53 protein-coding genes, 1 tRNA gene and 1 other RNA gene (2 of these 55 only partly in view) are annotated in these 55941 nt (G+C 67.6%); 25 read left to right on the top strand and 30 right to left on the bottom strand.

The genetic code is table 11. The annotated features are described in order from the left end of the window. Positions 1-82, bottom strand: the 5' end (the start) of a protein-coding gene (gene moaD / locus ACGVWT_RS10375) for a molybdopterin converting factor subunit 1 (protein ID WP_315462431.1). Its footprint begins 176 nt before the window's first position; 82 of the gene's 258 nt are visible here — the first part of the coding sequence; the start codon lies at positions 80-82; its stop codon lies off the left edge, out of view. A gap of 5 nt (positions 83-87) precedes the next feature. Then, on the bottom strand, positions 88-654 hold the full coding sequence (gene pgsA / locus ACGVWT_RS10370) for a CDP-diacylglycerol--glycerol-3-phosphate 3-phosphatidyltransferase (RefSeq protein ID WP_063688019.1): 567 nt from the start codon (positions 652-654) through the stop codon (positions 88-90). 283 nt (positions 655-937) lie between these two features. Here pgsA and ACGVWT_RS10365 point away from each other — a divergent pair, with 283 nt between their 5' ends. Further along, positions 938-2227, top strand: a complete 1290-nt coding sequence (locus ACGVWT_RS10365; protein ID WP_063688017.1) for an MFS transporter — start codon at positions 938-940, stop codon at positions 2225-2227. 16 nt (positions 2228-2243) lie between these two features. Here the strand turns inward: ACGVWT_RS10365 and ACGVWT_RS10360 are convergent, their stop codons facing one another. After that, complete coding sequence (locus tag ACGVWT_RS10360; protein ID WP_017977913.1) at positions 2244-2411, bottom strand: hypothetical protein; 168 nt, start codon at positions 2409-2411, stop codon at positions 2244-2246. Between the two features lie 96 nt (positions 2412-2507). Here ACGVWT_RS10360 and ACGVWT_RS10355 point away from each other — a divergent pair, with 96 nt between their 5' ends. After that, the gene (locus tag ACGVWT_RS10355) at positions 2508-2969 is read left to right on the top strand and encodes a GreA/GreB family elongation factor (protein ID WP_315462432.1); all 462 of its coding nucleotides are present in this window, start codon (positions 2508-2510) and stop codon (positions 2967-2969) included. Between the two features lie 198 nt (positions 2970-3167). Here the strand turns inward: ACGVWT_RS10355 and ACGVWT_RS10350 are convergent, their stop codons facing one another. Beyond that, entirely contained in the window at positions 3168-4496 is a 1329-nt protein-coding gene (locus tag ACGVWT_RS10350) for an MFS transporter (protein ID WP_315462433.1), read from the bottom strand. 201 nt (positions 4497-4697) lie between these two features. On the opposite strand from ACGVWT_RS10350, the gene cyoA reads away from it, so the two are divergent. The 5 genes from cyoA to ACGVWT_RS10325 are packed head-to-tail and all read left to right on the top strand — an operon-like array spanning position 4698 to position 9573. Further along, complete coding sequence (cyoA, locus tag ACGVWT_RS10345; RefSeq protein ID WP_315462434.1) at positions 4698-5816, top strand: ubiquinol oxidase subunit II; 1119 nt, start codon at positions 4698-4700, stop codon at positions 5814-5816. Positions 5817-5823: 7 nt separating this feature from the next. Continuing rightward, positions 5824-7860: a cytochrome o ubiquinol oxidase subunit I gene (gene cyoB, locus ACGVWT_RS10340; protein ID WP_315472054.1), complete on the top strand. Its 2037-nt coding sequence runs from the start codon at positions 5824-5826 to the stop codon at positions 7858-7860. 6 nt (positions 7861-7866) lie between these two features. Next, positions 7867-8496: a cytochrome o ubiquinol oxidase subunit III gene (cyoC, locus tag ACGVWT_RS10335; RefSeq protein WP_116462413.1), complete on the top strand. Its 630-nt coding sequence runs from the start codon at positions 7867-7869 to the stop codon at positions 8494-8496. Continuing rightward, on the top strand, positions 8493-8891 hold the full coding sequence (gene cyoD / locus ACGVWT_RS10330; protein WP_315462436.1) for a cytochrome o ubiquinol oxidase subunit IV: 399 nt from the start codon (positions 8493-8495) through the stop codon (positions 8889-8891). Before cyoC ends, cyoD begins: the two co-directional genes overlap by 4 nt. 4 nt (positions 8892-8895) lie before the next feature. Next, positions 8896-9573 (top strand): SURF1 family protein, encoded by a 678-nt coding sequence (locus tag ACGVWT_RS10325; RefSeq protein ID WP_315462437.1) that lies wholly within the window; start codon positions 8896-8898, stop codon positions 9571-9573. A gap of 24 nt (positions 9574-9597) precedes the next feature. On the opposite strand, the gene ACGVWT_RS10320 is transcribed toward ACGVWT_RS10325, so the two are convergent. From ACGVWT_RS10320 to ACGVWT_RS10310, 3 genes are read right to left on the bottom strand one after another with little or no spacing between them, the layout of a single operon-like run. Continuing rightward, positions 9598-9774, bottom strand: coding sequence for a DUF4169 family protein (locus ACGVWT_RS10320; protein WP_315462438.1), 177 nt, complete (start codon positions 9772-9774; stop codon positions 9598-9600). Then, positions 9774-10319, bottom strand: a complete 546-nt coding sequence (locus ACGVWT_RS10315; RefSeq protein ID WP_315462439.1) for a transcriptional regulator — start codon at positions 10317-10319, stop codon at positions 9774-9776. The genes ACGVWT_RS10320 and ACGVWT_RS10315 overlap by 1 nt, the downstream gene beginning before the upstream one ends. Before the next feature lie 37 nt (positions 10320-10356). Then, a complete protein-coding gene (locus ACGVWT_RS10310) occupies positions 10357-11442 on the bottom strand; it encodes a GNAT family N-acetyltransferase (protein WP_315462440.1) in 1086 nt (361 codons plus the stop codon). 130 nt (positions 11443-11572) lie between these two features. Between ACGVWT_RS10310 and ACGVWT_RS10305 the strand changes: the two genes are divergently transcribed. After that, entirely contained in the window at positions 11573-12022 is a 450-nt protein-coding gene (locus tag ACGVWT_RS10305; protein WP_017977902.1) for a DUF2721 domain-containing protein, read from the top strand. Beyond that, entirely contained in the window at positions 12019-12420 is a 402-nt protein-coding gene (locus ACGVWT_RS10300) for a DUF4345 domain-containing protein (protein ID WP_315462441.1), read from the top strand. Before ACGVWT_RS10305 ends, ACGVWT_RS10300 begins: the two co-directional genes overlap by 4 nt. Positions 12421-12501: 81 nt before the next feature. On the opposite strand, the gene ACGVWT_RS10295 is transcribed toward ACGVWT_RS10300, so the two are convergent. Beyond that, positions 12502-14085 (bottom strand): amidase, encoded by a 1584-nt coding sequence (locus ACGVWT_RS10295; protein WP_315462442.1) that lies wholly within the window; start codon positions 14083-14085, stop codon positions 12502-12504. A gap of 135 nt (positions 14086-14220) precedes the next feature. Between ACGVWT_RS10295 and ACGVWT_RS10290 the strand changes: the two genes are divergently transcribed. Further along, positions 14221-15456 (top strand): MBL fold metallo-hydrolase, encoded by a 1236-nt coding sequence (locus tag ACGVWT_RS10290; RefSeq protein ID WP_315462443.1) that lies wholly within the window; start codon positions 14221-14223, stop codon positions 15454-15456. Positions 15457-15586: 130 nt separating this feature from the next. On the opposite strand, the gene ACGVWT_RS10285 is transcribed toward ACGVWT_RS10290, so the two are convergent. The 5 genes from ACGVWT_RS10285 to ACGVWT_RS10265 all read right to left on the bottom strand — a co-directional run bounded on the left by ACGVWT_RS10285 (position 15587) and on the right by ACGVWT_RS10265 (position 23729). Then, positions 15587-16900, bottom strand: coding sequence for a chloride channel protein (locus tag ACGVWT_RS10285; RefSeq protein WP_116462422.1), 1314 nt, complete (start codon positions 16898-16900; stop codon positions 15587-15589). Positions 16901-16949: 49 nt separating this feature from the next. Beyond that, positions 16950-21071 carry a translocation/assembly module TamB domain-containing protein gene (locus tag ACGVWT_RS10280; RefSeq protein WP_315462444.1) on the bottom strand — a complete coding sequence of 1374 codons (4122 nt, stop codon included), beginning with the start codon at positions 21069-21071 and terminating at the stop codon, positions 16950-16952. After that, positions 21068-23035 (bottom strand): BamA/TamA family outer membrane protein, encoded by a 1968-nt coding sequence (locus ACGVWT_RS10275; protein ID WP_315462445.1) that lies wholly within the window; start codon positions 23033-23035, stop codon positions 21068-21070. The genes ACGVWT_RS10280 and ACGVWT_RS10275 overlap by 4 nt, the downstream gene beginning before the upstream one ends. A 193-nt stretch (positions 23036-23228) precedes the next feature. Then, positions 23229-23432 carry a hypothetical protein gene (locus ACGVWT_RS10270; RefSeq protein WP_017977895.1) on the bottom strand — a complete coding sequence of 68 codons (204 nt, stop codon included), beginning with the start codon at positions 23430-23432 and terminating at the stop codon, positions 23229-23231. 87 nt (positions 23433-23519) lie between these two features. Continuing rightward, on the bottom strand, positions 23520-23729 hold the full coding sequence (locus tag ACGVWT_RS10265) for a hypothetical protein (protein ID WP_017977894.1): 210 nt from the start codon (positions 23727-23729) through the stop codon (positions 23520-23522). Positions 23730-23906: 177 nt separating this feature from the next. Here ACGVWT_RS10265 and ACGVWT_RS10260 point away from each other — a divergent pair, with 177 nt between their 5' ends. After that, on the top strand, positions 23907-24077 hold the full coding sequence (locus tag ACGVWT_RS10260) for a hypothetical protein (protein ID WP_165800911.1): 171 nt from the start codon (positions 23907-23909) through the stop codon (positions 24075-24077). Here the strand turns inward: ACGVWT_RS10260 and ACGVWT_RS10255 are convergent. Further along, positions 24074-24691: a LexA family transcriptional regulator gene (locus ACGVWT_RS10255; protein WP_315462446.1), complete on the bottom strand. Its 618-nt coding sequence runs from the start codon at positions 24689-24691 to the stop codon at positions 24074-24076. The two genes, ACGVWT_RS10260 and ACGVWT_RS10255, sit on opposite strands and share 4 nt — an antisense overlap. Positions 24692-24781: 90 nt before the next feature. Here ACGVWT_RS10255 and ACGVWT_RS10250 point away from each other — a divergent pair, with 90 nt between their 5' ends. The 6 genes from ACGVWT_RS10250 to ACGVWT_RS10225 all read left to right on the top strand — a co-directional run bounded on the left by ACGVWT_RS10250 (position 24782) and on the right by ACGVWT_RS10225 (position 31110). After that, positions 24782-24958: a hypothetical protein gene (locus ACGVWT_RS10250; protein ID WP_315462447.1), complete on the top strand. Its 177-nt coding sequence runs from the start codon at positions 24782-24784 to the stop codon at positions 24956-24958. Then, complete coding sequence (locus ACGVWT_RS10245) at positions 24955-25248, top strand: hypothetical protein (protein WP_315462448.1); 294 nt, start codon at positions 24955-24957, stop codon at positions 25246-25248. Before ACGVWT_RS10250 ends, ACGVWT_RS10245 begins: the two co-directional genes overlap by 4 nt. 24 nt (positions 25249-25272) lie before the next feature. After that, a complete protein-coding gene (locus ACGVWT_RS10240; protein ID WP_116462428.1) occupies positions 25273-26055 on the top strand; it encodes a tryptophan 2,3-dioxygenase in 783 nt (260 codons plus the stop codon). A gap of 131 nt (positions 26056-26186) precedes the next feature. Continuing rightward, positions 26187-28295: a TonB-dependent receptor gene (locus ACGVWT_RS10235; protein ID WP_315462449.1), complete on the top strand. Its 2109-nt coding sequence runs from the start codon at positions 26187-26189 to the stop codon at positions 28293-28295. Between the two features lie 184 nt (positions 28296-28479). Further along, positions 28480-29664: an acyl-CoA dehydrogenase gene (locus ACGVWT_RS10230; protein ID WP_315462450.1), complete on the top strand. Its 1185-nt coding sequence runs from the start codon at positions 28480-28482 to the stop codon at positions 29662-29664. Between the two features lie 327 nt (positions 29665-29991). Further along, the gene (locus tag ACGVWT_RS10225; RefSeq protein ID WP_315462451.1) at positions 29992-31110 is read left to right on the top strand and encodes a CaiB/BaiF CoA-transferase family protein; all 1119 of its coding nucleotides are present in this window, start codon (positions 29992-29994) and stop codon (positions 31108-31110) included. A gap of 1 nt (position 31111) precedes the next feature. Here the strand turns inward: ACGVWT_RS10225 and ACGVWT_RS10220 are convergent, their stop codons facing one another. Next, a complete protein-coding gene (locus ACGVWT_RS10220) occupies positions 31112-32404 on the bottom strand; it encodes a sugar MFS transporter (RefSeq protein ID WP_043059443.1) in 1293 nt (430 codons plus the stop codon). Positions 32405-32503: 99 nt separating this feature from the next. Then, positions 32504-33304, bottom strand: coding sequence for a class III extradiol ring-cleavage dioxygenase (locus ACGVWT_RS10215; RefSeq protein WP_315462452.1), 801 nt, complete (start codon positions 33302-33304; stop codon positions 32504-32506). A 77-nt stretch (positions 33305-33381) separates the two neighbouring features. Here ACGVWT_RS10215 and ACGVWT_RS10210 point away from each other — a divergent pair, with 77 nt between their 5' ends. The 3 genes from ACGVWT_RS10210 to ACGVWT_RS10200 all read left to right on the top strand — a co-directional run bounded on the left by ACGVWT_RS10210 (position 33382) and on the right by ACGVWT_RS10200 (position 35794). Further along, positions 33382-33927, top strand: a complete 546-nt coding sequence (locus ACGVWT_RS10210; protein WP_315462453.1) for a (2Fe-2S)-binding protein — start codon at positions 33382-33384, stop codon at positions 33925-33927. Between the two features lie 137 nt (positions 33928-34064). Further along, positions 34065-35030: an RcnB family protein gene (locus tag ACGVWT_RS10205; protein WP_315462454.1), complete on the top strand. Its 966-nt coding sequence runs from the start codon at positions 34065-34067 to the stop codon at positions 35028-35030. 83 nt (positions 35031-35113) lie between these two features. Beyond that, the gene (locus ACGVWT_RS10200) at positions 35114-35794 is read left to right on the top strand and encodes a 2OG-Fe(II) oxygenase (RefSeq protein WP_315462455.1); all 681 of its coding nucleotides are present in this window, start codon (positions 35114-35116) and stop codon (positions 35792-35794) included. 202 nt (positions 35795-35996) lie between these two features. On the opposite strand, the gene ffs is transcribed toward ACGVWT_RS10200, so the two are convergent. The 5 genes from ffs to ACGVWT_RS10175 form a co-directional block, all read right to left on the bottom strand. Then, an RNA gene (ffs, locus tag ACGVWT_RS10195) (signal recognition particle sRNA small type) lies at positions 35997-36094 on the bottom strand. Between the two features lie 41 nt (positions 36095-36135). After that, positions 36136-36468, bottom strand: coding sequence for a hypothetical protein (locus ACGVWT_RS10190; protein WP_315462456.1), 333 nt, complete (start codon positions 36466-36468; stop codon positions 36136-36138). Positions 36469-36716: 248 nt separating this feature from the next. Continuing rightward, entirely contained in the window at positions 36717-37025 is a 309-nt protein-coding gene (locus ACGVWT_RS10185; RefSeq protein WP_315462457.1) for a 2Fe-2S iron-sulfur cluster-binding protein, read from the bottom strand. Beyond that, the gene (locus tag ACGVWT_RS10180) at positions 37022-38083 is read right to left on the bottom strand and encodes a cysteine desulfurase family protein (protein WP_315462458.1); all 1062 of its coding nucleotides are present in this window, start codon (positions 38081-38083) and stop codon (positions 37022-37024) included. Before ACGVWT_RS10180 ends, ACGVWT_RS10185 begins: the two co-directional genes overlap by 4 nt. Next, positions 38080-39096, bottom strand: coding sequence for a cysteine desulfurase family protein (locus ACGVWT_RS10175; protein ID WP_394426372.1), 1017 nt, complete (start codon positions 39094-39096; stop codon positions 38080-38082). Before ACGVWT_RS10175 ends, ACGVWT_RS10180 begins: the two co-directional genes overlap by 4 nt. 133 nt (positions 39097-39229) lie before the next feature. On the opposite strand from ACGVWT_RS10175, the gene ACGVWT_RS10170 reads away from it, so the two are divergent. Then, entirely contained in the window at positions 39230-39886 is a 657-nt protein-coding gene (locus ACGVWT_RS10170) for an alpha/beta hydrolase (RefSeq protein WP_043059448.1), read from the top strand. Between the two features lie 281 nt (positions 39887-40167). On the opposite strand, the gene ACGVWT_RS10165 is transcribed toward ACGVWT_RS10170, so the two are convergent. Genes ACGVWT_RS10165 through ACGVWT_RS10155 form a run of 3 tightly spaced genes read right to left on the bottom strand, consistent with a single transcriptional unit; the run spans position 40168 to position 42328 of the window. Beyond that, entirely contained in the window at positions 40168-40347 is a 180-nt protein-coding gene (locus ACGVWT_RS10165; RefSeq protein ID WP_017977875.1) for a hypothetical protein, read from the bottom strand. Next, entirely contained in the window at positions 40347-40670 is a 324-nt protein-coding gene (locus ACGVWT_RS10160) for a YbaB/EbfC family nucleoid-associated protein (protein ID WP_018251134.1), read from the bottom strand. Before ACGVWT_RS10160 ends, ACGVWT_RS10165 begins: the two co-directional genes overlap by 1 nt. After that, positions 40667-42328: a DNA polymerase III subunit gamma/tau gene (locus tag ACGVWT_RS10155; protein WP_315462460.1), complete on the bottom strand. Its 1662-nt coding sequence runs from the start codon at positions 42326-42328 to the stop codon at positions 40667-40669. Before ACGVWT_RS10155 ends, ACGVWT_RS10160 begins: the two co-directional genes overlap by 4 nt. Positions 42329-42411: 83 nt before the next feature. Here ACGVWT_RS10155 and ACGVWT_RS10150 point away from each other — a divergent pair, with 83 nt between their 5' ends. From ACGVWT_RS10150 to ACGVWT_RS10140, 3 genes are all read left to right on the top strand, one after another. After that, complete coding sequence (locus ACGVWT_RS10150; RefSeq protein WP_315462461.1) at positions 42412-42681, top strand: hypothetical protein; 270 nt, start codon at positions 42412-42414, stop codon at positions 42679-42681. Positions 42682-42781: 100 nt separating this feature from the next. Next, a complete protein-coding gene (recJ, locus tag ACGVWT_RS10145; RefSeq protein WP_315462462.1) occupies positions 42782-44536 on the top strand; it encodes a single-stranded-DNA-specific exonuclease RecJ in 1755 nt (584 codons plus the stop codon). 56 nt (positions 44537-44592) lie between these two features. Beyond that, a tRNA-Glu gene (locus ACGVWT_RS10140) sits at positions 44593-44667 on the top strand. Between the two features lie 536 nt (positions 44668-45203). Here the strand turns inward: ACGVWT_RS10140 and ACGVWT_RS10135 are convergent. From ACGVWT_RS10135 to ACGVWT_RS10115, 5 genes are all read right to left on the bottom strand, one after another. Next, on the bottom strand, positions 45204-47135 hold the full coding sequence (locus ACGVWT_RS10135; protein ID WP_315462463.1) for an alkyl sulfatase dimerization domain-containing protein: 1932 nt from the start codon (positions 47133-47135) through the stop codon (positions 45204-45206). An 8-nt stretch (positions 47136-47143) separates the two neighbouring features. Next, a complete protein-coding gene (locus tag ACGVWT_RS10130) occupies positions 47144-47929 on the bottom strand; it encodes a class II aldolase/adducin family protein (RefSeq protein WP_315462493.1) in 786 nt (261 codons plus the stop codon). Between the two features lie 25 nt (positions 47930-47954). Continuing rightward, complete coding sequence (locus ACGVWT_RS10125) at positions 47955-50957, bottom strand: TonB-dependent receptor domain-containing protein (protein ID WP_394426221.1); 3003 nt, start codon at positions 50955-50957, stop codon at positions 47955-47957. 119 nt (positions 50958-51076) lie between these two features. Further along, entirely contained in the window at positions 51077-51958 is an 882-nt protein-coding gene (locus tag ACGVWT_RS10120) for a LysR family transcriptional regulator (protein ID WP_315462465.1), read from the bottom strand. 37 nt (positions 51959-51995) lie between these two features. Further along, a complete protein-coding gene (locus tag ACGVWT_RS10115) occupies positions 51996-53603 on the bottom strand; it encodes a sulfatase-like hydrolase/transferase (protein ID WP_315462466.1) in 1608 nt (535 codons plus the stop codon). Positions 53604-53756: 153 nt separating this feature from the next. On the opposite strand from ACGVWT_RS10115, the gene ACGVWT_RS10110 reads away from it, so the two are divergent. Then, positions 53757-54668 (top strand): formylglycine-generating enzyme family protein, encoded by a 912-nt coding sequence (locus ACGVWT_RS10110; RefSeq protein ID WP_315462495.1) that lies wholly within the window; start codon positions 53757-53759, stop codon positions 54666-54668. A 75-nt stretch (positions 54669-54743) separates the two neighbouring features. On the opposite strand, the gene ACGVWT_RS10105 is transcribed toward ACGVWT_RS10110, so the two are convergent. Then, a protein-coding gene (locus ACGVWT_RS10105; RefSeq protein ID WP_315462467.1) for a TonB-dependent receptor crosses the window boundary here: on the bottom strand, positions 54744-55941 show its 3' portion. The gene runs 1118 nt beyond the window's last position; only the last 1198 of its 2316 coding nucleotides appear in the window; the start codon falls outside the window, past its right edge; it ends in the stop codon at positions 54744-54746.

The raw sequence follows: 55941 nt of genomic DNA, 5'->3' as shown, positions 1-55941 counted from the left end.
GCGTGTCCGGCGCGTCCACGGTCTCGCTCGCCCGGCCCATGCCCTCACGGACCCAGGCGAAATACAGCATCTCGATCCGCATCGCGCTCAGTCCATGTGCTTCAGGCCGACGCGCAGGTAGTCCCAGCCCGTCACCAGCGTCAGCACCGCCGCGCCCCACAAACAGCCGAGACCGGCGACCTTGATCCACACCTGCGCCGGCAAGGCCCCCGCCAGGATCAGCGCGCCGAAGGCGACGAGCTGCAGCGTCGTCTTCCACTTGGCGAGCTTCGACACCGGCAGCGAGACCTGCAGCCCGGCCAGGAACTCCCGCAGCCCGGATACGGCGATCTCACGCAGCAGGATGATCAGCGCCGCGATCAGATGGACGCCGGTGATCAGCGCGCTGTCGTCGTGCCGCGTCCCGACCAGCATCAGGATGACCGCCGCCACCATGATCTTGTCCGCGATCGGATCGAGGAAGACGCCCAGCTTCGACACCGCGCCTTGCGCCCGCGCGAGATAGCCGTCGAAATAGTCGGTGATGCCCATCAGGCAGTAGAGCGCGAAGGCGATGGCGAACCCCGCCTCCCACCGCGGCCACCACAGAAAGGCGACGAGCAACGGCACCGCGACGATCCGCGACAGCGTCAGAAGATTGGGCAAGGTCAGCATCGTGGGTCTCTCCTAACCCGCTGCGGGCCGGGAAGTAATGATGTTTTGCATTCAGCTGCGAAACATGTGCGAGCGCCCTCCTCAACCGTCATTCCTTCGCAGGCGGGAATCCGGACGCGCTACCATATCGACGGAGCCACAGCGTCACAGGTTCTGGATTCCCGCCTGCGCGGGAATGACGGCCTACCCGGAGAAGCCCGCGCCGACCCAACCCCGGTTGGCGGCGCGCCGCCACTGGGCTATGCCCGCCGCAATCCTGCCACGATCGAAGGCCGTGTTTCGCATGATCAATGCTTTGGGGTTGCTGAAGCAGCGCCGCTTCCTGCCCCTCTTCACGACGCAGTTCCTGGGCGCCTTCAACGACAATCTTTTCAAGACGTCGATGGTGCTGTTCGCGACCTATGCGATCTTCAACGATCCGAAGGTGGAAACGATCTTCAACGCGGTCGCCACCGGCATCGCGATCCTGCCCTTCTTCCTGCTCTCCGCGCTGGCGGGTCAGCTTGCCGACAGCCACGATAAAGCGCGGATCATCCGCATCGTGAAGACCGCCGAAATCGGCATCATGCTGCTCGGCGCGGGCGGCCTGATGGTCGCACGCGCCGGCTATCCGCATGTCGGCATCGGGCTGATGCTGGGCGCGGTGCTGTTCCTGGGCGTCCATTCGACCTTCTTCGGCCCGATCAAATACGCGATCCTGCCGCAGCATCTAAAGGCACACGACGTCCTCGGCGGCACCGGCCTGGTCGAGGCTGGGACCTATCTCGCCATCCTGATGGGCACGATCATGGCGGGCTGGGTGCCGATCGAGGGCGCCGCGATCCTGGTCCTCGTCATCGCCGGCATTGGCTGGGTCACCGCCCGCGCGGTGCCGCCCGCGCCGCGCGAGGGGCCGCGATTGAAGCTCAACTACAACCCCTTCACCGCCTCGTTCCGCCTGATCCGGACGACGATGCACATCCCGCGGCTGTTCCTGGCGATCTGTGCGATCAGCTTCTTCTGGACGATCGGGTCGGTGCTCATCATCATCTTCCCACCGCTGGTGAAGAATGTGCTGACCGCCGACGAACGCGTCGCCAGCGGCGCGATCGCGATCTTCTCGGTCGGCGTCGCAATCGGATCCGTGGTCATCAACACGATGCTGAAGGGGCGGATCAGCGCGCGCTATTCGCCGGTATCGGTGATTGCGATGGGCGCGTTCGTCGTGTTGTTCTCGTTCCTGTGCCGCGGCTGGACGCCCGCGGCGCCGGGCCATTTCTACGATTGGGCGCAATTCGTCGCTCAGCCGCGGGCCATCCCGATCATGCTATCCCTGCTCGCCATCGCAACCACGGGCGGGATGTTCGTCGTGCCGCTCTACGCCTTCCTGACGACGACCGTGGAGAAGGACCAGACCGCCCGCACCGTGGCGGCGAACAACGTCGTCAACTCGGGCGCGATGACGCTGGGATCGATCGCGGCGATCGGGATCAACGTCGCCGGCGTTCAGGCGGTCGACATGCTGTTCCTGGTCGCCGCCATGTGCCTCGTCTCCGCATGGATTGCGCAGAGGCTGCATCTCGCCTGCGACTGAGGCAGGCGCGGGGCGTTCAGAACAGGAACGTATAAAAGCAGGTGAAGAAGGCGGCGAAGCTGAGCAGGAACAGCTTCCAGTCGCTGTCGTCGCTCTTGCGCGGATCGACTACCTTCGGCGGCGGCAACGCGCGACGGAAAGGATGCCGGGCGGATTCGTTGGTGAGGACGAGGCGTCTGGTCATGGCAAAGGTGTTAACGCCGCGTTTACGATTTGGACCAGCGGCAAAGGTGGTTAAGCCCCGCCTGTCCGATGGTGGGACAGTGATGGAGAGGATGAGATGAGCGTCGCCTTCCGCCGCGAGAGCGACGAAGAGCATCTGGAACCCAAGTTCGAACGTCCCCTGCCAGCCGGCCCCAACTGGGTAACGGCGGCGGGCAAGGTATTGATCGAGCGCCAGATAACCGACCTGGAAGCCAGACTGGCCGACGCCGATACCGAACAGGCGGAGGCGATCCGGCGCGACCTGCGCTATTGGCAGACACGGCGCACGACTGCGGTCGAGACGCCGGCGCCTGCCGACGGCAGCGCCGGTTTCGGCACGATCGTAACGATCCGGATGGGCGGCCGCACGCGCGAGATCGGCATCGTCGGGGATGACGAATCGGAACCGCAGGCCGACCGGCTGTCGTTCCAGTCCCCGCTCGCGCGCGCACTCATGGGGGCCGAGCCTGGCGATGTCCTGCCCTTCGGCGGCCGCGACGACGCGATCGAGGTGCTGGCGGTACGCGCGATCGACTGACACGGCCGCCCGGCACACCTGCGCAAAGGCATCGTCGCCTCAGCTCAGGCTAGGGCGCCCTGTGGCTTGCCCCGTGCTATCACGGGGGATCGCCGCCTTCGCCGGGATCACGGTCGGTCCAACCGCCTGCCCCAAAACGCAAAGCGCGCGCCGACCATAAGCCGACGCGCGCTCGCGTGATTCGTATGGCAACGTCGATCAGTCGAGACGGCGTGCCAGTTCCTTGTTGAGGCCCAGCGCCACCAGCGTACCGATCGCACCCGACAGCAGATAACCGCCCGCGGCGATCAGCCCGAACTCGCTGGCCAGCACCAGCGCGGCAAGCGGCGCGAAGCCCGCACCGAAGAGCCACGCAAGGTCCGACGTCAACGCCGCACCGGTGTAGCGCGCGCCCTTGGGAAAATTGTTGGTCACCGCGCCCGACGACTGGCCGAAGGCGAGGCCGAGCAGGATGAAGCCGCCAATCATGAACGCGAGCTCACCCGAGCTGCCCGCACCCAGCAGCTGCGGTGCGAAGCCGCTGAACACCGCGATCGCCGCCGCGGTATAGCCGAGCACCGAACGCCGCCCGATCCGATCGGCAAGCAGGCCCGAGATGACGACCGCGCCGAGCCCGAAGAAGGCGCCGACGATCTCGATACCCAGAAAGCGCGCGATGTCTTCCTTGGTGAACAGCGCCACCCAGGACAGCGGGAACACCGTCACCATGTGGAACAGCGCGAAGCTGGCGAGCGGTGCGAAGGCGCCGATGATGATGTTGCGCCACTGCGCCTTCACCGTCGCGGTCACGCGGCTGGGGGTCAGCTCGCGCGTCTTGAACAGCTGCGTGTATTCCGGCGTCACGACGATGCGCAGCCGCGCGAACAGCGCGACGACATTCAGCGCAAAGGCGACGAAGAACGGATAGCGCCAGCCCCACGACAGAAAATCGACCATATCCATGTTAGCGAGAAAAAATGCGAACAACGCGCTCGCCACGATCAGGCCAAGCGGCGCGCCGAGCTGCGGCACCATCGCATACCAGCCGCGCTTTTCGGCCGGCGCATTGAGCGCGAGCAGCGACGCGAGGCCGTCCCACGCCCCGCCCAGCGCAAGCCCCTGACCGATGCGGAACAGCGACAGCAGGATCGCCGACCAGACGCCGACTTCGGCATAACCGGGCAGAAAAGCGAGCGAAACGGTCGACGTACCGAGCAGGAACAGCGCGATCGTCAGCTTCGTGCCGCGGCCGTAGGTGCGGTCGACCCACATGAAAATCTGCGTACCGATCGGCCGCGCGATGAACGCCAGCGGGAATAACGCGAACGACCAAAGCGTCCCGGTCAACCGGTCGACATAGGGAAACACCAACGCCGGGAAGACGATGACCGAAGCGATGGCATAACAGAAGAAGTCGAAGAATTCGGACGTACGGCCGATGATAACGCCGATCGCGATCTCACCTGGACGGACCTCATGGTCGCCCCGCGTGTTGACGGCACGGGCATCGCGTTCAAGCGGTGCGGAATGGGCGGAAGCCACTGACATGTATCGCAGTCCTGTCGTCTCACGGCCCTTCGGCCACCGGTCGTCAACGCACGTCGCGCCCTTTCGGACGCAGCGCGCGCACGACCTTCTAGCGCGCGAACGGCGGGGGCGGGATAGGACAAAATGTCCTATTTTGCGGTGCAGCGAACGGGACTAGCGCGAATGACGATGCGAACCCTTCCGTCCTTCCGCGCGGCGCGCATGCGCACTGCCGCCCTCGCGCTCCTCGCGCCGGCCCTTTTGGGTGGGTGCGACCTGGTAGTGATGAACCCGGCCGGCGATGTCGCGCGGCAGCAGGCCCATCTGATCCTGTGGTCGACTGGCCTGATGCTGCTGATCATCGTGCCCGTAATCGCACTGACTGTCCTGTTCGCGTGGAAATACCGCCACACGAACGAAGACGCCGAATACCGCCCGAACTGGGACCATTCGACGGGTCTCGAACTGATCATCTGGTCGGCGCCGCTGCTGATCGTCATCGCGCTCGGCGCGCTGACCTGGATCAGCACGCACAGCCTCGACCCCTATCGCCCGCTCGCACGCATTGCGCCGGGCCAGCCGGTGGCCAAGAACGCGAAGCCGCTGGAAATCCAGGTCGTCTCGCTCGACTGGAAGTGGCTGTTCATCTACCCCGAACAGGGAATCGCGACCGTCAACGAGCTGGTCCTGCCCGTGAACCGTCAGGTCGTGTTCCGGATGACCTCGTCGTCGGTGATGAACACCTTCTACGTCCCCACCATGGCCGGCATGATCTACACGATGCCGGGCATGGAGACGCAGCTGCACGCCGTTCTGAACAAGCCCGGCCGATTCGAGGGCATTTCGGCGAACTATAGCGGCGCCGGCTTCTCCGACATGCGCTTCACCGTCGACGGTTTCGACGATGCCGGCTTCGCCAAGTGGGTGTCGGAAACGCGCAGCGCGCAGGGCAAGCTCGACAACGCGACCTATCTGAAGCTGGAGCGTCCGAGCGAAAAGGTACCTGCGATCCGCTACGCCGGCTTCGCGCCTGGCCTGTTCGATCGCATCCTCGGCATGTGCACCAAGCCCGGCGAAACCTGCATGCAGGCGACGATGATGAAGGATGGTGGGATGGACATGGGCCATGCCCCCCCCGTCAACGACACCGGCCACATGCGCGGCAGCGATTCGAAGGGCGCGCTGCAGAAGGAGCCCGAGGAAAAGGGCAGCAGCCCGCACCGCAATGCCCCCCGCCAGCAAGCCCCCGGCAGCAGCCAGCCCGGCAGCGAAGCCAATCGCAGCATGACCGCGATCGATCCGCTGCCCCTTCCCGGCGTTTCCGCCGTGGCCCGTTCGTAGGACCGACATGATGTCCGATAGCTTTCTCAAGACCATCTTCGGGCGCCTGACGCTCGACAGCTTCCCGATCCACGAGCCGATCCTGGTCGCGACCTTCATCATGGTCGCGATCGGCGGTGCGGCGGTGCTGGGTGCCCTCACCTACTTCAAGGTGTGGGGCTATCTGTGGAAGGAATGGTTCACCAGCGTCGATCACAAGAAGATCGGCGTGATGTACATGGTGCTCGGCATCATCATGCTGCTGCGTGGCTTTGCCGACGCGCTGATGATGCGCGCCCAGCAGGCGATGGCGTTCGGCGCCAACGAAGGCTTCCTGCCCGCGCACCATTACGACCAGGTGTTCACCGCGCACGGCGTCATCATGATCTTCTTCGTGGCGATGCCGTTCGTCACAGGCCTGATGAACTATGTCGTGCCGTTGCAGATCGGCGCGCGCGACGTGTCGTTCCCGTTCCTCAACAACTTCAGCTTCTGGATGACGGCGGCAGGTGCGGCGATCGTCATGGTCAGCCTGTTCGTGGGTGAGTTCGCCCGCACCGGCTGGCTGGCGATGGCACCCCTGTCGGGGCTCGATTACTCACCCGATGTCGGCGTCGATTACTACATCTGGGGGTTGCAGGTCGCCGGCGTCGGCACCTTGCTATCCGGCGTCAACCTGCTCGCGACCATCGTGAAGATGCGCGCGCCGGGCATGACGCTGATGAAGATGCCGATCTTCACCTGGTCCGCGCTCGCCACGAACACGCTGATCGTCGCCGCCTTCCCGATCCTGACCGCGGTGCTCGCGCTGCTCAGCCTCGATCGCTATCTCGGCACGCACTTCTTCACCAACACCATGGGCGGCAACCCCATGATGTACGTGAACATGATCTGGATCTGGGGTCACCCGGAAGTGTACATCCTGATCCTGCCGGCGTTCGGCGTGTTCAGCGAAGTCACCAGTGCGTTCTGTGGCAAGCGACTGTTCGGCTATACGTCGATGGTCTACGCGCTGCTGGTCATCACCATCTTGGCGTACCTCGTCTGGCTGCACCACTTCTTCACCATGGGGTCGGGGGCGAGCGTCAACTCGTTCTTCGGCATCACCACGATGATCATCTCGATCCCGACGGGCGCGAAGATCTTCAACTGGCTGTTCACCATGTACAAGGGGCGCATCCGCTTCGAACTGCCGATGATGTGGACGGTCGCGTTCATGATTACCTTCGTGATCGGTGGCATGACCGGCGTGCTGCTCGCCGTGCCGCCGGCCGACTTCGTCCTGCACAATTCGCTGTTCCTGATCGCGCACTTCCACAACGTGATCATCGGCGGCGTGCTGTTCGGCATGTTCGCCGGCATCAACTTCTGGTTCCCGAAGGCGTTCGGCTTCAAGCTCGACAAGTTCTGGGGCACGATCAGCTTCTGGTTCTGGGTCGTCGGCTTCTATGTCGCGTTCATGCCGCTCTACGTGCTCGGCCTGATGGGCGTGACGCGCCGCCTGCGCCACTTCGAGGATCCGTCGTTGCAGATCTGGTTCATCGTCGCGGCGATCGGCGCGGTGTTGATCGCGGTGGGGATCGGCGCCTTCCTGATGCAGATCTTCGTCAGCATCAAGAATCGCGACAGCTTGCGCGACGAGACCGGCGACCCGTGGCAGGGCCGCAGCCTGGAATGGGCGACCTCGTCGCCGCCGCCGGCGTATAATTTCGCGTTCACGCCCGTCGTCCGCGACGTCGACGCCTGGTACGACATGAAGGCGAACAATGCCGTGCGCCCGACCACCGGCTTCCGCGACATCCATATGCCGCGCAACACCGGTACGGGGGTCATTCTGGCCGGTCTGGCGGTGGTCTTCGGCCTCGCGATGATCTGGTACATGTGGTGGCTCGCCATCCTGTCCTTCGTCGGGATCGTCGCGGTCAGCATTGGCCACACCTTCAACTACGACCGCGACTATTACATCCCCGCGGAAGAGGTAACGGCGTGCGAAGACCTGCGCACGCAGCAGCTCGCCGCCCGCGCGGCACAGCAGCCTGCCCAAACCCCGGCAATGGGGGCCTGAGGAGCCATGAGCGAAGCGACCATCCCCCCGGGCACCCAGGCCCCGGTCTTCTACGAGACCGACGAACATCATCACGACGCCGGTGGCAGCACCATGCTGGGCTTCTGGCTGTACCTGATGAGCGACTGCCTGATCTTCGCCATGCTGTTCGCAGCCTATGGCGTGTTCGGCAGCAGCTACGCCGGCGGCCCGCAGCCACACGAGATCTTCGAGCTGCCGCTGGTGGCGCTCAACACCTCGATGCTGCTGCTGTCGTCGATCACCTATGGCTTTGCGATGCTGTCGATGAACGACGGCAACGTGAAGGCCACCCAGGGCTGGCTGGCGATCACCGGCCTGTTCGGCCTCGCCTTCCTGGGGATCGAGCTGTACGAATTTTCGAACCTGATCGCCGAGGGTGCCGGCCCGCAGCGTAGCGCGTTCCTGTCGTCGTTCTTCACGCTCGTCGGCACGCACGGCCTGCACGTCACCTTCGGCATCATCTGGTTGGTGACGCTGATGGTTCAGGTCGGCCGGAAGGGCCTGATCGCCGCCAACCAGCGTCGCCTGCAGTGCCTGTCGCTGTTCTGGCACTTCCTCGACGTCATCTGGATCGGCGTCTTCACCTTCGTCTATCTGCTGGGAGTGCTGCGATGAGCGCCCATGACACGCATGATCATGCGCACGACAATGCTCATGGCCATGGCCATTCCTCGGGCGAAGCGCATGGCACCCGCCGCGATTATGTGATCGGCTTCGTCCTGTCGGTGATCCTCACCGCCATTCCGTTCGGGCTGGTGATGAGCGGCGTGATCGCCGACGCGCGGATCACGGCGGGCATCTGCATGGCGTTCGCGCTGGTCCAGATCGTCGTCCACATGATCTATTTCCTCCACATGAACTCCAAGTCGGAGAATGGGTGGACGCTGATGGCGTTGATCTTCACCGTCATCATCGTGGCGATCTGCCTCGCCGGTTCGATGTGGGTCATGTATCACATGAACGCCAACATGATGCCGGGCATGACCGGCGGCGACATGGGGGCGATGTAGCCTCATGAATCGCCGGCGCGCGATCACGACCGGCCTGCTGCTGTTCGTGATCGCCGCGCTGATCGGACTCGGCGTCTGGCAGCTCGAACGCCGGACGTGGAAACTGGCGCTGATCGCGCATACCGAGGCGATGTTGGCGCAGCCGCCCGTGCCTGCCCCCGGACCGGATCGCTGGTCCATCATCGGCAAGGACGACGTCTACCGCCCCGTCGTCGTGCGTGGGCACTATCGCACCAACGCTGACACGCTGGTGCAGGCGGTGACGGAGCTGGGCGGCGGCTTCTGGGTGATGACGCCCTTCGATACCGACCGCGGCTTCACCCTGTTGGTCAACCGCGGCTTCGTCCCCGCCGACCGGCGAACCGGCATCGCCCCCTCCCCCGCCGTGCAATCGATCCATGGCCTGTTGCGGCTGAGCGAACCCGGCGGCGCCTTCCTGCGCACGAACGATCCGGCGGCGGACCGCTGGTATTCGCGCGACATCGCCGCGATCGCGGCGCGCCGGGGCATTGGCGGGGTCGCCCCCTATTTCATCGATGCGAGCGAACCCAAGAGCGGGTGGCCGCGCGGCGGGCTGACCGTGGTGCGGTTCCGCAACAGCCATCTGGTGTATGCGCTGACATGGTTCGGACTGGCCGCGCTGGTCGCGGTTATGGCGTGGCGGGTGCGGCGCCGGGTGTGAGTCGCCAGGGTTTCGCCCTCGCGCTCAATCCTCCAGTTTCGCTCCGTCGAGTATCCGTTCGACCCGCGCCTTGTCAGCTCCTGCGGCCTCACGCTCCGCCTTGGTGCGCCCAAACTTCGCGCGGTTTGCGTCGGCGAGCCTGCCCGCCGCGGCCCGATCCCGTGCCTTGCGGGCACGGCGGAAGTTGACCACCTCGCCCATCAGCGCCCCGCCCGCTCTTCCGCGGCGCGCTTCACCAGCCCCCAGCGGCGCCATTCGTCGCGCGCATCGGCCAGTGCCCGGTGCGCCGGCACGTCATGATCGCGCACCTCCCCCAGCACGACGGCATCGGCCACCGCCCGCCCCAGTTCGACATCCGGCACCACCCCGCGCAGGATCGCGGTCGCCGTCTCGCGCTGCGCCTCTTCGCTATCGCGCAACCGCAGCGCGTGGCGCGGCTGCTTCGCCGCACGCAGCAGCGCGCTCAGCCATTTGCCGTCCCACGACGGCGCGCTCGCGAACAGGGCATGGCCACTCAGCACATCGATCATCCGTTGCGCGACCACGTCATGCGGCGTGCCGTTCGCCTCGATCTCGGCGCGCGTGATATGGTGGATCGCCTCGGCCTCCTCGTCCCAATCCGACCATTGCAGCGGCGGACGGATCAGATGGCTTTCCTCGGTGCCGTCCTCGAACACCCAGGCGACCTCGATCGGATAGCTTTTCTTGGCGAGCGACGAGGCTTCGAAATCGAGGAAGACGAACATGATGCCTCAACGCCTACGCGCTGGGCCCGGGTCCCGTCTACTGCCCCGATCGCCGCCATGCTCCTGCCGCGAGCCGGCCGACCAGCGCAGGCACGCCCGGACGTACCAGCAACCAGTCGCGGATCGCCGGCCCTCGATCGGCACCGATCACCTGCTTGTAGCCGCTGTCGCCCGCCCCCCAGTCAACCCGCGTGATCCCCCGCGCCAATGCCTGCACGAGATTGCGGTAATAGAGCAGCTTGCCCGGCGAATGCTTGGCATAGGCGGGGTCGTAGCTGTTCGCGATCGCGTACGTCAGCGCCCCCGCGTCGAGATCGAACGAAAAGGCCGCAGGCTTTCCGTCGATGGTCAGCAAAGCCGCGCGCATCATCTGCGCCAGCACCGGGTCCCGCGCCGCCGCTCGCCAGAAGGCACCATGGCCTTCGCGCGTGAATTTGGCATCGCTGCCATCCGTGCGCGATGCGATCCAGCTCGCCTGCTCCACCGCCGCCAGATCGTCGAATGCCGCCGGCCAGTCCGCCCCCGACAGGAAGCGCCAGTCGGGCACGCCATGGCTCGCCAGATGCTTTTCGTGGAAGCGATTCTTGCGCAGCGTCGATCCGCGCGGCCACGCCCCCTCCTGCTGTCGCGCCGCCATGTCGAGCAGCCAGCTGTCCGCGACGAACCGGTCGAGCACCGCCCACCCCTGCCCCCGCGCTGCGGCGATCAGCGGCATCACCGCGGCATCGTCGTCATACACCGGCCCGATCCGCAGCATTGTGACTGCCCGTGCCAGCGCTGCCAGCGCCACCCGCAACACCGCCTCCCCCGCGTCGGCGGCGAGCGGAAAGCTGCGAAACGGCCAATAGCTGCCAGGCACCGCCGCAGCGCGCGCGAACCTCGGCCCGATACCGACGAACGGCAGCGCCAGCGCGGGCCGCCCCTCTTCTTCGACCACCAGCGTCCGGGCCCTGCCGCCATAGGCATCCAGCGCCGCAGCATACCATCCATAGCGCAGGAAGCCGTGCGTCGGCGCCGCTCGCGTCGCCACCGCGTCGATCGCCACGGACAGGCCATCGTCGATCCGCGCGCGCGCGGTGGGAGGCAGACGTTCGAACGTCGAAAGGCGCATCGGCAGCCGCACGTCCGCGGGTCTATCGCTCGATCGGCGGCGGGCAACGAAAAACTGTCGATCGCGGCCCCGCGATCGACAAACTGCCCACCCGACACGGATCGGCCCTTTCCCGCGGCGCCGTCCCGGATATGATGGCGCCATGCCCACGTTGCTCCAGGTGTCCACGATCGCGCAGACGATCCAGCTGTCGCTCGCGCCCGTCTTCATGCTGGCGGCGATCGGCCAGATCCTCAACGTGCTCGCCGGCCGCCTCGCCCGCGTCATCGATCGCGCCCGCGTGCTGGAGGAACGGGTCATCGCCGAAAGCGGCCGCGATCAGCAGCGCGACATCTGGGAACTGAAATTGCTCGACGAGCGCATGTCGATCATCAACGCGGCGCTGTTCCTGGCAGTGCTGAGCGCGGTGATGGCATGCATCGTCATCGCGATGCTGTTCGTCGCCAATATCGCGCGGCTGCACATCGGCACCGGCATCGCCTTTTGCTTCATCGTCGCGGTGACGCTGCTCACCTGTTGCCTCGCGGCCTTCATGTGGGAGGTGCGCGTGTCGCTCCGCGCCATCCATGTGCGGAAGGAGATCCTGTCGTGAGCCCCGCGGTGGAACGCCGCGCGCTGCAGGTGGTGGTGGCGCTCGCCTGCCTGGTGCCGCTATCCGTCGGCGGCTGGAGCGTGGCGCGGGGGCCCGACTTCCTCGGCCATCCGCCGGTGATCCCGACCGATCTCGACAGCCATTTCCGCTACATCTCCGGCATCTTCTTCGCCGTCGGTATCGCGTTTGCGACGTGCATCCCCGGGATTGAGCGAAAGGGCCCCCGCTTCCGCCTGCTGGGTGCGCTGGTGGTCGCGGGCGGCCTCAGCCGGATCGTATCGCTGGTGGCGGTCGGCGCACCGTCCGCGGGGCATCTGTTCGGTTTCGCGATGGAGCTTGGCGCGGTGCCGTTGCTGATGCTGTGGCAGTGGCGTCTGGAAAAGCGTCTTCGCTCCTAATTCACCCTCACCCGTTCGCGGCTTCGATTTCTCCGCCTGAAACGTCATCCCAGCCTTCGCCGGGATGACGTTCCATTAGGATCAGCGAGTCACCTCTAGCCCAGCCCCCACGTCCGCCTGCGCAAGATACCGCGGCGCCACGCGCGCCTTCGCCCGCTGCTCATAGGCATAACCTGCGCCCAGCACCGTCGCCTCGCCGTTCTTCGTCGCGATAAACGACAGCCCGACCGGCAGTCCTCTCGCCAGCCCCATCGGCACGGTCAAATTGGGATAACCGGCGATCGCGGGCAGCTCCGACGAGGACGGCCCGTTATATTGGTCGCCATATACGGGATCGCTCAACCACGCCTCGGCATAGGTTGGCTCGACCAATATCTGTGCGCCCGCCGCCGCCAGCATGCCGTCGATCGCACCACTCGCCGCCTTCAACGATTTGGCCCGCGCCGCCACATAGTCGGGATCGCGCAGCCCTTTGGTCTGCGCCGCCATCTCGAAAATCTCCTGACCGAAGAACGGCATCTCCTGCGTCGCATGATCGCGATTGAAGGCGATCAGCTGGTCGAGGTCGCGCGCCGTCACCGCCGCCGGCGTCGTCGCGAGATACGCGTTGAGGTCGGCCTTCAATTCGGTCTTCAACACCATGAATTCGGCATCGCCCACCCCATCGAGCTTGGGCGGCGTCACCGGCACCAGCACCGCACCCGCCGCGGTCAGCACGGACAGCGCCGCGTCGTAGCGCGCAGCGAGGTCCGCCGGCATATCCTTCGGCCGGATCACGCCGACGCGCATTCCCGACAGCGCGCTGACCGACAGCCCCGCCGCATAGTCGCGCGGAACCGCGCCCGCCGTCACCGGATCGGCGGGATCGGGGCCGACCATCGCCGAAAACAGCGCCGCAACGTCGCGCACGCTACGCGCCATCGGCCCGGGCGTGTCCTGCGAATGACTGATCGGCACGACATGCGTGCGACTGACGAGGCCGATCGAGGGCTTCAACCCGACAAGGCCGTTGATCGACGACGGACACACGACCGAGCCGTCGGTCTCCGTTCCCACCGCCGCCGCGGCAAAACTCGCCGCCACCGCCGCGCCCGAGCCGGATGACGATCCACACGCGGTACGGTCCAGCGCATAGGGGTTCTTCACCAGTCCGCCGACCGCGCTCCACCCACTCATCGCATGCGTCGAGCGGATGTTCGCCCATTCGCTCAAGTTCGTCTTGCCCAGGATCACCGCCCCTGCCGCGCGCAGCCGAGCCACCACCGGCGCGTCGCGGCCGGTGACATTGTCCTTCAGCGCCAGGCTGCCCGCCGTCGTCGCCATCCGGTCGGCGGTTTCGACATTGTCCTTGATCAGTACCGGCACGCCATGCAGCGGCCCCCGGATGCGCCCCGCCTTGCGTTCGGCATCCAGCGCCTTCGCCTGCGCAAGCGCGTCGGGATTGATCGCGATCACGCTGCGCAATGCCGGCCCCTTGCGGTCCAGCGCGGCGATCCGATCGAGATAGGCGCGTGTTACCTCGACGCTCGTCGCCTTGCCCGTGGTCATCAGCGCCTGCACCTGCTCCAGCGGTACTTCTTCGACCGTGACCCGACGCGCGACAGCCGGCGTTGCAAGCACGGCACTGGCCAGCAGAAAACCCAACGCAATCCGACGCATATCCATCCCCTTTGCGGCAGGATGCTAGCCGAGCGCACGGCCCGCACAAGTCCCCTCCCCACGCCCGCCCGCGATTGACGTGCTATTGAACCCGCGGCACCTCCGCGGCGTTCACCCGCATCAATCTCCAAAGGGGCTGCCGTGGCGCTGGTACTGAAGATCATCGGCGGCATCGTCTTGGCGCTCGTCATCGCATTCGGCCTCACCGTGACGATCGTCCCGCGGTTTCTCGACCGCGTCTATTACGAAGGCGACGAAAGCGACCATTACGACGGGCAGCGCTTCTTCAACCCCGATGGCGATCAGGACACGATGCGCATGCCGGCGGGCGGCAGCCGCACCGGCTTCTTCTGGCGCTACCTGACCGGAAACGACGGGCGTCCCGAATGGCCGAAGAGCGTGGCGGTCACACCGTCGCGCCCCGCCGCGCGGGTCGAAGGCGAGCGCATGGTCGTGACGTGGATCGGCCACGCCAGCGTCCTCATCCAGACCCATGGCCTCAACATCCTGACCGACCCCATCTATGCGGAGCGCGCCGGCCCGTTCGGCTTCGGTCCGCAGCGGGTTGCGGCGCCCGGTATCCGGTTCGACGATCTGCCCAAGATCGACCTCGTGCTGGTCAGCCACAACCATTACGATCACCTCGATCAGGCGACGCTGAAGCGGCTGTGGGATCGCGATCACCCCGCGATCGTCACCAGCCTGGGCAACGACAGCGTCATCGGCCAGACCGGCGCGAAGGCGACCGCGCTCGACTGGGGCGGCAGCGCGACGCTGACGCCCGCCGGCATCCAGGACACGAGCAGCGACATCCGCTGCGATCCCGACAGCTGGTGCCCCGGCGACCGCGCGCGCGTGTTCGTGACGCGCAACCACCATTGGGGCAGCCGCTGGTTCACCGATCGCAACCGCGCGCTCTGGTCCAGCTTCGTCGTCGCGCTGCCCAGCGGCGGCAACATCTTCTTCGCCGGCGACACCGGCTTCGGCGACGGCCTGTGGCCGGCGGAGGCCGCGACCTACGGCCCGATCCGCTTCGCGATGATCCCGATCGGAGCCTTCCGCTTCGCGCCCGGCCAAATGTCGTCGGGCAGCCATGTCGGTCCGGCGGAGGCGGCGCTCATCCACCAGCGCCTGGGCGCCGCGCGATCGATGGCGATCCATTGGGGCACGTTCCGCCTGTCCTATGAAGGCTATGACACCCCGCCCAGGATGCTGGCGGCGGCGATGCGCTGCACGGGGGGCAGCGGCTTCACGGCGGAAGGGCTCGGCAAGCCGTTCGAGGTGCCCGTCTATGCCGCGCCGCAGACGGGCCGCGCGATGCAGTCGGCCGACATGATGCGCTGCCTCGACACGCCTGAGGTGCGCGCGCTGCGCTAGAGCCACCCCACGTCATTCCCGCGGCGGCGGAACTCCATAACCTCTAACCCCATCGAGCGAGCCGAAACGGTAGCGCGTCTGGATTCCCGCCTGCGCGGGAATGACGATTAGGGGCTTGTCGTCGCGCGCCTTACCGAAACGTCTGCGACAGCCCGTGATACAGCTTCTCGCGGCACACCAGTTGGCTCGCCCAGTCGGCGATGAAGGCGGTGGCGAACATCGGCAGCAGCAGCCCACGGCTCACCGTCGTTTCGGACAGGATGATCACCGCGGTCAGCGGCGCGCGCACGACCCCCGCGAAATAGGCGACCATGCCGAGGATCACGACCGCGCCCGCGGGATCGTTCGGGAAGACTGCATGCAGCAGATTGCCGACGCCCGCCCCCACCGCCAGGCTGGGCGCGAAGATGCCGCCGGGCAGCCCGGCGACCGCGGTCGCCGTCGTCGCCAGCGCCTTCGCCGGTCCGAACCACAAGGGTGCATCGACGCCGATGATCATCGCCCGCGCCGCGGAATAACCGGTGCCCCAGGTCAGCCCCGCGGAGAACACGCCCAGTACCGCGACGACGACGCCGCAAATGCCGGCGAACAGCACCGGGTTCGCCTTCGTCCAGCGCGTCACGCGGCCCGGCCCGCTGGCCAGCCCCAGCAAAACGCGCGAGAACAGCCCACCCGCCAGTCCGCCGAAGACGCCCGCGACCGGCACGACGATCAGCGCGCTCGCAGTCGGCATATGCGCGCCGATCGCGCCGAAATAGATATAGTCGCCCGCCAGGCTTTGGGCGACGAGGCCGGCGATAACGATCGCCGACAGCACCAGCAGCGTCACCTTCTGCTCATAGGCGGCGGCGAGTTCCTCGATCGCGAACATCACGCCTGCCAGCGGCGTGTTGAACGCCGCCGCCACGCCCGCCGCACCGCCCGCAATCACCACCGCGCCCTTCAACGGCACGCGCAGCACGCGGTGGCTGACCCCCATCACCGCCGCGGCGATCTGCACCGTCGGCCCCTCGCGCCCAACGCTCGCGCCGCACAGGATCGCCGCCATCGTCAGCACGACCTTGCCCAGCACCGTCTTCACCGCGATCAGCCCGCCCATCGCCGCGGTCGGGTCGGTCTGCGCGGCCATGACCTGCGGGATGCCCGAACCGCGCGCCAGCGGCACGAACCGCCGCGTCAGCCAGACGAGCGCCATGAAGCCCAGCGGCGTGGTGACGAGCGGCAACCAATGCCACGTGCGCGCATAGGCGCTGAACACCAGCCCCGTATAATCGGCCGCCTCGGCGAACAGCACCGCGACGATGCCGATCAGGATCGCACCGGTGATCACCGCGATCCGCCGCCGGAAACGCACGCTGGTCGGCCCACGCGATCGCAGCAGCGCGCGCAGGCGGTAGAGCGTCCAGCGGCGGGAACGCGGCGACGGGGCAGATGCGTCGGACATGGACCGGCCCTAGCCGACGGCGGCGCTCAGCGGAACCGCCACCGGCGCCTTAATAATCCTTCGACACACGCACGTTCGCGCTTTGCCGCCCCAGGGTCGAGATGCTGGACAGCAGCGAGAGCCAGCGCGTGACCTGATATTCCAGCCGCGTCGCCGAATAGCCCTGCCCATCGGTGACGATCTCCGCATACAGCCGCCGCGTCACGAACTTGCCCGCGGCGATCGACGTGCCCTGTCCCGTCTGCGGATCGGCGGGCAGGATGCGCAACCGGTCGAGTCCCGCCGCGCGCCGCACCGCGTTGATCGGGTTGAGGCCATTGCCGCCATCCTGCAATGCCGCCACCGCCGCGGCGAGCTGCAACGCTTCAGGCGCGGACAGCTTGGTGATCGACGTGCCGAACAGCAGGCGCGACAGCAATTCGTCCTGCGGCAGCGCCGGTACACTGGTGAAGCTGATCTCGGGCTTCAGCGCCGTGCCGGTAACGCGGATCGACGCGCTGAGGCCGGTGCTGTCGGCATTCGCCTCGATATCCAGCGCCGGATTGGCCGGCACCTCGCCCCCGAAGCGGATGATGCCGCGACGCAGTTCGAACTTGCGGCCCGCAAATTCGTAATCGCCGCGCACCAGCGTCGCCTGTCCGGTGATTGCCGGATTGCCCGGCTCGCCCGCGATCGACAGATCGGCGGACCATTCGCTCGACAGGCCCAGGCCGCTGACGATCATCTTGTCCGGCGCCTTCGCCTTGATCGCCAGCGTCCACGGCGATGGCGGTGCCTCGTCCTCCTCGCCGCCGTCGGGCAGGTTGATCTCGCGGATGTTGAGGCGCGGCACGGCGGTGGCGGCGCTTGCCTGACCCAGCCGATAGCGGCTGCGATCGAGCAGGACATTGCCCGCGATCTGCCCACCGACGCCTTTGGAGGTGAAGGTCAACGGCCCGGTGACGGTCGCGCCGAAATCGTCGCGGTTGATCATCACTGCGTGATCCGCCTGCAACCGCACGTCGACCCCCACGCCGCGGGCCGCGCCGAAATCGAACGTACCGACCCCGGTCACGCGGCCGCCCTTGCCCGCATCGGCGGCGAAGCGGTCGATCTGCAATTGCGATCCGCCGAACTTGCCGCTGGCGACGACGTTGGTCAGCACGGTGCCGGTCGCGGCACTTTCGATTCGTGCGCCATTGGCCTGCAACACGCCCCGGATCACCGGCGCGTCGATCCGCCCGCTGACGTCCGCGCCGATTGCGACGGGGCCGGACAGGTCGAACAGCTCGACGCCGGTCAGTCGCCACAGGGTATCCGCCGGCCCCTGATAGCGCAGCTGCGCGATCAGCGGCGCAGCGGCGATACGGCTGGCGAGATCGCCCGCCCCCAGCGGCTTGAGCAGCGCCTGCGCCCGCCCGATCGTTCGCCCGCCCGACGCCATCACCGCGCGCACGCCCAGCCGGTCGGCGGAGAGCACGCCCGCCAGTCCCACGTCGATCGGCCGCGAGGCGAGGACGAGGCCCGCACGGCTCAGCCCGCGCAGCGTCAGGTCGATCCGCCCGGTCGGTGCCTCGCCCGCCCGGCTGGCGTACACAATCCGCCCCGACGCGGTGCCGCCCAGTCCCAGCCGCGGGAAACCGATGTCGAGGATCGCGAGCGGCATGCGCGTCAGGCTGGCATCCACGGCTAGCGCGTTGTCGGCGAACCGCCCCGCCAGGCTGCCCTCACCACCCGCGAAGGCGAGCTTCGTCGGCGCCAGCTGCCACCCGTCGCCATCGCGCGTGACGATCGCGGGTTCGAGCAGTTTCAACGGCCGGCGATCGAGCGTGCCCTGCGCCGACACGGTATAGCGATCCGGCGCCACCGCGATCACGGTCTGCACGTCGAACGCCCGGCCGCGGGATCCGGCGATCGACGCACGAATCTCGCCCGTCCCGCCGCGCAGCTTGGCGTTACCGGCAAAGCGCGCGAGGCTCAGCCGTCCCTGGCGCAGCCCATGCCCCGATGCGGTCGCGTCGATCGACGCTCCCGCCGGATCGAGCAGCAGCGTCGCCTCCAGATGCCCGCGCCGCAGCGTCGCGGCCGCCAGCTGCGCATTGGCCGCATCCAGGCTCATGACGATCTGCTGCACCGTCCCCACCGGGTGGAAGCGCAACGCGCCCGACAGGCCGCCGCCCGCCACGTTCAAACTGCCCTCGAACCCACCCGGCGGCATCGCGAGCCGGCCCGATGCCACGGTGCCGCTCACCGCCAGCCGGTCGACGAACAGCACGTCGTCGACGCCCGGCGGCAGCAACAAGATACGCCCCGTCCCCGCGAACGGCCCCAACCGCGACCCACCTTGCGCCTGGACGTTGAAGCCGGTCGGCGTCGGGTCGAGGTCCAGCCGAACCTGGCTCAGCCCCAGCGTCGCATTGGGCGCGGCGAAGACGATATCGAGCGTCGGCCGGTCGATCTTCCCGTCCAGCCGCATCATCGTCACCGGGCCGTAGCGTGCATGACGCCCGGTCGCGTCGATATGGAACGTCTCGTCGTTGCGGCGATAGCCGCTGCCCCGCAACGTCAGCAGCGGCGACGTCAGCACCAGATCGGCGAAGCGGATCGTCCCGTCGGGCGCGCGCTCCAGCGATGCGACGACGCGCGGCAAACCGCCGGTCAGCGTGCGCAGGAAGCCATTGTCGAGCCGTACGACCTGCGCGATCCCGCGCCCCACGATCCGCGTGCCCTTGCCGCCCGGCCCCGGTACGACGCGCAGGTCGGATCGGACGTCCACGACGCCCAGCCCCTTGATGTACAGCCGCCCCAGCGTCCCGTTCAGCCCCGCCTCGTACCGCCCGGTGGCGAGGTCCAGCGACACCATGATCCGCCCGTCGAGCTTGTCCGATCGCAGCCGCAGCGCGTCCGCGGTCAGCAGCGATCCCGTCAGCCGCACCGGCCCGTCGAGGCTGAGGTTGCGCAGGATGCCGCCCGCGACGTCGCCCACGCCCGTCACCTCCGCCGCGACGAATCGGGTCGGCATCGTCAGAACTCGGCCGCCCAGCCGCCCGCTGCCCGCCAGCCGAACCCCGCTCATGCCGGTACGGTCGATCGCCAGCCGGTCGGCGCGCAGGCGATAGTCGAACAGCGCGGTCCGGAACCCGCCATCCAGGACCGCGCGCAACACGACGCCGCTGCCGCTCATCGTCGGGATCACGGCGGCGGGCCGCAATAGCCGCGCCTCGATCCGCACGTTGCGCCAGGCCGATGTGCCGAGGTCGATCACCCCGGTCGTCGTCATCGCCAGCGCCGTGCTGCGCAGCGCCAGCGTGCCGTCGAGCCGGCGGTCGGCGAAGGTCGCCGAGCCCGCGATACGCACGCGTGGGCTGGTCAGCCGCTGGACGACCGCGCTCGTCCACCCCGCCGTCGCCACCTCGCCCCCCAGCATATAGCGGCCAGCATCCGCCGCCAGCGCGAGGTCGACCGCCCGTGCCGTACCGATCCGCCCGACGGCGCGCCCACGCCAGTGCGTCCAGCTGCCCTTGCCGTCGACGTCCAGCCGCACCGCACGCCGCACGCCGATGCTCCGCGCCAGCACGCCGTTCGCGGCACCGCCTGCGCGCACGTCGATATCGAACCGGTCGCGGTCCGGCGCGGCATCGATCCGCACCGCCAGCCGGTCAGTCCCCGCGACCAGGGCGCCGAGCCGCACGAGGGCGCGTCCGTCGCGGATATCGGCCCGGCCCGCGATCCGCCCGACCCGCGGCGTGCCGAGCACCGGTTTCGCGAGCACCAGCCGGTCGACGCGCAGATCGTCGATCGCGATATCGAAGTCGGGTAGGATCGGTCCGCGTTGCGGGTTTGCCCGCGTATGCGGCGCGTGGAACAGCACCGCCTGTCCCACCGCCAGCCGCTTGATCACCAGTCGGTGCCTCAGCCATGCCCACGGCCGCCAATCGAGATCGACCGACGGCGCCTGCAGCAGAAGTCCGTCGAGATCGTAGACGCGCACATCGGTCAGCCGCGCCTTGCCGTACAGCGATCCGTCGATCCGCCCGATCGCAAAACGCAGCCCGTTGGCGGTGTGCACCGTCGCGATCCGCTCCGTGACCCAGCGATGGCCGATGCCGGTGTCGACCAGCGCCAGCGCGGCGACGAACACCGCCACCAGCGCGGCGATGCCCAGCCCCAGCCAGCGTAAGCCGCGCCTCAAAACGCCTGCCCCAGCGATACGTAGACGGCGATGCGGCTATCGCCCGGCTTGGGGTTCAGCGGCGTGCCGACGTCGAGGCGGATCGGCCCGAAGTTCGAATAATAGCGCACCCCGACACCCGCGCCGTACTGGAAATCGCCCAACCCCGAGAAAGCGGTGGTGTAGACCGTGCCGCCGTCGAGGAACGGCACGATGCCGAAATTCCCGAACGTCTTGACCCGCGTCTCGATCGAGAACTCCGCCAGGCTCCGCCCGCCAATCGGGTCGTTGTTGACGTCGCGCGGCCCGATCGCCTGAAAGCCGTATCCGCGCACCGACGCGCCGCCACCCGCATAAAAGCGCCGCGACGGCGCGATCTGGTCGCGCGGCGCGCCTAAAATGGATCCCAGCCGAATGCGCTCCGCCAGCACCACGCCGCTATGGACGGGCTGGTAGGCGCTCGCATCCAGCTGCATCCGCGCATAGCCGAAGACATTGCCCTGCAGCGACACTTCCGGGCTGAACCGCCCGCCGATGCGAAAGCCGCGCGTCGGATTGAGCAGATCGTCCGATCCGTCGTAATTGAGGCTGGTCGGCACCGCGCCGATGAAGAAGGTGCGCCGCCGCGGCTCGCCCGTCGCCGCGATCACGTCGCGCTCGTCCGACGCGATCAGCTCGCCGCCCAACGACCATGTCCACGCCTTCTGGAAGAAGATCGTGGTCTGCCGTTCCAGGCTGCCCGCCAGCGTGAACGTCTTCGCGTCATAGGCGTCACGCACCGTGTGGGCGGCGGCGGCCTGCAGCGTCAGCACCCGGTCGCGCCCGCCGACATTGCTGCGGCGAAAGACGATGTTGCCCAATTGCTCCTGCGTGCCCAGCACGCTGCGCAGCGTCAGCGCACCCTCGGGCGGGAACAGGTTGCGGTGCGTCCAGCTGATTTCCGCGCGCGCGCCTTCGCCCGTGCCATAGCCCAGTTCGCCCGCGATCGTGCGCGGTGGCGCGGGCTCCAGCTTCACGCCGATATCCACCGTGCCCGGATCGGCATCCGCGATCGGCTTCACCTCGACCGACGACACGAGGCCGGTCTGGATCAGCGCACGCTTCAGATCGTCGAGCGACGCGGCATTATACGCATCCCCGGGCTGGAAACGCGCGATCTCCTGCACGTGATCCGCGTCGAACACCCGATTGCCGGGCAGCGCGACGATTCGCCCGAACCGCCGGGCGTTGCCGGTCGCGACGGCGAGGTCGAGCGTCGCGGTCTTGGTCGCATGATCCACCACGATCTGCGGCTCACCGATGTCGGCGAAGGGAAAGCCCGCCTGCCCTGCCTTCGCGCGCAGCTGCGTCGTGCCCGCAACGATGGCGTCGGCGTTGACCGGGTCGTCCGCCTTCACCCCGAAGGCCTTGTCGAGCACCGGCGCCTTGTCCCCCGCCGCGCCGACGCCGCCCAGTGTCACGGCGGTGAAGCGATAGAGCGTTCCCGGTTCTGCCGCGAGCACCACCTGCGGCTTGACGCCCGGCTCGATCCGCGTCGTGACGCGCGCATCGTAATAGCCCTCGCCGCGCAGCAACGTGCGCAGCAGGTCGCCATCCTCGCGCGCACGCCGGTCGAGCTGCGCGGCATTGGCGGCGCTGCCGTCATTCTCCGCCAGCGTCGACAATTCCTCGAACCGGCGGCGCAGCAGCGGCGTCGCAGCGGTATCGATCCCCTCGATCCGCCAGCCATAGCGCCGTTCGCCCGCCGCATCGGTCGCCTGCGTCGCGGCCGCCTCGGTTGCATCGGGCTTCAGTTCGGGCCACGCCACGCCGATATCGGGCAATGCCGCGAGCGGCGCATTGGGATCGAGCGACACGCCATCCGTGGCGGGCAGCGTCTGTGGACGCGCGGCATCGCCCGCGGGCGAGGTCTGCGCCGCAGCCGATCCGGCAACAAGGAACGCGGCAGTCGCGCCTAGCCCGAACCACCCCCAACGCGACACCATGCGCCTGTCCTAGCGCGCGGCGCTTCGGCGCAAAAGTCCCACACCGGCGCAAATCCCGATCGACCGGACGCGGCGACGGACCGGCCGGACGCATGCAGACGCCGAGGCCCAGAGCCGCGCATCCCATGTGTCGACGTTTTGCCCGGGCTTGTGCTCCTGCGTTCGCACGTACCCCGCCCACACGCCGGCGATGCTATTTGGCGGTTACGGGCCAGCGCTGGCGTACCAGCCGATAGACATCGAGCACAATCGACGGCGCCGTCACGGCCGCCAACAGGATAAGGTCATGTCGCTTGATGAGGCAGACGTTATTGAACGCCAGCCGCGCGATGGCGAAACCTACGGCGGCGCTCCCCAAGCTCAACGGCGTCCGCCACCTGTCCTTGCGCTGCTCCATCTGCGGAGGATCGCAGCGCCCACATGACAAAACACTGTCGGGCGGATGACGTCATGCGCCGGCAGCGCGAATTCTGCGCCCCGGCCCTCAGTGGACCGTACCGACCACCTCGTCCGACGCCAGCAGCTCCACCAATCGCTCGGTTTGGCGCCAGCGGCAGAAATGCACGTGATTGCCGATGTCGCGCATATGCCCCGCGCGGATCGCCGCCTCCACCGGTGCATGATCGCCGAACGTCGCGATCAGCTCGGCCGCCTCGGCGACCTGTTGCGCATCGGCGACATACAAAGCGACCATAAGCGAAAAACTCCTCAAGCGAACGCGGCACCGGTCGTATCTACAATCGCCGTGCCAACTAGGGTGGATCGGCGCACACCCGCCGCGTTCGATGGTAAATGCCCGCGCGGCGTGCCGTCCCGCCTGTCCCGAGCGGGGACGCTGGCGTCCCGGCGCGGGACGTGGCAGGGCTCGGCCATGGCCGACACTCCTCCTTCCGCCGCGGGCGGCATCCTGATCGCCCTCTGCTCGATCGGCGGCACCGTCATCGGGCTGATGCAGGGACAGGTGACGATCGGCTTCCTGGCGGGACTGGCGATCGGCGCCGCCGGTGCGGTCGCGGTCTGGCTGCGCGACCGGCAACGCTAACGCGGCGCGCGCATCAGCCAGACGACGCGGCCGATCACCTCGACCGTCCCCTCGGGCACCGGCGGCGCGGATGGGTTGTCGCTGCTGATCGTCAGCCCGCCCCGCCCGCGCGCCACGCGCTTCACCATCACCGCATCGTCGACGCGCAGCACGAACACCGCCCCCGTCGCATCCGGTGACCGCCGCGCCCGGTCGACCACGATCAGGTCGCCATCGATCAGCCCCGGCTCCATCGAATCGCCACGCACCCGCACGATTCCCGTCAGTCCCTCACGCAGGCCCAGCCTCGCGGCGAGCGCCGGATCCAGCGCCTCGGCCCCCAGCACGATCTCGCTGTCGACCAGCGCACCCGGCCCCGCCGACGCCGCCACGTCCAGCCTCGGCACGGTGAACGCCCGCCGCTGCTGCGGCCCACCCAACGCCGCCTCGTCGACCCCGAAATAGTCCGCCAGCCGACGACGATCGTCCTCCGCCAGCCGTCGCGGCGATCCACGCGTCACGAACTGCTGCAGATAGGCCGCGTTGCGCCCGATCATCGCCGACAGCGCCGCTAGGCTGTCGCCCCGCGCGTCGGCCAAGGCCTTCAGCCGCCCCCTTGAATCGTCCTGCTCCACAGGCACGACCTTAGCGTAGGATTTTTCCTAGACAAGCTGAAACCATGAGAACATATGAGGAACATGATTCGCGGACTCGGAGGGAGATGCATGTGCCTGCTGTTGAAGATCGATCGCTTTCTGCGCCGTACCAAGATGTCGCGCAGCGAGTTCGGGCGGCTGACGGTCAACGATCCGCGGCTGGTGACCGACATGATGCGCGGCCGGATCGTCGGGCCGGATCTGGAACATCGCATCGAATGCTTCATGGCGGAGCGCCCCGCGTGACCCGCACCCATGACCCGCATGCCAGGCTGTTGAAATCCTTGGAACACAGTGCGCAAAATTATGGCGTCGGTGCGACTTTTAGTGACTTTTCGGAAACGCCCTGGTCCAGCGCTACCTTCAATGGCTATCGCCTGACGACGACCGTCAAGGTCGATGGCAACGCCACCGCTTGGTTCGCCGCCTTGCCGGAGGAAGAGTTGTCTGCGCCCGGTCGCCTCGTTGCCGACCTCGCGCTGCGACGCGACGCGGACGCCATGCGGCTCGAACTGCTGGTGCTGCTGGAAGCCTGATCGGTGGCACGCTACCACCATCCCATGACGATCACCTATCGCAGCTATCTGCGCCTGCCCGAGCTGCTCGACGTGCAGAGCCCGTTGAGCGGCGTCCACGACGAACTGCTGTTCATCACCATCCATCAAGCGTCCGAGCTCTGGATGAAATTGTGCCTGCACGAATTGGGCGAGGCGCGGCGACGGATCGCTGCGGATGACGTCGCGCCGGCGCTCAAGATGATGGCACGGGTCAGCCGCATCCAGGCACAGCTGATCCAGTCTTGGGAGGTGCTGGCGACGATGACCCCCGCCGATTACGCGGCGATGCGGGGCAAACTGGGGTCGAGTTCGGGCTTCCAGTCTGATCAATATCGCAGCCTCGAATTCGTGATGGGCAATCGCAATCCGGCGATGGTCGATGTGTTCGACGAGAGCGACGTGCGTGCCCGCCTGTCGGACGAACTCGCCCGCCCCAGCCTGTATGACGAGGCGTTGCGCCTGCTCGCGCGCCGCGGCCTGCCGATCCCCGCCGACCGGCTGGAGCGGGATTTTGCCCAAAGCGTCCCCCCGTCGCGCGACGTGGAGGCGTGCTGGGCGACGGTCTATGGCCATCCCAACGACCATTGGGATTTGTACGCGCTCGCCGAAAAGCTGGTGGACCTCGAATATCATGTGCAGCTGTGGCGGTTCGGCCATTTGAAGACGGTGGAGCGCGTCATCGGCTTCAAGACCGGCACCGGTGGCACCGCGGGCGTCCCCTATCTCGCGCGCGTGGTGGAGCAGCGCTTCTTTCCCGAACTGCTCAACGTCCGCACCAGCCTGTAGCATCGCGGCCACAGTGCTGACGTAACCGCACCGTCACACCGATTTCATCTTGATATAACGTATCACGTCGCACAGACGCTTCGCACTTGCACAACGCCCGGGGTCCGGGCCTGTTCTTACGCGGAGTATCCATGCGCACCTTCCTGCTCGCCGGCGCCAGCCTGCTCGCCAGCCCCGCCTTCGCCCAGACCGGCACCCCCGAAGCCGCACCGCAGGGCAAGGACATCATCGTCACCGCCGCCGTGCCGCAGAGCGAGCGCGACGTGTTGCAGGGCACCACCGTCCTGTCGGGCGAGCAGCTGACTCGCGAACTGCGCCCGACGATCGGCGAAACGCTCGCCCGCCAGCCCGGCGTGTCCGCGACCTCGTTCGGCCCCAGCGCCTCGCGCCCGATCCTGCGCGGCTTCCAGGGCGACCGTATCCGCGTGCTGACCGACGGTATCGGCGCGATCGACGTCAGCAATACCAGCGTCGACCATGCCGTCATCATCGATCCGCTGCTTGCCGAGCGCGTCGAGGTGCTGCGCGGCCCGTCCGCTTTGCTGTTCGGCTCGTCCGCGGTCGGCGGCGTCGTCAACGTCATCGACACGCGCATTCCGCGCACCGTGCCCGACAACGGCTATCGCCTGAACGGCATCGCCGCCTACGGCTCCGCGGCGACCGAGCGGTCGGGTGGCGCCGCGGGCGATGTCGCGGTCACGAAGAACATCGTGCTGCACGCCGACGGATCGTACCTCAAGTCGAACGACTTGCGCACGGGCCGCGGCTACATCCTCTCCCCCGCCGCCCGTGCCGCCGCGCTCAGCCAGGTTGGTCTACCGCAGGATACCGACGAACCGATCGACTTCGCCGCATCCGCCGCACTGCGGAACCGCCTGCCCAATTCGGCGTCGGAGACGTGGACCGCAGGCGCCGGCGCGTCGATCATCACCGACACCGGCAATTTGGGCGTGTCGTACAGCCATTATGACAGCCTGTACGGCGTCCCCATCCGCTACGCGACCGCGGTGGGTCAGGAACAGGAAGCGCCGCGCCTCTCCGTCGTTCAGAACCGCGTCGACCTGCGCGGCGAGGTGCAGACCGGCGGCGGCGTCCTCGACAAGGTTCGCATCCGCGCCGGCCAGGCGAACTACCGCCACTTCGAACTCGAAGAGGACGGCAGCGTCGGCACCGCCTTCTACAACAAGGGCCTCGAAGGGCGCCTCGAGCTGGTCCAGGCCAATCGCGGCGGCTGGCAGGGCGCCAGCGGCGTTCAATATTTCAACCGCATCTTCAACGTCGTGGGCGATGAAGCTTTCCTGCCCAAGAACGAAACCAACCAGACCGGCTTCTTCACGCTGCAGCAATATGCCAACGGCCCGTTCCGCGCCGAGGGCGGCCTGCGCTACGAGCTGACCGACGTCGCCGGCCGTGTGCCGGTAGGCAACGATCGCTTCTTTGGAGGCAAGCGCCATTTCGAGGCGCTGTCCGGCTCGATCGGCGCGTCCTATGCGATCGCCGACGGGGTGCGCATCGGCCTCAACGGGTCGCACACCGAGCGTGCGCCCTCGGCGGAGGAATTGCTGGCCAACGGCCCGCACGCCGGCACCCAGGCCTATGAGCTCGGCAACCCGAACTTCAGCCTCGAAAAGAGCTGGGGCCTCGAGGCAACGCTGCACGCGCACGGCGATGGCTTCAGCCTCGATGCCTCGGCCTATTACAACTGGTTCACCAACTACATTTCGGAAAACCGCGTCGACCCCGCCGTCTGCCTCACCCGCACCGACGACCTGTCGGGCCTGCCCTGCTTCCAATATCAGCAGGGCGACGCGCGCTATTACGGGTTCGAGGCCGACGCCTCGGTCCGCCTTGCGCGCATCGGCAGCTACACGATCAACGCCGATCTGCTGGGCGATTACGTCCACGCCAATATCGTCGACGTCGGCCCCGTGCCCCGCATCCCCCCGGCCCGTGTCCTCGGCGGCATCGAAGCACAAAGCGACCGCCTGGGCGCCCGAATCGAGGCAGAACACGTCTTCCCGCAAAATCGCCTAGCCGCATTCGAAACCCGCACCCCCGGCTACACAATGGTCAACGCCAGCGCCTCGATTCGTCCGTTCGGGGCCGACAGCAAGACCAGCCTGCTGCTGTCGGCGAACAACATCTTCGACGTGGTCGCCCGCCGCCACTCAAGCTTCCTGAAGGACTTCGCCCCCCTCGCCGGCCGCGACATCCGCGTGACCCTGCGGTTCGGGCTCTAAAAATTCCTCCCCGTGCCGGGGAGGGGGACCAGCGAAGCTGGTGGAGGGGGCGCCCCACAGGCGCTGTCGTTTGTGGAAGGCCCCCTCCACCACGCCTGCGGCGCGGTCCCCCTCCCCGTACCGGGGAGGAGCTTGCCTACCGTCGCCCACTCCCGTACCGCACCGTCGAAAAGGAGAGATGACGATGGCCGGCATGGGCAAGTTCGACTGGGCGGATCCCTTCCTGCTCGACGAGCAATTGAGCGAAGACGAGCGGATGATCCGCGACACTGCGCGCGCGTACGCCCAGGATCGCCTCGCCCCGCGCATCGTCGAGGCGTTCCAGCACGAACATACCGATGCCGCGATCTTCCGCGAAATGGGCGAACTGGGGCTGCTCGGCCCGACCGTCCCGGAGGAATATGGCGGCGTCGGCGCCAGCTACGTCGCCTATGGCCTCGTCGCGCGCGAGGTCGAGCGGATCGACTCCGGCTATCGCTCGATGATGAGCGTTCAGTCGTCGCTCGTCATGTACCCGATCTACGCCTACGGTTCGGAGGACCAGCGCCACGCCTTCCTGCCCAAGCTTGCGAGCGGCGAATATATCGGCTGCTTCGGCCTGACCGAACCCGACGCCGGCTCCGACCCCGGCGGCATGACGACGCGCGCGCGCAAGGTCGACGGCGGCTATGTCCTGAGCGGCGCCAAGACCTGGATTTCGAACAGCCCGATCGCCGACGTCTTCGTCGTCTGGGCGAAGAGCGACGCACACGGCGGTGCAATCCGCGGCTTCATTCTGACCAAGGGATTGAAGGGCCTGTCCGCCCCCAAGATCGAGGGCAAGCTCAGCTTGCGCGCCTCGATCACCGGCGGCATCGTGATGGAGGAAGTCGAGGTCGGCGAGGATGCGCTGCTGCCCAACGTCGAGGGGCTGAAGGGCCCGTTCGGCTGCCTTAACCGTGCGCGCTACGGCATCAGTTGGGGCGCGTTGGGCGCGGCGGAATTCTGCTTCCACGCCGCCCGCCAATATGGCCTCGACCGCAAGCAGTTCGGCACGCCCCTCGCCGGGCGTCAGCTCTACCAGAAAAAGCTCGCCGATATGGAAACCGAGATCGCCCTCGGGCTGCAAGCCTCCCTGCGTGTCGGCCGCCTGATGGACGAAGGGCGGTTCGCGCCCGAGATGGTCTCGATCGTCAAGCGCAACAACGTCGGCAAGGCGCTCGATATCGCCCGGATGGCGCGCGACATGCACGGGGGCAACGGCATCAGTGGCGAATACCAGGTGATGCGCCACGCGATGAACCTGGAGACGGTCAACACCTACGAAGGCGCACACGACGTCCACGCGCTGATCCTGGGCCGCGCGATCACCGGCATCGCGGCGTTCTGAGAGACGCCACCCGTCATCGTGACCCCGGACTCGATCCGGGGAAGCAATATAGAGCCGGGAAGTTTAGCCCTAGATTGCCGCGCTGCTCGCAAGGACGACGAGGCTGAGCGACATTCGGCGTCACCGCATTCCATCGTCACGCCGGCCTTGAGCTGGGATCCCGCTTCTTAGACCGCACCCGAGTAGCGGGACCCCGGATCAAGTCCGGGGTGACGGGAGAGAGGCGCCACATGGGTAAGGCGACCCAACCACCGCCACCAGCATAACATTTGTTGTGCTCGTCCGCCGCGCCGCTTACCCTCCCCCCGAAACACAGGGAGAGGATCCATGGCGCCACCACCGCTCACCGGGCTGCGCATCGTTGAGATGGCGGGGATCGGCCCCGGCCCGTTCTGCGGCATGATGCTCGCAGACCATGGCGCGGAGGTGATCCGCATCGATCGCGGGCATCAGCCGGGGTTCAGCGATCCGACCAAGGATCCGCTGCTGCGCTCGCGCCGATCGGTGGCGATCGACCTCAAGACGCCCCAGGGCATCGCCGCGGTCCGCCGCATCGTCGCGAGCGCCGATGGCCTCATCGAAGGCTTCCGTCCCGGCGTGATGGAGCGGCTGGGCCTCGGCCCCGACGTCCTGCTCGCCGACAATCCGCGCCTCGTCTACGGACGAATGACCGGCTGGGGACAGACCGGCCCGCTCGCCACCGATCCCGGCCACGACATCGACTATATCGCCATCTCGGGTGCGCTCCATGCCTTCGGACGCGCCGGCCACAAGCCGACGGCGCCGATCAACATGGTCGGCGATTTCGGCGGCGGCGGCATGATGCTGGCGTTTGGCATGCTCGCCGCGCTGCTCCACGCGCAACGCAGCGGCGAAGGACAGGTCGTCGACGCCGCGATGACCGACGGATCGGCGCTGCTGATGAGCATGATTTGGGGCTTCCGCGGCATGGGGCGGTGGAGCGACACGCGCGGCACCAATCTGCTCGATGGCGGCGCGCCCTTCTACGACACGTACGAGACGCAGGATGGGAAGTGGATCGCGGTCGGCGCCATCGAGCCCGCCTTCTACGCCGCGCTCCGCCGCGTGCTGGGCCTCAGCGATCCGCTCTGGGAGCGTCAGTTCGATCCAGCCGCCTGGCCCGCGATGCGCGATGGCCTCGCCGCGCTGTTCCACACCCGGCCGCGTGACGCCTGGGTGGAAGCCTTCGCCGGGAGTGAGGCGTGCGTCGCACCGGTCCTCGACTTCGACGAAGCCGCCGCCCACCCGCATAATGTCGCGCGGGAGACGCTGATCGAGACGGGCGGCGTGCTCCAGCCCGCCCCCGCCCCGCGCTATTCGGCGAGCGCCACCGTGGCGCCCGCGCTGGCGAGCGAGCGGACCGATGCTGCAACGCTCGCCGATCTCGGCTTCACGCCCGCCGAGATCGCAAGCCTCGGCCTGTAGTTCAGGCCGTCACCGCCGAACGGCGCGCGTACAGGCCGTAGGCGAGGATGATCGCGTAGCAGATCGCCGGCAGCGTCAGCGAAAACTGCATCGATCCGGTAACGTCGGCGATCTTGCCGGTCAGCGGCGGGATGATCGCGCCGCCGACGATCGCGGTGGCGATGACGCCCGATCCTTCCGCGGCCCGCTTGCCCAGGCCTTCGCTGGCGAGGCTGAAGATCGTCGGGAACATGATCGAATTCATCAGGCCGATCGCCAGCAGCGCATAGCCCGACAGCGCGCCGGTGGTGTTCGCCGAAATCAGGATCAGCGCGATCGCGCCCGTCGCCACGGCAGCGAGCACCTTACCCGGCGCAACGCGCGTCAGCACCCACGATCCGATGAAGCGGCCGACCAGCGCACCGCCCCAATAATAGGGCACGTAATTGCCGGCGGCCTGATCGCCGATGCCGAACACCGACGCCTGCATCAGATACAGCACGATGACCGATCCGATCGCGACTTCCGCGCCCACGTACAGGAAGATGCACGCCGCCCCCATCGCAAAGCGCGGGCGCTTCAGCAGCGTGAAGGCGTGGAAGATGCTGCCCGTCTGGTCCTGCTCTTCCTTCAGGCGGTTGCGGCGCGTCCACACGACGGCGGCGATCACCAGCAATGCAACGGCGAGGCCCAGATAGGTGTGGACGATCGCCTGCGATGCTTCCTGCCGGTACGTCACCAGCGCTGCGCCGCTCAGCGACGCCGCGCTGACGCTGGCGAGCCCGCCGAGGATCAGCGACGAGCCAACGCGCGGGAAGATCGTGGTGCCGAGCGAATTGAACGCCTGCGCGAAGGTGAGGCGGCTCGACGCCGTCTCGGGCTTGCCGAGCAACGAAATGAGCGGGTTGGCGACGACCTGCACGATCGTGATGCCCGCGCCCAGCACGAACAGCGCGACCAGGAACATCGCGAAGGTCGCGCTCTGCGCCGCCGGGATGAAGAGCAGGCAGCCGACCATCATCGTGACGAGGCCGATCGACGCGGTACGCATATAGCCCGCCTTGCGGACGATCGCCGCCGCGGGCAGCGAGAACAGCGCGTAGGCCAGGAAGAACGCCGACTGGACGAGCATCGACGTCGCGTGATCGAGCGTGAAAAGCTCCTTCAGCTTCGGGATGATGATGTCGTTGAGGCTGGTGATACCGCCGAAGATGAAGAACAGCGCGATGACGAAGATGCGCAGATCGGGCGCGTCATAGCCGTGCGCGGCATCGCCGCGGGCCGCGGCTTGGGTTGTGTCGACATGCATGGCCATGGGACTGGCAGCCTCTCCTGGGGGAAGATTATGATCGTCAGCGCATAGGCGCCCGCCGCCGTCGCTGGCAAGCCGCACCGCCGTCCCCCGGCATACCCGTCACCCGAATCGAAACCCCGATACGGCCCAGCCCATCACCACGTCGCGATAGTCGCAGACCGCAGCATCGTCCCCGCCCGCCCCCAGCGCGACCATCAGCGGCAACAGATGCTCCGCTTCCGGGTGCGCGAAGCGGGCATGTGGCAGCGTCTCCCATGCTGCCACCCGCGCCGCGCGCCGCGCCGGATCGGGATCGGTCACAGCGGCGACTAGCGCATCGTCCCATTCGCGCGCGATCGGCGTCACCGCAGGCCCCCGCGCGCGCAGATTATGGAAGCTCATCCCTGATCCGACGATCAGCACGCCAGCATCGCGCAGCGGCGCCAGCGCCCGACCGATCGCGATATGCGCGGCGGGGTCCAGATCGGCCCGCAGCGAAAGTTGGGCGAGCGAGATGTCCGCGGCCGGATCGGCGACCATCATCGGGATGAACACGCCATGGTCCCAGCCGCGCTGAGCCTCTTCGCCGACGGCATGCCCGGCGGCGCGGAGCAGGTCTGCCGCCGCGCGTGCCACGTCGACCGCGCCGGGCGCATCCCAGCGCAGGCGATAGGTGTGCTCGGGAAAGCCGTAATAGTCGAACAGCAGCCCGGGCCGCTCGCCGACATGCACGGTCAGATCGAATGTCCCCCAATGACCGGATACCATCAGGATCGCGCGCGGCCGCTCGGGCAGCGATGCGATCAGCCCGGCGAGATAGGCCTGCATCGGCCGCCACATCGGGTCGGGAGGGCCGCCGTTCGGATCCATGAAGAAGCATGGGCCACCACCGTGCGGCACGAAAAGCGTCGGGAGCGTCATGCCGCCAAGATCGCCGCACGCCGCCCCGTCCGCAATCGCTGTGGATCGAAACGCCGCGTTTCGCTTATGGAGCTTCCATGTCGCGCCTCACGGTCAACAACCAGCCGGTCGAATATCGGCTCGACCCTGCAACGCCGCTGCTGTGGGCGCTGCGCGACGCATCGAACCTGACGGGCACCAAATATGGCTGCGGCACCGGCCATTGCGGTGCTTGTACCGTCGATATCGACGGCCGTACCGCGCTCGCCTGCCAAGTGCCGATCGGGTCGATCGAGGGCAGCTACGTCACCACGATCGAGGGTCTGTCGCGCGAGCGCAACCACCCGCTGCAACTCGCCTTCATCGCCGCCAATGTGCCGCAATGCGGCTTTTGCATTCCCGGCATCATCATGGCAGCGTCCGTGCTACTCAAGCGCGATACCGACCCCGACGAAGCGGCGATCAAGACCGCGATCCGCAACCTGTGCCGCTGCGGCATCTATCCGCGGATGGTCGAGGCGATCCAGCGCGCCGCCCGTGCCGCGCGGGGCGAGGAAACGATCCCCGCCGGCGCCCGTCCCGGCATCGATCCCGCCGACGCCGCGCGTGTCGTCCCCGCGCTGGTGCCGCCGCCCGCACGCTAAGCCAACGGGTCCGCTGCGGGCATAAGCTTTCGCAACGCTGACGAACCAATTCAGCTTCGGCACAGCGCCCGTGTGTCATTCAGGCGTCATCATCGGGGCCGGCTCGTGCGCCGGCAGTGGAAGGACGAATGTTCGTCATGAAAAGCGTGATCAAGGCGTTGCTCGCCGCATCGATGCTGATGCCGGTTGCGGTGCAGGCGCAGGAGGCGGGTGAGCGCGGCCCGGGCGGCCCCGGCCGTCGCGGCGACTGGCAGGCGCCGGGTGGCCCACGCCCCGATGGCGGTCGCCCTCCACTATCGGCCGAGGTCGGCGTCGACGCCCAGATCCGGGCGGAGCGCCCACAATGGCGCGGCGAGCGCCCCGGCGGCCCTAACGACGGACAGTGGCGGCGCGACCGGCCCGATGGCCCGGACGGCCCACGCCCCGCGCCCGGCCCGGAGCGGCGCCCTGGCCCCGATGGGCAACGCCCCGACTGGCAGCGGCCCGATCGGCCGGATCGTCCTGATCCCGGTATGGAACGCCGTCCCGACTGGCAGAGTCCCGGCCAGCCCGCCCCGGGCATCGACCCGCGCGGCCCTGGTCCCAATCGCGACTGGAACCGCCCCGACTGGAACCGCCCTGGACCGGATCGCGCCGATCAGGACCGCCGCGACCGCGAACGCCAGGATTGGCAGCGTCGCGACCGCGAACAGCGCGACTGGCAGCGGCGTCAGGACGTCGACCGTCGCTGGACCGAACAGCGTGGCTGGGATCAGGGCTGGAACCAGCGCGGCCGGTTCGATCGCCGCAACGACTGGGATCGGGGCTGGCGCAACGACCGGCGCTACGACTGGGCGCGCGAGCGTGCGGCCAACCGCGGTGTCTTCCGCCTGCCGCGCTATTACGCGCCGTCGGGCTGGGGCTATGGCTACCGCCGCTTCTCGGTCGGCATCTCGCTGGCGCCGCTGCTCTTCTCGCAGAGCTACTGGATCGACGATCCCTTCGTCTATCGCCTGCCCGAAGCCTACGGCCCCTACCGCTGGGTGCGCTATTACGACGACGCCTTGCTCGTCGACGTACGCAGCGGGCTGGTGGTCGATGCGGTCTACGGCATCTTCTACTGATCGATCGGCAGGATGACGGGAGGCCCGGTGGCGACATCGGGCCTCTTGTCTTGTCCCTATCCCGACGGCATTTTCGCCACGCCATGTTCTTCCGCAAGAAAGCCGCCGCCCCCTCGCCCGCACGCCGCGACACGGGTCGCGCGGTCGCCAACCGCCTTGCCGCCAATCCGCAGGTGACGGCGGCCGAGGTGGCGGGGGTCGAATTGTTCTACCAGCTCGATTTCCTTGATGCGGCGCAATGCGACACGTTGATCGCGATGATCGACGCGGATCGCCGGCCATCGTCGCTGCTATCCGACCGCCCTGAATCGGATTTTCGCACCAGCGAAAGCTGCGACATGAACCGCTATGCGCCAGAGGTGCAGCCGATCGACGAATCGATCGCCGACCTGCTTGGCCTGCCGCGCGAGAAGGGCGAGACGATGCAGGGCCAGCGCTACGCTCCCGGCCAGCACTTCCGCGCACACCACGATTATTTTCACGACACCGAAAGCTATTGGCCACAGATCCAGGCGTCGGGCGGGCAGCGGACGTGGACCGCGATGATCTACCTCAACGACGTTGCCGAAGGCGGCGAAACCTGGTTCCCCCAGGCCGGCTTCAAGATCGCGCCCCGCCGCGGGCTGCTGCTCGCCTGGAACAACATGAACCCGGATGGCACGCCCAACACGCTGACGCTGCACGAGGGCATGGATGTGGTGGAGGGCACGAAATATATCGTGACCAAGTGGTTCCGCGAAGGATCGTGGCTCAAGCGGGGGTAAAGTTTGGGCCGGTCGGGCACTTTGCCCCATGCTCCGTCACCCCGGCCTTGATCCGGGGCCCCGCTTCTTCCGCGCGCACGGATAGGCGGGGCGCGCAGAAGAAGAAGCCGCGACAAAAGGCTATATAACAAAAAGCGTCATGGCGAAGCCATGACGTCGGACGGTGCTCTGCACCGCCGGCCGCGCAGCATGCCTCGCATGCTGCGGTGGGAGCCGGGACGACCCGCGGCGAAATCGTTGCGGCTGCTTCCTTCCGGACCTGACCGGGTTGGCGACGACCACGTCCGCCCGACTCCCGCCGCGCATATGGCGGGGTCGGGCGGCAGGATCAAGTGGTCAGATCAGCGCCATACGCGGAAGCAGCGACGCACCGGCCCGTAATAGCCCGGCTGCAGCCGGCAGACGACGCGGGTGCGGCCATAGCCGCCATAACCATAGCCGGGACGACCCCAGCCCTGGCCGCGATCCCAACCGGGACGGTCCCAGCCACGATGCCGGCCCGGGCCACGGTCCCAACCCGGACCCCGATCCCAGCCGCGGCCGCGATCCCAACCAGGGCCACCACCGCGCGGGCCATGCCAGCCATGCGGGCCGGGGGCGGCCGCAGCCGGTGCGGCGACAACGACAGTGCCGGCGGCGAGCGCGGCGGCACCAAATAGAGCGACAAGCTTCATGATCGAACACTCCCTCTCATGAACCCGCCGAAGCGGGCATGAGCGTACAATCGCCGATCCGCGATGCACGATCCCTGAACCCGTCGTTGTCCAACCGTCAGGAAAGTACGGGGCTTTTTGGTGGGATCATCGACCAGATGCGCCACGTCGCCGTTACCCGTCACCCCGAATTTGATCCGGGTCCCGTTTTTTGGGCCGGCGAACAGATGCGTGACCCCAGCTCAAGGCCGGGGTTACGGGTATAATCCCTACCCCGGCACCCGCACCGTCAGCCCGTCCAGTGCCGCACTCAACCGGATCTGACATGCCAGCCGGCTGGTCCGCGTCGCCTGCGGCACCATGTCGAGCAGGTCTTCCTCCTCCTCCCGCGGCGGAGGCAGGCGGTCGGCATCCTCGACCGCAACGATCACATGGCAGGTCGCGCAGGCCATATCGCCATCGCACGTGCCTTCCAGCGGCTGCCCATCCGCCTGCGCCGCGTCGAGCAGCCGCGCGCCCTCGACGCCCTTCGCCTCGCGTACGCAGCCGTCCGCCCCGATGAACCGCACCCGGATCACACTACCCCCTGCGCCCGCGCCGCCGCGGAGATCGCCTCCAGCGCCTGCGCCAATTCGTCCTCGGTCGTATAGCGCCCCCAACCCAGCCGGATACTCGACCGCGCCTGCGATTCGCTGAAACCCAGAGCGCGCAGCACATGGCTCGACCGCCCCGATCCGCTCGCGCACGCAGACCCCGCCGAAAAGGCGATGTCGCGACAATCCGACATCAGTCGCGCCACATCCAGCCCGTCGCGACGCACATTGAGGTTACCGCGATAGCGCGGCTCGACCGCGCCGTTGATCGTCCACCCACCCAGCCGTTCGACCGCTCTGGCCCACAATCGTTCGACATGCGCCGCATCATCGTCCCACCGCTCCGCCATCAGTCGCGCCGCAACCCCGAAGCCGGCGCAAAGCGCGGGCGAGAGCGTCCCCGATCGCCCGCCCTCCTGGTCACCACCGTGCAGCAGCGGTGCCAGCGTGACGCCATCGCGGATCCAAAGCGCGCCGATCCCCTTCGGCCCGTAAATCTTGTGCGCCGACACCGCGACCAGATCGACATGCTCCGGAATCGCAACGCGGCCATAGCCCTGCACCGCATCGCACAGCATCAGCGCAGACCCGGCATGCGCTCGCGCGGCGAGTTCCGAGATCGGTTGCACCACCCCGATCTCGTTGTTGACGAGCATCGCTGCGACCAGCCCACCCTCGACCGACACGTCCGTCGCGGCGACCAGTCCGTCCCCGCCGACCCCCAATACCGATTCCGACCGCCCCGACGCTCGCACCGTATCGAGCACCGCGGCATGTTCCGTCGCCAGCGTGACGACCGGCCCCTGCGTTCCTTTGATCGCCCAGTTGAGCGCTTCGGTCGCACCGCTGGTGAACACCACGCGACCGCCCGGCGGCAGTAGCGCCGCAACCTGAGCCCGTGCGACCTCGACGGCGGCCTTGGCGGCTCGGCCGGGACGATGCGGCGAATGCGGATTGGCGTGCTGATCCGCCAGCCAGGGCAGCATCGCCGCCAGCGCTTCGGGGGCCAGCGGCGTCGTCGCCTGATAATCGAGGTAGATCACGGCGCCCGCCGCATCTGCTTCGCCATGGTGCGCCAGGCGGCGATGAACGCATCGACCTCCGCCTCAGTCGTCGTGCGGCCAAAGCTCACCCGGATCACCTCGCGCCCCGCCTCTGCGCTCCAACCCATCGCGGCGAGCACATGGCTAGGCTTCATGCTACCGCTCGAGCACGCGCTGCCAGCCGAGACCGCGAAGCCGGCGCTGTCGAGCAGGATCAGCTGCGCCGCCGCCGCCGATCCCCGCAGCCGATAGGATCCGATCGCCGGATGCCGCGGCGCGCCATCAGCGACCGTTTCGCCCCCCGAACGCCGGATCGCGTCGTCCAGCTTGGCACGCAGCGCGCCGTGATCCGGCTCCGGCTCGGCCAGCGCCGCGGCATAGCCTAGCACGCCCGGCAGGTTCTCGGTGCCCGGCCGATAGCCCCGCTCCTGCCCACCACTCGGGTGGAGCAGCGTCAGATCACGCACCAGCAACGCCCCCACTCCCGGCGGCCCACCGCGCTTGTGCGCCGACAGCGCGACCATGTCGGCAAGGTCCGCCAATTCCTCCGATGCCGGCATCTGCGCCGCATCGACGAGCAACCATCCCCCCGCCGCGTGGACGCGCTCCGCGATCGCCGCCAACGGCTGGCGTACCCCCGTCTCGCTGTTCGCCCATTGCACGCAGACCAACGCCGGCCCCGCCGCCAGCATCGTCTCCAGCGCGACGAGATTGACCAGCCCGTCGCCGCCCACCGGCACCACGCCCGCATCTCCCCCGGCCCTCAGGGCGGCATCATGCTCCACCGCCGTCATCAGCCGCCGCGACGCCGTCGTCCGCCCCAGTGCGATACCGAGCGACTCGCTCGCCCCGCTGGTCAGGATCGTCTCCCCCCGCCAGCCATGCGCCGCCGCGATGGCGCGTCGCGCCTCTTCCAGCGCTGCGCGCGCCGCCCGGCCTTCGCGATGCGGCGACGACGGATTGGCCCATAGATCGAATCCCTTCGCCACAGCGGCCCGCGCCGCGGCGGTCATCGGCGTCGTCGCGGCATGATCCAGGTAGAGACGGTCGGGCAGGATTCGTTCCAATTGCGAAAACGGGTGTGCGGCCTATATAGCGCGCAACATTCTGCGCATACCCGCGCGCCCCTTATCTGTGGCGAGACCCATGCCCGAAGTCATCTTTCCCGGCCCCGAAGGCCGCCTCGAAGGGCGTTTCGCCCCCGCTCCCCGCCCCCGCGCACCAGTCGCGATGATCCTGCACCCGCATCCCAGCGCGGGCGGCACGATGAACAACCGGCTGGTGCAGGAGCTCTACAAGACGTTCCAGCGCCGTGGTTTCGCAACGCTGCGCTTCAACTTCCGCGGCGTCGGCAAGAGCCAGGGCACGTTCGACAATGGCGTCGGCGAACTCAGCGACGCGGCGAGCGCGCTCGACTGGGTACAGAGCTTCCACCCCGAAGCATCGACCACCTGGATCGCGGGCGTCAGCTTCGGCGCGTGGATCGGCATGCAGCTGCTGATGCGCCGCCCCGAAATCCGCGGCTTCATCTCGGTCGCGCCGCCTGCGAACATGTACGACTTTAGCTTCCTCGCCCCCTGCCCCTCGTCGGGCATCATCATCCAGGGCGAGGCGGACGAAGTGGCGACGCCCGGCGCGACACAGAAGCTGGTCGACAAGCTGCGTACGCAGAAGCACATCACCATCCACCACGACACGATCCCGAAGGCGAACCACTTCTTCGAGAACGAGACGCCCGAACTGATGCGCTCGGTCGACAATTATCTGGATATGCGGCTGGACCCGAACTCGCCGATCCGGTGACGCTGGCGGCAGCGGAATAGCGGCACGCTAATGCGCTGCCGCCAGCGCGGCCAGCGCGGCCAGCGGAGCAGAGCTCCGTCTGACGGCATGGGCTTCGCCATGCCGCTTTACATTGCGGCACCAATCTTTGGCCTTCCGTCGCCCCGGACGTGTTCAGGGGTCCACCGTGCAGCGAGCGAAAGGCTAGACGCTCCTGCCGCTACCTGCGTGGACGGGTGGGCCCCGGAACACGTCCGGGGTGACGAAGCGCTTGAACCAGGCGTCAAGACCGAGCACCCGCCTCACATCTGCCAGATCAGCACATTCCCCAGCAGCACGGCAGACATCACCAACAACAGCACGGCCTTCTTCCGGTCGCCGCCCCGCGCCAGCAGCGCCCCGCCGCCGATCAGGCAGGCGAAGCACCCCAGCATCGCGATTGCCGGTGCCGCACGCGCGACCGATCCCAGCGGACCGTCCATCAGAACGGCAGCTTGAAGCCCGGCGGCAACGGGAGCCCGCTCGTCATCTTCGACATTTCGGCGCCCGACGCCGCATCGGCCTTGGCCCGCGCATCGTTGAACGCGGCGGCGAGCAGGTCTTCCAGCATCTGCTTCTCGCTCACCTCGATCAGCGAATCGTCGATCGCGATGCCGATGATCCGGCCCTTGGCGGTCGCCTTCACCTTCACCAGACCGCCGCCCGACACGCCCTCGACCTCGATCGTGTCGAGCTGGTCCTGCGCCTTTTGCAGCTCGCTTTGGACGTTCTGCGCCATCGCGAGGATTTCATCGAGGTTCTTCATGCCACACTCCGTTTACCGGGCCAGGTTTCCAGCTCCGCGTCGGGAAACGCCGCCAACGCCGCCTGTACCAGCGGGGTCGCGAGGATCGCCTGCCGCGTCGCCTCTTCCTCGGCCTTGTCCTTCTCGCGCAAGGTAGGCGCGCCGGGCGCATCCTCCAAGGCTATCTTCCACACCTGCCCCGTCGCGCGCTTCAGCGCATCGGCCGCATCGCGCAGCGTATCCGCAGACATCGGCCGCGATCCGCTGAGGATCACCTCGGGCGGTTCGTACCGCACGACGCGCGCACCATAGCCCAATTGGGCGGCAACGGCGTGATGCCCCTTGTCCTCCAGCATCGCTACCAGCGCCTCGAAGTCCGCCGGCATGGCTGGCTTGTCGTCGATGACCGCAACCGGTGCGGACGCTGGGGGTGCCGTCGGGGCGGACGCTGGCGCAGCGCCACCGATCTTGCCGCTCGCGATCTGCTTCGCCAGTTCGCCCGGATCAGGCAGGCTGGACGCATGAATGACGCGCAGCAGCGCCATCTCCGCCGCCTCGATCGGCAGCACCGCCTTGGCGACCTCGTCATGCCCCTTCAGCATCAGCTGCCACAGCCGGTGCAGCGCCGGGAAGGACAGGCTCGCCGCCCATTCGCTGCGCGCCTGCCGCTCCTCGACCGGCTGGGCGGGGTCCTCCGCCGTGCCGACCTTGGCTAGCGTGATGCCGTGCACCGTCTCGAGCAGCGACCTCAGCACCGACTGCGGATCGACGCCATAGTCGTATTGCCGCCGCAGGCTGGCGAGTGCGCCGCTCGCATCGCCGGCCAGCAGCAACGCCATCAGGTCGCGCACCGCGCCACGATCGGACAGGCCCAGCATCTGCCGCACTGCCGCGGCACTGACGCCGCCGCCCTCCAGCCCCGCATGCGCGATCGCCTGGTCGAGGATCGACAGGCCGTCACGCGCCGAGCCCTCCGCCGCACGTGCGATCAGCATCAGCGCTTCCGGCTCCGCCTCGACGCCCTCTTCACGGCAGACGAAGGCGAAATGCTCGGCCAGTTGCTCTGCCGAAATGCGCCGCAGGTCGAACCGCTGGCAGCGCGACAGCACGGTTATCGGCACCTTATTCACCTCGGTCGTGGCGAACAGGAATTTGACGTGCGCGGGCGGCTCTTCCAGCGTCTTCAGCAGCGCGTTGAACGCGTTCTTCGACAGCATGTGGACCTCGTCCACGATGTAGATCTTGTAACGCGCGCTGACCGCCGCATAGCGCGCCGCGTCGATGATCTCGCGCACGTCGTCGACACCGGTGTGGCTGGCGGCGTCCATCTCGATCACGTCGATATGGCGCCCTTCCGCAATGGCGCGGCACGGCTCACAGACCCCGCACGGATCGATCGTCGGCCCGCCCTGCCCGTCCGGCCCGACGCAGTTGAGCGCCTTGGCGATCAGCCGCGCGGTCGACGTCTTGCCCACCCCGCGCACGCCCGTCATCAGGAAGGCATGCGCCAGCCGGTCGCGCTTGATCGCATTGCCCAGCGTCGTCACCATCGCATCCTGCCCGATCAGTTCGGAAAAGGTCTGCGGACGATATTTGCGCGCCAGCACGCGATAGGGATTCGCCTTCGCAGGCTGGTCGGCAGGCTGGGGCGGTTCGCCAAGGTCAAAGGAATCGGCCATCGCCTGCTTCTATAGGAGCGCGTGCGGTTGAAGTCGAAGGGCGGACGCTGGTGCACATTTATACCACGGCCTAGACTGGCGCCATGTCGCTTGCCTCTCACTTGCTCAACGCCTTCCTGTCGACGCTACTGCTGGCGGGAATCGGTCACTGGGCGATTCACCGGTTCGCACCGAACGCTCCGGCCCGGTTCGGGGCATTCATGCTGGCAATCGGTTATGCGATCGCGCGCATGAGCGGCGAAACGCCCGCTTGGATGGCGGATGCGCGGCTGCCGCGCACGGCGGGAGTGGCGGCTGCGCTCGCAATCCTCTGGTATCGGTGGTTCCGACATCGTATGCCTGTGGACAAATAGCGCGCGCATCCGCCATCGGACTTTGGTCCGCGCCCGCGTGCTCTCATATTTACCGATGGCCGCGCTCCGCGACCGACCACTTTACGGAACGCCTGCTCGCATGTCCCCCGTCCTCGGCGTTACCCACTCGATTCTCGGCCAGCCCTGGCATTGGCGCAGCCTTGCCGCCGACGGGCGCGATGGCTTCGGCACCGATGATCTCGTCACGCAGCTGTTGCTCGCCCGCGGCGCCCCACGCGAGGCGCTGGAGCAGCACCGCGCACCCTCGATCCGCGCGTTCATGCCCGACCCCTCGGTCTTCCGCGACATGGACCGCGCTGCAATCCGCCTCGCCGACGCGGTCGAAGCCCGTGAGTGCATCGCCGTCTTCGGCGATTATGACGTCGACGGCGCCACCTCCGCCGCGCTTCTCATCCTCGTCCTGCGCGACCTGGGGATTGAGGCGCGCCCCTACATCCCCGACCGCCTGCTCGAAGGCTATGGCCCGTCAGGCGACGCGCTCGTCCGCCTGGCGCACGAAGGCGCCTCGCTGATCGTCACCGTCGATTGCGGAGCGCAGGCGTTCGATGCGCTCGCCATGGCGCACGCCCACCCGGTCGACGTCGTCGTCGTCGACCACCACAAATGCGCCGCCGCGCTCCCCCGCGCGCATGCGCTGGTCAATCCCAACCGGCTCGACGAGGACGAAGGCGCAGCGCACGGCCATTTGGCCGCGGTCGGCGTCTGCTTCCTGCTCGCCGCGGCGCTGATCCGCGAACTGCGCCGCCGCGGGTTCTTCGCCAGCCGCCCCGAACCGCGGCTGATCGATCACCTCGACATCGTCGCGCTCGGCACCGTCGCCGACGTCGCACAATTGCGCGGCCTCAATCGCGCCTTCGTCGCTCAAGGGCTCAAGGTCATGGCGCAGCGCCGCAACATCGGCCTCGACGCGCTAATCCAGGCGTCGCGCCTCACTCGCGCGCCGACGTGCAGCGACCTCGGCTTCGCATTGGGTCCACGCATCAACGCGGGTGGCCGCGTCGGCCGGGCCGACCTCGGCGTACGTCTGCTCACCACGCAAGACCCCACCGAAGCCCGCACCATCGCCGAGGAGCTCGACCGCCTCAATGACGAGCGCCGCCTGATCGAAAGCGGCGTGCAGGAGGCCGCCGACGCGATGATCGCGAGCGACCGCGCAGTCGCCGTCGTCGCCGGCCAGGGCTGGCACCCCGGCGTCATCGGCATCGTCGCCGGGCGATTGAAGGAAAAGCTCGGCCGCCCCGCGATCGTCATCGCGATCGACGAACACGGCGTTGGCAAGGGATCGGGCCGGTCGATCGCCGGCGTGGACTTGGGCGCCGCGGTGCTCGCCGCCAAGGAGCGCGGCCTACTCGTCGCCGGCGGGGGCCATGCGATGGCTGCGGGCCTCACCATCGCCGCCGACCAGCTCGCCGCCTTTGCCGATTTCCTAGAAGACCGCCTCGCCGCCGCCGTCACCCGCGCCATCGGCGAACGCGCGCTACTGGTCGACGCCGTGCTCGCCCCCGGCGGCGTCAATCCGGCGCTGGTCGATTCGCTCGATGTCGGCGGCCCCTATGGCATGGGCTGGCCCGCCCCGCGCATCGCCGCCGGCCCGGTTCGCATCATCAAGGCGGACGTGGTCGGCAACGGCCATATCCGCGCCATCGTCGCGGGCGACGACGGCCGCAGCTTCAAGGCGGTCGCCTTCCGCGCGGCCGACAGCGCGCTGGGGCAAGCGCTCCTCGCCGCCGCCCCACACCGTCGCCTGTGGCTCGCCGGTCGCGCCAAGATCGACGATTGGGGCAGCCGCCCCGCCGCCGAACTGCATCTCGAAGACGCTGCCTGGGCGGATTGATGAAAAGAGGCTTGACCGACAGCCCCGCCTCCCCTAACCGCCCCCAACGCCTTCACGGCCCCTTCGTCTAGCGGTTAGGACGCGGCCCTTTCACGGCTGAAACACGGGTTCGATTCCCGTAGGGGTCACCAGCACCGTAGCAAAAGCGGCAGAACATGCGCTTCTTGCGAGTATGGTGTAATTGGCGACAGCAACTCATATACGGCTCGATCGGGTTGTGATGGCTCGAAATGACCATCTTGAATCACGCATTGGCGATTCGTACACGCCATTGCGTGTCACACCCGACACTTGGTAGGTGACCGCATTACGGCATTTACGGCGATGCCTGAGCCGATGTTTTCGATCTTACATGGTGTCAATCGCATTCGGCGCGGTCTTCCCTACCCGCGGCATGCTGTTAAAATTGGGATCCGGCTTAGGGAATTTGGTCGCCAGCTCGCGGAAACCGGAACTTACCGCCGTCTACGTATGCTTCAAGGCTTCTTTATAACGGTCGGGTACGCACGTTCAGCAGCATGACGATCCGGTGACCCTCAATCACGAACGTACTCAGCAAAACTAGGAAGCTTGTTTGCGGCGGGGGTACATGCCTCCCCGTTACGCCAGCGCTATCACACCGGTTCCATCCTTAATTCGATCCACCAGATGCCGGGGCCACACCCTATCACCCGCCTGAAGGGGGAGGTAGGACGATCGCGAATGAGGAGCTTGGCTTATCCAGCATCTCGCGCAAGGATCTAATGGCATCGGGACCATCACTGCCCGCCGGATTGGCTTTTGGTGGTGCCAATAACATAGACAAGAGCTCCGCACGCGGCGCCGCGACCGTGACGTACGATCGGCCCGGTGAGGGCTTGCCCGCTATCAGTACGCCATTTTCCACCTGCACGCTCACCACCTCATTGGTATCGGTCGCCTTCAATGTGATCGCGAGATCCCGTGCCTTGGCCGGATCCAGGCGAATCGCAATCAGGTCCACCGCCTGCGCGAGCGACAAGCCGTTGACCAAGCCCGACTGACTGGCGGACGGGCGTGTCGCAGCCGGTCCGCGCAAATCGGCGGCGGCGCTCAGATACATGTTACGCCACAACGCGTTCTCGCTTTGCCACGCGAGTTGGTCATAGCAGCGCGCCAGCAGCGTACGCGCGTCTGGCGGTGCGCCCTCGCCCATGACGACGTGGTTCAGCAACTCCGCCGCCCATGCATAGTCGCCCGTGCCATAAGCGGCCTGCGCCAACGACATGACTTTGGCCGTGCCGCCCATGGCGGAGACGTAGCGTCGACCAGCGTCGATGGGGGACCGGGCGGCGAGGTGGGCGGGGTTGGCGTCGTACCAGCCTAGGTAGAATTGATAGATGGCTCGTGCGTTGAAGGAGATGGAGCCATAATAAGGGCGATTATACCATTCGCGTGCGAGTGCGTCGGGTAGTTTCAATTGCGCGGCGATCGCGTCGGCGGTGAGGCCCGCATTCATCAACCGCACCGTCTGATCGTGCAGGAACGCATAGGCATCGCGCTGCTTGGTCAGGAAGTCGCGGATGCGGTCGCGACCGAAGCGCGGCCAGCCGTGGCTGGTGATCATGACCGTCGCGTCGGGGTTGCGTTCGATCGCCTGCGTCAGACCCGCCACCCACAGCCGCGTATCGCGAACCTTCGCCCCGCGAGGCGTCAGGATGTTATGCTGGGTGACGTTGGCGTTTTCCGCCAGATCGATTACGTTCCAGTCCGGAAACGCGATGTTCATTTCGGCCGGCGCCTCCGTCCCAGGCGTCAATTGGAAGCGCAGCCGCACGCCATCGATGACCAGCTCAGTCCCGTCCTGCGTGATTTCCCGCGTGGGGCGCGGCAGCGACCGCGTACCAAGCGCCGTCGCCGGACCGATCCCCGAGTTGACCGCCCCCGTCGGGCCAATCGGCAGCGCCAGGCCAAACTGATAGCCGGCGCGCCGGTTCATCGCCGGCCCCGCGACCAGATTTTCGCTGACCGCTTCGTCGAAGAAGCCCGCGGGCGCGATGACCGGAATGGTCCCAGCCGCGCGCTGCTCGGCGGTCAGCACGCCGCCGATGCCGCCGAAGTGGTCGGAGTGGGAATGCGTAAGGACGACGGCGGAGATCGGGCGATCGCCCAGTTTTTCGGCGACGAGACGCATCGCGGCACGCGCGGTTTCGGTACACGACAGCGTGTCGATGACGATCCAGCCGGTATCGCCGCGCACGACCGTCAGATTGGCGAGGTCGAAGCCGCGCACCTGATAGATACGGTCGGTCACGCGGAACAGGCCGTGTTTCGCGAGCAGCTGGGCGTGCCGCCACAGGCTGGGGTTGACGGTGTCGGCAGCCTGCGACTGGTCGAGGAACGCGAAGCGACGGAAATCCCAGACGACGGTGCCCGCATCGGTGCGGATCACCGGATCGGCCAGCGTGCCGAGATACCCGCGCGATGCGAAATCGCGATCCTCGTCCGACCGCCCGGCCATCTCCGCCACAGCCGCCGCATGCGCCGCGCGCGTGCTGGCGGAGGGCGGATCGGCCTGCGCCAGCGCGCTCGCAGCAGGAGCGGCGACCGCGACCATCGCCATCGCTGCGTGACGCAACACCCGCCCCCTCATGCCCGGAACCCCGGATCGATACGGTCGAGCTTGCGTAGCAGCGCCGGCCAGGCGAGCCGCTGCGCCAGCAATCCCATTCCCGCCGGAGCCGACTGGCGCGCGACCTTGTCCTCGACGCCATCGGGCGGCGGGTTGAGATTGTCGCGGCCGGCGGCGAGCATATGCACCTGCGCCTCACACGCGCGTTCGAGGAAGTAGAGACGCAGGAAACAGGCCGCGACGCTGTCGCCGATCGTCAGCGTTCCGTGGTTGCGCAAGATCATCGCATGGCGCGCACCCAGATCGGCCACGAGCCGTTCGCGTTCGTCGAGGTCGGTCGCGATCCCTTCATAGTCGTGATAGGCGACGTCCGCACCGGCGATCATCGCGGTCTGCGTATGCGGCAGAAGGCCGAACGCCATCGCGCTGACCGCCTGACCATAAGGCGTGTGGACGTGCATCACCGCCTGCGCATCCTCCCGCCCCATGTGGATTGCGGAATGGATCGTGAAGCCCGCCGGGTTGACGGGGTGCGTACCGGCATCGACCGGATGGCCGTCGACGTCGATCTTCACGAGCGACGAGGCCGTAATCTCTTCGAACATCCTGTCATAGGGATTGATCAGAAAGTGATGGTCGGGCCCCGGCACACGGACCGACAGATGGGTGAAGATCAGATCGTCCCATCCGTAATGCGCCACCAGGCGATAGGCGGCGGCAAGATCGACGCGCACCGCCCATTCCCCGGCCGACATGCCGTCGGGAGGCGACGCCGCGGGAGCGTGAGGGGAAGGGGCAGCCATGGCCATCGTCCGGGGTTCCTTGGGGTCAGAAGGCGGTGGACACGCCGAGCTTGACCTGTCGGCCAAGCGCGCTCGCGGTGAAGGGATCGTAATTGTAGTTTAGCCGCGCAAACGGCGGATCGCGATCGGTGACGTTGAGGACGGTCAGCGTCAGATTGGTATCGGGCACGATCTGATATTGCAGGCTGACGTCCGCGGTGCGGAACGGCGCGATGCGCGCGCCTTGCGACAAGGTCGGCGATCCGGGCAGCAGCGTGCTGGGACCGAAGATGCCGGCGGGGTCGTCGGCGCGCTGGTCGTACATGCCGCCGACATAGTTGAAGGTGACACGCGCATTCAGGCCGGCATAGCGCGCCTGGACATAGGCCTGCCCCTTCCAGCGCGGTACGGGATAGGCCGTGGTCTGGTAGTTGAGCTTGCCGGCGGCATCGAACGCCGGCTGAACGACGACGCCCGCCACCGACTGCGCGCCCGTCTTATATTCGAGGTTGTAGGTCGCCGAGCCGCCCATGCTGACGCGCACCGCACCGACATCGGCATCGTAATCCAGATTGAAGTCGAGCCCGGCGTCCCGCACCCGCGCGCCGTTCTGGTAGGTGGTGACGACACGCGACACGTTCGCCGCGCTGCACGTCCCCGCCCCTGCCACGCCACCGCCGTCGTTAAAGAAGAACCGCTGGCGCAGCGCCGCATAAGCGGCGTTGGTGCAGTTGCTGCCGGCAAACAGCGTCGCGACCATGCCGCCCAGCGGATCGGCGACGATCGTGTCGCGGATCTGGTAGCGGAAATAGTCGACGCTTGCGCGCAGGCCACCCGCGTTGAACAGCACGCCGCCCGACAGGTTCGTCGAGGTTTCGGGCTGCAACCCCGGCCGCCCGAGAATTTCGACGGGCTTGAACGCGCTGCCGACCAGTTGCAGCCCGGTGAAGGAATTGGGCGTCAGATACTGGACCGGCGGCCCGCGGAAGGTGGTGCCGATGCCGCCGCGGAACGCCAGCCAGTCGGTCGCCTGGAAGCGCAGCCGCGCCTGCGGATTGAAGGTCGATCCGATCTGACCGCCGTAATCTTCGTACCGCGCGGACAGCTGGCCGTTGAGCGAGGACAGGATCGGCAGCTGCAATTCGGCAAAGACCGCCCGTACGTCGCTGCTGGCCTGCGCGGCGCGGGTGCTGCCGAGGAAACCGAACGCGCCGGTCGCCTGCGCGGCCGGACCGCCAACCGTGCTGGGCGCGCACGCCCCGAGATTGCCGTTGAGCGGCGTTTCACGACACGGCGTTACGGCAAGGTCGTTCGCGGCGCCGAGCGCGGTGCGGAACGACGAGCGGCGATACTGACCGCCGAGCGCGAATTTCAGCTCGCCGCCGGGCAGCGAAATTCCCGTGCCGCCCGACACGGTCGCATCGGCGACGAAGAGCTGCGTGTTGGTGCGCGTGACGCTGGGCACGAACAGCCAGCTCGCCAGGCTGGCGGTGTTGGCGACGCCCGCGACATAACCGGGATTGGCCGCGCCCGTCACCGGATTGGCGGCGATCGCATTGCCGAAGGGATTGAGATACTGGCAGCCGTTCTGGCCGGGCGTATTCGCCGCGACGTTGCACCCTGCCCCGCCGAGCCCGCGCAGCGCGAGCTGGATGCGATCGCCGAAGATGTCGTTGCTTTCGACATAGCGGTAATAATGCTGGTACGTGCCGGCGATCTCGAAATCCACGCCTTGCGTCAGCGGCCCGCGCAGCGCCAGCGTGAAGCGGGCGGTCTCCGACCGGCGGCTGCCGGTCAGCGACCCCGGATAGTCGGCCTCGCCCAGCGTCAGCGGATTGCCGCCGAGCAGATAGGGACGGAACAGCAGCGTCGGAAAGACGACGCCCGCGGCATTGGCGAGCCCGCCGTTCTGCTGCGCATAGGCCTGGAAACCGGGGTTGCTCGCCGGCACGTAGAAGCCCGACACGCTGCTGCGGTTGACGCCGCCGAGCGCGACGATCGAGGGCGGCTGCGAGGGCAGATAGGACGGCGAGGTGAGGACGTGCGGGTTTTCCGACGCGCCGTAAAGGGCGGTCGCCTGCACCTCCATGCCATGTGGCAGGTCGATGCCGACGTCGACGAACACCTGCCCGCGGCGTTCCTGTTCGGCGAGCGCGTCGAATTGCGTGGTGTTGCCGATGCAACGGTTCTGCGTGGTGACGTAGCCGCCGAGCGGCGCGCAGGCGACATCAGTGCGTACCGCCCCCAGCGGCGCCCCGGTCGCGCCGATAGGGACGAAGCTGCCGGGGTTGCTCGCCGGATTCCAGCCGCCCTGGGGGTTGGTGGCATAATCACGCAGCGCGAAGTCGCGCTTCGTCGCGAGCAATTGCCCGCGCGTCTGCACGCCGGCGGCGACGAGGAAGCGCAGGCCGTTCGCATCATGGCCGAAGCTGATCGAGGCATCGATGTCGCCGTCGCTGCCGGGCACATGCTTGTAGCTGCCCGCTGCGCGAAACCCCTTCTGATCGGTGCGCGTGATGAAATTGACGACGCCGGCGATCGCATCGGAGCCGTAGGTCGCGGCAGCCCCGTCCTTCAGCACCTCGACCCGGCCGATGGCGGCGAGCGGGATGAGATTGATGTCCACCGCGGGCGCGCCGGTGCCGACGGGGACGAGCCGTTTGCTGTTGAGCAGCACCAGCGTCCGTTCGGGGGTGAGGCCGCGCAGATTGACCGTGGCGATGCCTTCGCTGCCCTGCGAGCGGGAATCGAACTGGTTCGAATCGCCCAGCACGCCGCTGGACGTCGGCAAGGCCTTCATCAGTTCGACGACCGACGGGCTTCCTTGTCGCGCGAGGTCCTGCGCGCCGATGACGTCGACCGGCGCCGGCGCATCCTCGCGCGATCCGCGGATCAGCGATCCGGTGACGACGATGTCGGGCTGGTCGGCGGGCGCATCGGCCTGAACGGGCACCGCCGCAGCCGGCGCTTCCCCCGTCTGTGCCTGCGCCTGCCCCGCCAGCAGCGAGACGGAAACCCATATGGTGCTGCCCAGCAACGTCGCGCGCATAGCCCTCTCCCAATCCTGCGAGACGCTTCGGTCTCTTGGGCGAAGGGGTAGCGCAGTGGATGCGCCATGACGTCGGTCGAAAAATGTAGCGCCGTTATGCCTTCAGGCTATCAGCGATCTTACGGGGCACCCTTGGCGATCTGCGCGATGCGGCGCACCAGCGGCACGCTCCACAGGCCCTTGGTGGTCAGCATCCAGCATTCGAACGGGAATGTCTCGGTCGATGGCAGCTCGACCAACGTGCCGTCGGCCAGTTCGCGATCGAACACGAAGCGCGGGCCGCGCGCGATCCGGTCCGTGCCTTGCGGATAGTGGCGGATCATGTCGGGATCGTCGGACACCAAGCCGCGCAGCCGCCGGTTCTGATCGGGGGCGATGGGCCCCAGCCATTCGAGCAGCGCATCGCTGACCAGCATGTTCGCCATCGGATAGGTGAGCACGTCGGCGGGGCCGACCGGCGCGCGCGCCAGCAGTGGGTGACCGGGGCGCACGACGAAGATCGTATCGGTGTCGAACAATTTGATGCGCACCAGGTCGGGATAGGCCTCGGCATTCTCGCGGCGGCTGAACGAGATGTCGAACGCCCCTTCGTGCACGCCGCGGGCCAGCCCCTCGCTCGCGACACGGCGGACGACGAGCTGCAGGTTGGGAAATTCGGTGGCCGACCGCCGGATCACCATGGGCAGCGGGTTGAGATGCGTGGCCGCCCCGGCCGCTATGGTGAGCACGCCGAGGTCGCCACGGCTGCGCTGTTCGACCTCGCGCATCAGCGCCGCGACCTCGTGCAGCAACGGCTCGGCGCGGCGGGCGAGATAATCGCCGTGCGGCGTCGGCCGCGTTCCCTCGGTCGAGCGGTCGAACAATTGCAGGCCGAGCTGGCCTTCGAGACGCGCGATGCTTTTGCTCAGCGTCGGCTGCGCGACGCCGAGCAACCGCGCGGCGCCGTTGAAGCCCCCCGCCTTCACGACGGCGACGATCTGTTCCAGGTGCCGCAATTCCATCGTGGCACCCTATCGCCCGTGCGGGCCGGCGACCAGACTAACGGATCGGAACCTTGGGGGGATAGGCCTTGAACGTCGCGAGCTGCGCCTGCACGGCCGCGGCGACGACCGGGATCTGCGGCTGTTTCAGGGGCGCGAGCGCGTGCTCCTCCTTGGGATCGATGTAGAGATCGAACATCTTTCCGCCGTAGACCGAGGTCGTATAGGCCGCCGAAAACGGGCTGGAGCGCGGCCAGCTGTCGTCGCTTTCGGTGATCTGGTCGTGCATCAGATATTTGAACTCGGCGACGCGTGCGCCCATGAAGATGTTGTTTACCCAGTAATATTCGACGCGGCGCGCGCTCTGCCCCTGCGGCGCGAGGAAGAAGCCGGTCTGGTCGATGCTGTCGATATAGCGGTCGGTGGGCACGAGATCGGCCCGGCCGGCGAGCGACAGGCTGGTCGCGAACACGTCCATCAGGTCGAACAGGCCGTCCGACACGCGGCCGGGCGCGATGACGCCGGGCCAGGACACGATCATCGGCGTGCGCACGCCGCCTTCGTAGATCGACCCCTTGCCCGATCGGAACGGCGTGGTGCCCGTGTCGGGGAAGGTTTCGAGCATCGGGCCGTTGTCGGACGCGATCATGACGATCGTGTTGTCGAGCTGTCCGGAGGCCTTCAGCGCCTCGACGACTTGGCCGACGCGGTGGTCGAGCTCGACGATCACGTCCTTGTACGGATAGCGGCCGGGCGATTTGCCGGCGAATTGGGGGTGCGGGTAATTGTCGAAATGCGCGCCGCGCGTGCCGACATACAGGAAGAAGGGGTTTTTCTCGTTCTTGCGCGAGGCGATGAACTGCGTCGCCCGGTCGGTCAGCTTTTCATCGACGAAGCGGATCGTGTCGCGGTCGATCGGATAGGCGAGCGTCGCCGCCGCCCCCGTCTTGCCCGCGACGATGCCCATCGTCTCGCCCTTCTCGGCCCAGGCGCGGCGATCGGGATCGTTGACGAGATCGGGATTGCGCCAGGGTTCGCGCCACGCGGTATAATCGTCGGACGAGGTGAGGATGCCGTAATAATCGTCGAAGCCGACGTTCTGCGGTTGCGCCTGCTCGGCGCCGCCGAGGTGCCATTTGCCGATCGCCTGCGTGGCATAGCCGGCCTTCTTCAGCAGTTCGGCGAGCGTGACCTCGCCATTGAGGCCGGTCGCCGCATTGTTCTCACCCGGCAGATAGGGGCGTAGCAGGCCGCTGCGCACCGGCAGCCGCCCGGTGAGCAGCGCGGCGCGCGTCGGCGTGCACGACGGCTGCGAATAGGCGGAGGTGAGGCGCAGGCCACCGGCGGCGAGCCGGTCGAGATTGGGCGTCGGGCTGCCCACCGCCGCGCCGCCGCCGAACACGCCGATGTCGCTCCAGCCGACATCGTCCATCAGGATCATGACGATATTGGGTGCGCGCCCGAACCGCGCCCGCGCCCGCCCCAATGCCGCGGCGGCCGCCGCGCGATCTTGGGGCAGGTCGATCACCGGTTCGCGGTTGGGCGCCGGGCGCGTGGTCTTGGCGAGGAACCCGTCGACGGGCTTGTCCCCCTGCGCTGCCGCCACCCCCGCCGTCAGCGCGACCGCACAGGCGAATGCCGACATTCCGGCTGTGATCCGTTTCATCCGATCCTCTCCCTTTACCGCTGGGCTATCGCCCGCAGCGGCGTCTGACGACGGTATAGCGGTCATGCCTTCGGGCTATCGGGGCGACGGCGGCGATCCGTGCTAGGATAAGCCCTTGTGACGAAAGGAGCGGCGGACATGCGATACGGCGATATGGTCCGCCTGCCCGGCGGCACCTTCTCGATGGGGTCCACCCGCTTCTACCCGGAGGAAGCCCCCGTCCGGCGCGTGCGCGTGGATCCGTTCGCGATCGACGCCGCCCCCGTGACGAACAGCGCATTCGCCGCGTTCGTCGCCGCCACTAGTTATGTGACGATGGCGGAACGCGCGCCCGACCCGAAAGACTATCCGGGTATGGACCCCGCGCTCGCCCAGCCGGGTTCGCTGGTGTTCGAAAAGACCGCCGGCCCCGTCGACATGACCGACGTCAGCCAGTGGTGGCATTTTCGCCTGGGGGCGCATTGGCGCCATCCGCTGGGTCCCGGCAGCAGTGTCGACGATCTGGGCGATCACCCGGTCGTGCATGTCACCCACGCCGATGCCGAGGCCTTCGCGCAGTGGGCCGGGAAGGCACTACCGACCGAGGCGGAGTGGGAGTTCGCGGCGCGTGGCGGCCTGGAGGACGCGGATTACGCCTGGGGAAACGAGCTGGCGCCGGGCGGCGCGATGCTGGCGAATTACTGGCAGGGGCGCTTCCCGTTCGCCAACCAGATGCTCGACGGCTTCGAGCGGACGTCGCCGGTCGGCACCTATCCTGCCAACGGCTATGGCGTGTACGACCTGATCGGCAACGTCTGGGAATGGACCGCGGACTGGTACGCGACGCCATCCGTCCTACGCGGAAAGACCGGCCCCAAATGCTGCGCGATCGCCAACCCGCGCGGCGCGCGGCGACAGGACAGCTTTGACCCGGGAGAAGCCGCGCGCATTCCGCGCAAGGTGCTGAAAGGCGGATCCCATCTGTGCGCCGAAAGCTATTGCCAGCGCTATCGCCCTGCTGCCCGCCATGCGCAGCCCATCGATTCCGCGACGACCCACATCGGGTTTCGCTGCGTAACCCGCTGACTCATCAACGACGGCGCGCGCCTCTCCCATACGCCGTCATGCGCACGCGCCGACAAGGCTCTCCGAGGCCGCGCGTCAGAACCGACGTCGCAGGGTCCCGAACACCTGGCGCGGCGACCCGGCCTGAAGCGTATTGTTGAGCGAGGCGGCGGTGTTGAAGAACTGACCGGATCCGAGCGCCGCGATATAGCGCTTGTCGAGCAGGTTTACCGCGTTCAGCTGCACCTCGAGCCCCGCGAGCGCGCTGCCGATCGGGAAACGATAGCCGAGCGCCGCATCGATCAGCGTGTAGCCGGGCACCGTCACGTCGCCGGTATAGGTGACGTTGCGGCGAGAGGTGTAGCCGCCGGCCAGATTGCCGAACAGTGCGCCGTCGTCGTAATTGACTTCCGCCTTGGCGAGGTTCGCCGGCGTATCGACGGTGCGCACGCCGCGCGTGGCGACCAGCGCGGTGCCGTTGACGGTGTTATCGTCGTAGGTGCTGTCGTTGTACGAATAGGAGGCGATCAGCGACAGCGGGCGGCTGACGCGATAGGTCGCGGCGATCTCGACACCGCGGCTCGTCACGCTGCCGACGTTCTGCAGCACGCTGGGATTGCCCAGGATGTTGGCGCCGCTGAACGCCGCGAGCAGGCGGTTGCGGAACTTGACGTCGTACACCGCGACGACGCCGCGCAGCGCGCCAAGGTCGAACCGCCACCCCGCCTCGACGGTCCGCGACGTCTCCGGCTTCAGCGTGCCGCGGATCGCTTCGAACCCCGCCTGCGTCGTGCCGAACGGGCCGCGGAACGAGCTGATGAAGGCGCGCATGTTCTCGGCGTAATTGGCGAAGAACTCCTGGCGACCGGCGCGGTAGGTGGCGCCGATCTGCGGCTGGAACCAGTCCCGCGCGGCGATGCGGCCATTGATGAACGGCGTGCCGAACGTCGTAACGATGCCGTTCGACACCCGCGCGCCCTTGAACCCGCCCGCGATCGTCAGCGCGTCGTCCAGTTTCCACGTATCGCTGACGAAATACTGGTTGGTGACCGTGGTCAGATCGGTCAGGAAATCGCTGCGGAACGGATTGCGCAGGAAGCTGGTGACGTCGGGGCGATTGTCCTGGCCGACCGCATAATAATTGCGGTCGGTGCTGGCATCGTTGTCCTCGTGCCAATACCCCAGCCGCAGCGTGTGATCGCCCAGCGTCGCGGTCGCGCGCAGCAGGCCGCCGTCGCGATTGATGCCATATTCGGTGGTCCGCACCGACAGCGGGAAGGCCGCCGCCACGGCC

Source organism: Sphingomonas sp. S6 (assembly GCF_043498045.1).
Classification (GTDB): Bacteria; Pseudomonadota; Alphaproteobacteria; order Sphingomonadales; family Sphingomonadaceae; genus Sphingomonas.
This window is presented reverse-complemented; position numbering and strand designations above follow the sequence as displayed.

What these genes read in the sequence shown, in the direction of transcription:
- ACGVWT_RS10235 (WP_315462449.1), top strand. Translation starts at nt 26,187, where the DNA reads ATGCGCACCTTCCTGCTCGCCGGCGCCAGCCTGCTCGCCAGCCCCGCC.
- recJ (WP_315462462.1), top strand. Translation starts at nt 42,782, where the DNA reads ATGTCCCCCGTCCTCGGCGTTACCCACTCGATTCTCGGCCAGCCCTGG.
- ACGVWT_RS10325 (WP_315462437.1), top strand. Translation starts at nt 8,896, where the DNA reads ATGAATCGCCGGCGCGCGATCACGACCGGCCTGCTGCTGTTCGTGATC.
- ACGVWT_RS10365 (WP_063688017.1), top strand. Translation starts at nt 938, where the DNA reads ATGATCAATGCTTTGGGGTTGCTGAAGCAGCGCCGCTTCCTGCCCCTC.
- ACGVWT_RS10350 (WP_315462433.1), bottom strand. Translation starts at nt 4,496, where the DNA reads ATGTCAGTGGCTTCCGCCCATTCCGCACCGCTTGAACGCGATGCCCGT.
- ACGVWT_RS10250 (WP_315462447.1), top strand. Translation starts at nt 24,782, where the DNA reads ATGTGCCTGCTGTTGAAGATCGATCGCTTTCTGCGCCGTACCAAGATG.
- pgsA (WP_063688019.1), bottom strand. Translation starts at nt 654, where the DNA reads ATGCTGACCTTGCCCAATCTTCTGACGCTGTCGCGGATCGTCGCGGTG.
- ACGVWT_RS10170 (WP_043059448.1), top strand. Translation starts at nt 39,230, where the DNA reads ATGCCCGAAGTCATCTTTCCCGGCCCCGAAGGCCGCCTCGAAGGGCGT.
- ACGVWT_RS10285 (WP_116462422.1), bottom strand. Translation starts at nt 16,900, where the DNA reads ATGTCCGACGCATCTGCCCCGTCGCCGCGTTCCCGCCGCTGGACGCTC.
- ACGVWT_RS10295 (WP_315462442.1), bottom strand. Translation starts at nt 14,085, where the DNA reads ATGGATATGCGTCGGATTGCGTTGGGTTTTCTGCTGGCCAGTGCCGTG.
- ACGVWT_RS10275 (WP_315462445.1), bottom strand. Translation starts at nt 23,035, where the DNA reads ATGGTGTCGCGTTGGGGGTGGTTCGGGCTAGGCGCGACTGCCGCGTTC.
- ACGVWT_RS10160 (WP_018251134.1), bottom strand. Translation starts at nt 40,670, where the DNA reads ATGAAGAACCTCGATGAAATCCTCGCGATGGCGCAGAACGTCCAAAGC.
- ACGVWT_RS10305 (WP_017977902.1), top strand. Translation starts at nt 11,573, where the DNA reads ATGCCCACGTTGCTCCAGGTGTCCACGATCGCGCAGACGATCCAGCTG.
- ACGVWT_RS10260 (WP_165800911.1), top strand. Translation starts at nt 23,907, where the DNA reads ATGGCCGACACTCCTCCTTCCGCCGCGGGCGGCATCCTGATCGCCCTC.
- ACGVWT_RS10205 (WP_315462454.1), top strand. Translation starts at nt 34,065, where the DNA reads ATGAAAAGCGTGATCAAGGCGTTGCTCGCCGCATCGATGCTGATGCCG.
- cyoC (WP_116462413.1), top strand. Translation starts at nt 7,867, where the DNA reads ATGAGCGAAGCGACCATCCCCCCGGGCACCCAGGCCCCGGTCTTCTAC.
- ACGVWT_RS10315 (WP_315462439.1), bottom strand. Translation starts at nt 10,319, where the DNA reads ATGTTCGTCTTCCTCGATTTCGAAGCCTCGTCGCTCGCCAAGAAAAGC.
- ACGVWT_RS10215 (WP_315462452.1), bottom strand. Translation starts at nt 33,304, where the DNA reads ATGACGCTCCCGACGCTTTTCGTGCCGCACGGTGGTGGCCCATGCTTC.
- ACGVWT_RS10355 (WP_315462432.1), top strand. Translation starts at nt 2,508, where the DNA reads ATGAGCGTCGCCTTCCGCCGCGAGAGCGACGAAGAGCATCTGGAACCC.
- ACGVWT_RS10230 (WP_315462450.1), top strand. Translation starts at nt 28,480, where the DNA reads ATGGCCGGCATGGGCAAGTTCGACTGGGCGGATCCCTTCCTGCTCGAC.
- ACGVWT_RS10220 (WP_043059443.1), bottom strand. Translation starts at nt 32,404, where the DNA reads ATGGCCATGCATGTCGACACAACCCAAGCCGCGGCCCGCGGCGATGCC.
- cyoB (WP_315472054.1), top strand. Translation starts at nt 5,824, where the DNA reads ATGATGTCCGATAGCTTTCTCAAGACCATCTTCGGGCGCCTGACGCTC.
- ACGVWT_RS10270 (WP_017977895.1), bottom strand. Translation starts at nt 23,432, where the DNA reads ATGGAGCAGCGCAAGGACAGGTGGCGGACGCCGTTGAGCTTGGGGAGC.
- ACGVWT_RS10155 (WP_315462460.1), bottom strand. Translation starts at nt 42,328, where the DNA reads ATGGCCGATTCCTTTGACCTTGGCGAACCGCCCCAGCCTGCCGACCAG.
- ACGVWT_RS10120 (WP_315462465.1), bottom strand. Translation starts at nt 51,958, where the DNA reads ATGGAATTGCGGCACCTGGAACAGATCGTCGCCGTCGTGAAGGCGGGG.
- cyoD (WP_315462436.1), top strand. Translation starts at nt 8,493, where the DNA reads ATGAGCGCCCATGACACGCATGATCATGCGCACGACAATGCTCATGGC.
- ACGVWT_RS10200 (WP_315462455.1), top strand. Translation starts at nt 35,114, where the DNA reads ATGTTCTTCCGCAAGAAAGCCGCCGCCCCCTCGCCCGCACGCCGCGAC.
- ACGVWT_RS10130 (WP_315462493.1), bottom strand. Translation starts at nt 47,929, where the DNA reads ATGGCTGCCCCTTCCCCTCACGCTCCCGCGGCGTCGCCTCCCGACGGC.
- ACGVWT_RS10125 (WP_394426221.1), bottom strand. Translation starts at nt 50,957, where the DNA reads ATGCGCGCGACGTTGCTGGGCAGCACCATATGGGTTTCCGTCTCGCTG.
- ACGVWT_RS10115 (WP_315462466.1), bottom strand. Translation starts at nt 53,603, where the DNA reads ATGAAACGGATCACAGCCGGAATGTCGGCATTCGCCTGTGCGGTCGCG.
- ACGVWT_RS10165 (WP_017977875.1), bottom strand. Translation starts at nt 40,347, where the DNA reads ATGGACGGTCCGCTGGGATCGGTCGCGCGTGCGGCACCGGCAATCGCG.
- ACGVWT_RS10210 (WP_315462453.1), top strand. Translation starts at nt 33,382, where the DNA reads ATGTCGCGCCTCACGGTCAACAACCAGCCGGTCGAATATCGGCTCGAC.
- ACGVWT_RS10320 (WP_315462438.1), bottom strand. Translation starts at nt 9,774, where the DNA reads ATGGGCGAGGTGGTCAACTTCCGCCGTGCCCGCAAGGCACGGGATCGG.
- ACGVWT_RS10265 (WP_017977894.1), bottom strand. Translation starts at nt 23,729, where the DNA reads ATGGTCGCTTTGTATGTCGCCGATGCGCAACAGGTCGCCGAGGCGGCC.
- ACGVWT_RS10175 (WP_394426372.1), bottom strand. Translation starts at nt 39,096, where the DNA reads ATGACCGCCGCGGCGCGGGCCGCTGTGGCGAAGGGATTCGATCTATGG.
- ACGVWT_RS10190 (WP_315462456.1), bottom strand. Translation starts at nt 36,468, where the DNA reads ATGAAGCTTGTCGCTCTATTTGGTGCCGCCGCGCTCGCCGCCGGCACT.
- ACGVWT_RS10225 (WP_315462451.1), top strand. Translation starts at nt 29,992, where the DNA reads ATGGCGCCACCACCGCTCACCGGGCTGCGCATCGTTGAGATGGCGGGG.
- cyoA (WP_315462434.1), top strand. Translation starts at nt 4,698, where the DNA reads ATGCGCACTGCCGCCCTCGCGCTCCTCGCGCCGGCCCTTTTGGGTGGG.
- ACGVWT_RS10110 (WP_315462495.1), top strand. Translation starts at nt 53,757, where the DNA reads ATGGTCCGCCTGCCCGGCGGCACCTTCTCGATGGGGTCCACCCGCTTC.
- ACGVWT_RS10150 (WP_315462461.1), top strand. Translation starts at nt 42,412, where the DNA reads ATGTCGCTTGCCTCTCACTTGCTCAACGCCTTCCTGTCGACGCTACTG.
- ACGVWT_RS10240 (WP_116462428.1), top strand. Translation starts at nt 25,273, where the DNA reads ATGACGATCACCTATCGCAGCTATCTGCGCCTGCCCGAGCTGCTCGAC.
- ACGVWT_RS10360 (WP_017977913.1), bottom strand. Translation starts at nt 2,411, where the DNA reads ATGACCAGACGCCTCGTCCTCACCAACGAATCCGCCCGGCATCCTTTC.